The organism is Micromonospora foliorum (assembly GCF_022229015.1).
GTDB lineage: Bacteria > Actinomycetota > Actinomycetes > Mycobacteriales > Micromonosporaceae > Micromonospora > Micromonospora foliorum.
On sequence record NZ_JAKKFF010000571.1, the window covers coordinates 1 to 51516 of the forward strand.

General features: G+C 69.8%; 53 protein-coding genes. 24 read left to right on the plus strand and 29 right to left on the minus strand.

The genetic code is table 11. The annotated features are described in order from the left end of the window. Window positions 1-339 carry a DUF3817 domain-containing protein gene (locus PSH25_RS31800; protein ID WP_238662629.1) on the minus strand — a complete coding sequence of 113 codons (339 nt, stop codon included), beginning with the start codon at window positions 337-339 and terminating at the stop codon, window positions 1-3. A gap of 153 nt (window positions 340-492) precedes the next feature. On the opposite strand from PSH25_RS31800, the gene PSH25_RS31805 reads away from it, so the two are divergent. From PSH25_RS31805 to PSH25_RS31815, 3 genes are all read left to right on the plus strand, one after another. Then, on the plus strand, window positions 493-1971 hold the full coding sequence (locus PSH25_RS31805; RefSeq protein WP_238662578.1) for a glutamate-cysteine ligase family protein: 1479 nt from the start codon (window positions 493-495) through the stop codon (window positions 1969-1971). 91 nt (window positions 1972-2062) lie between these two features. After that, complete coding sequence (locus tag PSH25_RS31810; protein WP_238662579.1) at window positions 2063-3154, plus strand: S66 peptidase family protein; 1092 nt, start codon at window positions 2063-2065, stop codon at window positions 3152-3154. Window positions 3155-3221: 67 nt separating this feature from the next. After that, entirely contained in the window at window positions 3222-5030 is a 1809-nt protein-coding gene (locus PSH25_RS31815; RefSeq protein ID WP_238662580.1) for a hypothetical protein, read from the plus strand. A 42-nt stretch (window positions 5031-5072) separates the two neighbouring features. On the opposite strand, the gene PSH25_RS31820 is transcribed toward PSH25_RS31815, so the two are convergent. From PSH25_RS31820 to PSH25_RS31835, 4 genes are all read right to left on the minus strand, one after another. After that, window positions 5073-5459: a DUF2267 domain-containing protein gene (locus tag PSH25_RS31820; protein ID WP_238662581.1), complete on the minus strand. Its 387-nt coding sequence runs from the start codon at window positions 5457-5459 to the stop codon at window positions 5073-5075. Window positions 5460-5720: 261 nt separating this feature from the next. Beyond that, window positions 5721-6296: a GNAT family N-acetyltransferase gene (locus PSH25_RS31825; protein ID WP_238662582.1), complete on the minus strand. Its 576-nt coding sequence runs from the start codon at window positions 6294-6296 to the stop codon at window positions 5721-5723. A 461-nt stretch (window positions 6297-6757) separates the two neighbouring features. After that, a complete protein-coding gene (locus PSH25_RS31830) occupies window positions 6758-7930 on the minus strand; it encodes a zinc-dependent alcohol dehydrogenase (protein ID WP_238662583.1) in 1173 nt (390 codons plus the stop codon). Between the two features lie 29 nt (window positions 7931-7959). Beyond that, window positions 7960-8910, minus strand: coding sequence for an SRPBCC family protein (locus tag PSH25_RS31835; RefSeq protein ID WP_238662584.1), 951 nt, complete (start codon window positions 8908-8910; stop codon window positions 7960-7962). Between the two features lie 272 nt (window positions 8911-9182). Here PSH25_RS31835 and PSH25_RS31840 point away from each other — a divergent pair, with 272 nt between their 5' ends. Beyond that, complete coding sequence (locus PSH25_RS31840) at window positions 9183-9551, plus strand: SCP2 sterol-binding domain-containing protein (protein ID WP_238662585.1); 369 nt, start codon at window positions 9183-9185, stop codon at window positions 9549-9551. After that, a complete protein-coding gene (locus PSH25_RS31845) occupies window positions 9548-11599 on the plus strand; it encodes an amylo-alpha-1,6-glucosidase (RefSeq protein WP_238662586.1) in 2052 nt (683 codons plus the stop codon). Before PSH25_RS31840 ends, PSH25_RS31845 begins: the two co-directional genes overlap by 4 nt. 78 nt (window positions 11600-11677) lie before the next feature. On the opposite strand, the gene PSH25_RS31850 is transcribed toward PSH25_RS31845, so the two are convergent. Continuing rightward, window positions 11678-12637, minus strand: coding sequence for a helix-turn-helix domain-containing protein (locus PSH25_RS31850; protein WP_238662587.1), 960 nt, complete (start codon window positions 12635-12637; stop codon window positions 11678-11680). Window positions 12638-12730: 93 nt separating this feature from the next. Between PSH25_RS31850 and PSH25_RS31855 the strand changes: the two genes are divergently transcribed. Together PSH25_RS31855 and PSH25_RS31860 are read left to right on the plus strand one after the other, a co-directional pair. After that, window positions 12731-13744: a saccharopine dehydrogenase family protein gene (locus tag PSH25_RS31855; RefSeq protein ID WP_238662588.1), complete on the plus strand. Its 1014-nt coding sequence runs from the start codon at window positions 12731-12733 to the stop codon at window positions 13742-13744. 244 nt (window positions 13745-13988) lie between these two features. Then, on the plus strand, window positions 13989-15491 hold the full coding sequence (locus tag PSH25_RS31860; protein ID WP_238662589.1) for a DUF1996 domain-containing protein: 1503 nt from the start codon (window positions 13989-13991) through the stop codon (window positions 15489-15491). Window positions 15492-15578: 87 nt separating this feature from the next. Here PSH25_RS31860 and PSH25_RS31865 read toward each other — a convergent pair whose 3' ends face one another. Further along, entirely contained in the window at window positions 15579-16073 is a 495-nt protein-coding gene (locus PSH25_RS31865) for a hypothetical protein (protein WP_238662590.1), read from the minus strand. A gap of 136 nt (window positions 16074-16209) precedes the next feature. Here PSH25_RS31865 and PSH25_RS31870 point away from each other — a divergent pair, with 136 nt between their 5' ends. Then, complete coding sequence (locus PSH25_RS31870) at window positions 16210-16926, plus strand: carbonic anhydrase (protein ID WP_238662591.1); 717 nt, start codon at window positions 16210-16212, stop codon at window positions 16924-16926. Window positions 16927-16931: 5 nt separating this feature from the next. On the opposite strand, the gene PSH25_RS31875 is transcribed toward PSH25_RS31870, so the two are convergent. After that, window positions 16932-17498: a hypothetical protein gene (locus tag PSH25_RS31875; protein ID WP_238662592.1), complete on the minus strand. Its 567-nt coding sequence runs from the start codon at window positions 17496-17498 to the stop codon at window positions 16932-16934. A gap of 275 nt (window positions 17499-17773) precedes the next feature. Between PSH25_RS31875 and PSH25_RS31880 the strand changes: the two genes are divergently transcribed. Continuing rightward, window positions 17774-18961: a DUF418 domain-containing protein gene (locus PSH25_RS31880; RefSeq protein WP_238662593.1), complete on the plus strand. Its 1188-nt coding sequence runs from the start codon at window positions 17774-17776 to the stop codon at window positions 18959-18961. Window positions 18962-18970: 9 nt separating this feature from the next. After that, window positions 18971-20062 carry a winged helix DNA-binding domain-containing protein gene (locus PSH25_RS31885; RefSeq protein WP_238662594.1) on the plus strand — a complete coding sequence of 364 codons (1092 nt, stop codon included), beginning with the start codon at window positions 18971-18973 and terminating at the stop codon, window positions 20060-20062. Window positions 20063-20078: 16 nt separating this feature from the next. On the opposite strand, the gene PSH25_RS31890 is transcribed toward PSH25_RS31885, so the two are convergent. The 4 genes from PSH25_RS31890 to PSH25_RS31905 all read right to left on the minus strand — a co-directional run bounded on the left by PSH25_RS31890 (window position 20079) and on the right by PSH25_RS31905 (window position 22388). Then, entirely contained in the window at window positions 20079-20522 is a 444-nt protein-coding gene (locus tag PSH25_RS31890; protein WP_238662595.1) for a DUF5990 family protein, read from the minus strand. A 152-nt stretch (window positions 20523-20674) separates the two neighbouring features. Continuing rightward, the gene (locus PSH25_RS31895) at window positions 20675-21010 is read right to left on the minus strand and encodes a TMEM175 family protein (RefSeq protein WP_238662596.1); all 336 of its coding nucleotides are present in this window, start codon (window positions 21008-21010) and stop codon (window positions 20675-20677) included. Between the two features lie 68 nt (window positions 21011-21078). Then, window positions 21079-21849, minus strand: a complete 771-nt coding sequence (locus PSH25_RS31900) for an MBL fold metallo-hydrolase (protein ID WP_238662597.1) — start codon at window positions 21847-21849, stop codon at window positions 21079-21081. Window positions 21850-21917: 68 nt separating this feature from the next. Then, on the minus strand, window positions 21918-22388 hold the full coding sequence (locus tag PSH25_RS31905; RefSeq protein ID WP_238662598.1) for a hypothetical protein: 471 nt from the start codon (window positions 22386-22388) through the stop codon (window positions 21918-21920). 157 nt (window positions 22389-22545) lie between these two features. Between PSH25_RS31905 and PSH25_RS31910 the strand changes: the two genes are divergently transcribed. From PSH25_RS31910 to bla, 3 genes are all read left to right on the plus strand, one after another. Beyond that, window positions 22546-23247 (plus strand): DUF4396 domain-containing protein, encoded by a 702-nt coding sequence (locus tag PSH25_RS31910; RefSeq protein ID WP_238662599.1) that lies wholly within the window; start codon window positions 22546-22548, stop codon window positions 23245-23247. A 169-nt stretch (window positions 23248-23416) separates the two neighbouring features. Next, complete coding sequence (rph, locus tag PSH25_RS31915) at window positions 23417-26047, plus strand: rifamycin-inactivating phosphotransferase (RefSeq protein WP_238662600.1); 2631 nt, start codon at window positions 23417-23419, stop codon at window positions 26045-26047. Between the two features lie 26 nt (window positions 26048-26073). Beyond that, a complete protein-coding gene (gene bla / locus PSH25_RS31920) occupies window positions 26074-26988 on the plus strand; it encodes a class A beta-lactamase (protein WP_238662601.1) in 915 nt (304 codons plus the stop codon). On the opposite strand, the gene PSH25_RS31925 is transcribed toward bla, so the two are convergent. The 4 genes from PSH25_RS31925 to PSH25_RS31940 all read right to left on the minus strand — a co-directional run bounded on the left by PSH25_RS31925 (window position 26948) and on the right by PSH25_RS31940 (window position 30041). After that, window positions 26948-28339: a hypothetical protein gene (locus PSH25_RS31925; protein WP_238662602.1), complete on the minus strand. Its 1392-nt coding sequence runs from the start codon at window positions 28337-28339 to the stop codon at window positions 26948-26950. The genes bla and PSH25_RS31925 overlap by 41 nt on opposite strands. 14 nt (window positions 28340-28353) lie before the next feature. Further along, complete coding sequence (locus tag PSH25_RS31930; protein ID WP_238662603.1) at window positions 28354-28734, minus strand: Het-E N-terminal domain-containing protein; 381 nt, start codon at window positions 28732-28734, stop codon at window positions 28354-28356. Between the two features lie 203 nt (window positions 28735-28937). Next, window positions 28938-29504: a dihydrofolate reductase family protein gene (locus PSH25_RS31935; RefSeq protein WP_238662604.1), complete on the minus strand. Its 567-nt coding sequence runs from the start codon at window positions 29502-29504 to the stop codon at window positions 28938-28940. A gap of 39 nt (window positions 29505-29543) precedes the next feature. Then, a complete protein-coding gene (locus PSH25_RS31940; RefSeq protein ID WP_238662605.1) occupies window positions 29544-30041 on the minus strand; it encodes a pyridoxamine 5'-phosphate oxidase family protein in 498 nt (165 codons plus the stop codon). 75 nt (window positions 30042-30116) lie between these two features. On the opposite strand from PSH25_RS31940, the gene PSH25_RS31945 reads away from it, so the two are divergent. Beyond that, entirely contained in the window at window positions 30117-30776 is a 660-nt protein-coding gene (locus PSH25_RS31945) for a winged helix-turn-helix transcriptional regulator (RefSeq protein WP_238662606.1), read from the plus strand. Between the two features lie 195 nt (window positions 30777-30971). Here the strand turns inward: PSH25_RS31945 and PSH25_RS31950 are convergent, their stop codons facing one another. Beyond that, on the minus strand, window positions 30972-31541 hold the full coding sequence (locus PSH25_RS31950) for a TetR/AcrR family transcriptional regulator (protein WP_238662607.1): 570 nt from the start codon (window positions 31539-31541) through the stop codon (window positions 30972-30974). A gap of 106 nt (window positions 31542-31647) precedes the next feature. Here PSH25_RS31950 and PSH25_RS31955 point away from each other — a divergent pair, with 106 nt between their 5' ends. Beyond that, window positions 31648-32580 carry an NmrA family NAD(P)-binding protein gene (locus PSH25_RS31955; RefSeq protein ID WP_238662608.1) on the plus strand — a complete coding sequence of 311 codons (933 nt, stop codon included), beginning with the start codon at window positions 31648-31650 and terminating at the stop codon, window positions 32578-32580. A 27-nt stretch (window positions 32581-32607) separates the two neighbouring features. Here the strand turns inward: PSH25_RS31955 and PSH25_RS31960 are convergent, their stop codons facing one another. Then, complete coding sequence (locus PSH25_RS31960) at window positions 32608-33063, minus strand: DUF3592 domain-containing protein (protein ID WP_238662609.1); 456 nt, start codon at window positions 33061-33063, stop codon at window positions 32608-32610. 148 nt (window positions 33064-33211) lie between these two features. Here PSH25_RS31960 and PSH25_RS31965 point away from each other — a divergent pair, with 148 nt between their 5' ends. After that, a complete protein-coding gene (locus tag PSH25_RS31965) occupies window positions 33212-33607 on the plus strand; it encodes a hypothetical protein (protein WP_238662610.1) in 396 nt (131 codons plus the stop codon). Window positions 33608-33730: 123 nt separating this feature from the next. On the opposite strand, the gene PSH25_RS31970 is transcribed toward PSH25_RS31965, so the two are convergent. Continuing rightward, window positions 33731-34627, minus strand: a complete 897-nt coding sequence (locus PSH25_RS31970) for an SDR family NAD(P)-dependent oxidoreductase (RefSeq protein WP_238662611.1) — start codon at window positions 34625-34627, stop codon at window positions 33731-33733. A gap of 101 nt (window positions 34628-34728) precedes the next feature. On the opposite strand from PSH25_RS31970, the gene PSH25_RS31975 reads away from it, so the two are divergent. Beyond that, window positions 34729-35394: a TetR/AcrR family transcriptional regulator gene (locus PSH25_RS31975; RefSeq protein ID WP_238662612.1), complete on the plus strand. Its 666-nt coding sequence runs from the start codon at window positions 34729-34731 to the stop codon at window positions 35392-35394. 150 nt (window positions 35395-35544) lie between these two features. Here the strand turns inward: PSH25_RS31975 and PSH25_RS31980 are convergent, their stop codons facing one another. Further along, window positions 35545-36012 carry a hypothetical protein gene (locus PSH25_RS31980; RefSeq protein ID WP_238662613.1) on the minus strand — a complete coding sequence of 156 codons (468 nt, stop codon included), beginning with the start codon at window positions 36010-36012 and terminating at the stop codon, window positions 35545-35547. A 19-nt stretch (window positions 36013-36031) separates the two neighbouring features. Between PSH25_RS31980 and PSH25_RS31985 the strand changes: the two genes are divergently transcribed. The 6 genes from PSH25_RS31985 to PSH25_RS32010 all read left to right on the plus strand — a co-directional run bounded on the left by PSH25_RS31985 (window position 36032) and on the right by PSH25_RS32010 (window position 40288). Further along, entirely contained in the window at window positions 36032-37105 is a 1074-nt protein-coding gene (locus tag PSH25_RS31985; RefSeq protein WP_238662614.1) for a glycoside hydrolase family 43 protein, read from the plus strand. Window positions 37106-37413: 308 nt separating this feature from the next. Beyond that, the gene (locus tag PSH25_RS31990) at window positions 37414-37791 is read left to right on the plus strand and encodes a DUF2089 domain-containing protein (RefSeq protein WP_238662615.1); all 378 of its coding nucleotides are present in this window, start codon (window positions 37414-37416) and stop codon (window positions 37789-37791) included. Further along, window positions 37791-38048 carry a hypothetical protein gene (locus PSH25_RS31995; protein ID WP_238662616.1) on the plus strand — a complete coding sequence of 86 codons (258 nt, stop codon included), beginning with the start codon at window positions 37791-37793 and terminating at the stop codon, window positions 38046-38048. The genes PSH25_RS31990 and PSH25_RS31995 overlap by 1 nt, the downstream gene beginning before the upstream one ends. An 11-nt stretch (window positions 38049-38059) precedes the next feature. Beyond that, window positions 38060-38482, plus strand: a complete 423-nt coding sequence (locus PSH25_RS32000) for an SHOCT-like domain-containing protein (protein ID WP_238662617.1) — start codon at window positions 38060-38062, stop codon at window positions 38480-38482. A 388-nt stretch (window positions 38483-38870) separates the two neighbouring features. Continuing rightward, window positions 38871-39338: a peptidase inhibitor family I36 protein gene (locus PSH25_RS32005; RefSeq protein WP_238662618.1), complete on the plus strand. Its 468-nt coding sequence runs from the start codon at window positions 38871-38873 to the stop codon at window positions 39336-39338. Window positions 39339-39535: 197 nt separating this feature from the next. After that, window positions 39536-40288, plus strand: coding sequence for a hypothetical protein (locus PSH25_RS32010; protein WP_238662619.1), 753 nt, complete (start codon window positions 39536-39538; stop codon window positions 40286-40288). 28 nt (window positions 40289-40316) lie between these two features. Here PSH25_RS32010 and PSH25_RS32015 read toward each other — a convergent pair whose 3' ends face one another. The 7 genes from PSH25_RS32015 to PSH25_RS32045 form a co-directional block, all read right to left on the minus strand. Continuing rightward, complete coding sequence (locus tag PSH25_RS32015) at window positions 40317-40514, minus strand: hypothetical protein (protein ID WP_238662620.1); 198 nt, start codon at window positions 40512-40514, stop codon at window positions 40317-40319. A 137-nt stretch (window positions 40515-40651) separates the two neighbouring features. Further along, window positions 40652-41185, minus strand: a complete 534-nt coding sequence (locus tag PSH25_RS32020; protein ID WP_238662621.1) for a hypothetical protein — start codon at window positions 41183-41185, stop codon at window positions 40652-40654. A gap of 116 nt (window positions 41186-41301) precedes the next feature. Then, window positions 41302-42525 (minus strand): exonuclease domain-containing protein, encoded by a 1224-nt coding sequence (locus PSH25_RS32025; protein ID WP_238662622.1) that lies wholly within the window; start codon window positions 42523-42525, stop codon window positions 41302-41304. Window positions 42526-42535: 10 nt separating this feature from the next. After that, a complete protein-coding gene (locus PSH25_RS32030; RefSeq protein ID WP_238662623.1) occupies window positions 42536-43240 on the minus strand; it encodes a DUF6218 family protein in 705 nt (234 codons plus the stop codon). Window positions 43241-43498: 258 nt separating this feature from the next. Continuing rightward, window positions 43499-44686, minus strand: coding sequence for a helix-turn-helix domain-containing protein (locus PSH25_RS32035; protein WP_441005364.1), 1188 nt, complete (start codon window positions 44684-44686; stop codon window positions 43499-43501). 46 nt (window positions 44687-44732) lie between these two features. Continuing rightward, on the minus strand, window positions 44733-44894 hold the full coding sequence (locus PSH25_RS32040) for a hypothetical protein (RefSeq protein ID WP_238662625.1): 162 nt from the start codon (window positions 44892-44894) through the stop codon (window positions 44733-44735). A gap of 131 nt (window positions 44895-45025) precedes the next feature. Continuing rightward, on the minus strand, window positions 45026-46216 hold the full coding sequence (locus tag PSH25_RS32045; protein ID WP_238662626.1) for a helix-turn-helix domain-containing protein: 1191 nt from the start codon (window positions 46214-46216) through the stop codon (window positions 45026-45028). Window positions 46217-46590: 374 nt separating this feature from the next. Here PSH25_RS32045 and PSH25_RS32050 point away from each other — a divergent pair, with 374 nt between their 5' ends. Beyond that, window positions 46591-48267, plus strand: coding sequence for an AAA family ATPase (locus PSH25_RS32050; protein WP_238662627.1), 1677 nt, complete (start codon window positions 46591-46593; stop codon window positions 48265-48267). Window positions 48268-48481: 214 nt separating this feature from the next. Here PSH25_RS32050 and treZ read toward each other — a convergent pair whose 3' ends face one another. Together treZ and PSH25_RS32060 are read right to left on the minus strand one after the other, a co-directional pair. Then, complete coding sequence (treZ, locus tag PSH25_RS32055; RefSeq protein ID WP_238662628.1) at window positions 48482-50206, minus strand: malto-oligosyltrehalose trehalohydrolase; 1725 nt, start codon at window positions 50204-50206, stop codon at window positions 48482-48484. Continuing rightward, the coding region (locus PSH25_RS32060) for a malto-oligosyltrehalose synthase (RefSeq protein WP_502361369.1) at window positions 50203-51516 on the minus strand (1314 nt) is incomplete at its 5' end. The genes PSH25_RS32060 and treZ, both read right to left, overlap by 4 nt.

A 51516-nucleotide genomic window follows, 5' to 3' on the forward strand; every position in this document is an offset into this window, starting at 1 on the left:
TCAGCNGNCCGGGGCGGGCTCGCGGGCGGCCTGCCGGTCGACGCCGAGCATTCCCCGGCGGCGGGCCCAGCGCTCGAAGGCCAGGGTGGCGAACGGCGGCACCGCGCTGACCAGGGCCACCGCCGTGGCCAGCAGGCTCCACCGGTGCAGCCGGGCCACGGCCAGCACCAGCAGGACGTACGCCACGAACAGGCCGCCGTGGATCGGCCCGAAGATCTTGACGCCCAGCTCGTTGTCCGGCGGGCCGTACTTGACCAGCATGCCGACCAGCAGGGCCAGCCAGGAGCAGGCCTCGGCGATCGCCGCCGCGACGAACAACCGGGTCACCTTCTCGCGCATCCGCACGCCACCACCTCTCGGGCCGCCATGCTATCGGTCTGCTCCGGCTGGGCTAACGGGGCGGGCAGTTGGGTAGGAAAGGGTCCTCAGGTCTTCCCCCGCTCGCCGACCGCGTGCGAGGTTAGGGGGACCAGCGGTGACAGGGCGGTGACCATGGGCGAGGACGTCGGCGTGCGAACCTTCAGTCGAGAGGATCGAGCCCGCTATCGCGACAAGGTCCGCCGCTGCCTGGATGTCTTCGCCGAGATGCTGCGCGAGTCCCGTTTCGACCTCGACCGGCCGATGACCGGCGTGGAGATCGAGCTGAACCTGGTCGACGAGGCGTCGAACCCGGCGATGCGCAACGCCGACGTGCTGGCGGCCATCGCCGACCCGAGCTTCCAGACCGAGCTGGGCCAGTTCAACATCGAGATCAACGTGCCGCCGCGCCGGCTGACCGGCACCGGCACGGCCGACTTCGAGGAGTACGTGCGGGCCAGCCTCAACGCCGCCGAGGTGAAGGCCCAGGCGATCGGCGCGCACATGGTCATGATCGGCATCCTGCCGACGCTGCGCCCCGAGCACCTGACCGCCGAGACGCTGTCGGCCAACCCCCGCTACCGGCTGCTCAACGAGCAGATCTTCGCGGCGCGGGGCGAGGATCTGCCGATCGCCATCAGCGGGGTGGAACGCTTGGCGGTCACCGCCGACACGATCACCCCGGAGGCGGCCTGCACCAGCACCCAGTTCCACCTCCAGGTCAGCCCGGCCCAGTTCGCCGACTACTGGAACGCCGCCCAGGCCGTGGCCGGCATCCAGGTCGCGGTCGGCGCGAACTCGCCGCTGTTCTTCGGCCGGGAGCTGTGGCGCGAGACCCGCATCCCGCTGTTCCAGCAGGCCACCGACACCCGGTCGGAGGAGATCAAAGCCCAGGGGGTACGCCCCCGGGTCTGGTTCGGCGAACGCTGGATCACCAGCGTGTTCGACCTGTTCGAGGAGAACGTGCGGTACTTCCCGGCGCTGCTGCCGGTCTGCGATCCGGAGGACCCGGCGCAGGCCCTCGCGGCCGGCGAGGTGCCCAATCTGGCCGAGTTGCGCCTGCACAACGGCACCGTCTACCGGTGGAACCGCCCGGTGTACGACGTGTCCCGGGGCCGCCCGCACCTGCGGGTGGAAAATCGGGTGCTGCCCGCCGGCCCGACCGTGCTGGACACCATCGCCAACGGCGCCTTCTACTTCGGGTTGGTCCGCGCCCTCGCCGAATCGGACCGGCCACTGTGGTCGCAGATGTCGTTCAGCGCCGCCGAGGAGAACTTCACCAGCTGCGCCCGGCACGGCATCGATGCGCAGGTCTTCTGGCCCGGTCTGGGCTACCTGCCGGTCACCGAGTTGGTGTTGCGCCGGTTGCTGCCGATGGCGCATCACGGCCTGGACCGGTGGGGGCTCGACCCGGCCGAGCGTGACCGGCTGCTCGGCGTCATCGAGCAGCGCTGCCTGACCAGCCGCAACGGCGCGACCTGGCAGGTGGAGACGCTGCACCGGTTGGAGTCGGCCGACCACCTGGACCGGCCGGAGGCGCTGCGCGAGGTGGTCCGGCACTACGTGGACCTGATGCACAGCAACCGCCCCGTGCACGAGTGGCCGATCCCGTAAGCCCTCCCGTGTCCCTTGTGGACCCCCACGCTCATTGAAGTCTGCCGTAGGCTGTGGCGACTCGGACATCGATGATGATGGAGGGTTGCCGGTGGCCACTTCTGGAACCGACCGTGTCCCGACCCAACGGCCCGCGCAGTTGGCCCTGTCCCGTCGGCACATGCTGCGGATCGGCGCGGCAGCCGCCGGTGGGGCGGCGCTCGCCGGCGCGGCGGAGCCGGCGTTGGCGCAGGCCGCCGCCCCCGGTGGTGCGAGACACGTCCTGCGGGCGCCGGCGCTGGCACCCGGTGACCGGGTTCGGGTCGTGTCGCCCGGCAGCACCCCCGACCCCACGAACATGGCCCGCGGCATCGAGATCCTGCGCAGTTGGGGTCTGACGGTCGAGCTGGGCAGGCACGTCTTCACCAAGTACGGCTACCTGGCCGGCACCGACGCGGAGCGGCTGGCCGACCTGAACGCGGCGCTCACCGACCCCGGAATCCGTGCCGTCTTCGCCGCCCGTGGCGGTTACGGCACCCAGCGGATCGTCGACCAGATCGACGTCTCCGCTCTGCGCCGGGACCCTCGGGTCGTCGTCGGGTTCAGCGACATCACCAGCATCCACGGCAAGCTCTGGCGCGACACCGGCCTGGTCACCTTCTACGGCCCGATGGTCAACTGGAGTGACGCCCGCACCGGCCCGGAGTCGGCCGAGGCGCTCCGCAAGGCGGTGATGACCACCGCGCCCGTGACGATCGCCAGGGACCCGGCCGAGACAGCGGCCTCCGTGGTGGTGCCGGGGCGGGCATCGGGGCCGCTGCTCGGCGGTTGCCTCACGTTGATCTCCACGTCGCTCGGCGCGGCGGACGCGCCGAAGTTCGACGACGCGATCCTGTTCTTCGAGGACGTGGACGAGGCTCCGTACAGCATCGACATGATGCTGACCGAGCTGCGCCGGGTGGGTGTGCTGTCCAGGGTCGCCGGGGTGGCCATCGGTCAGATCACCAACAGCGTCGGTGAACCGGGTGAGTGGGACGCGGCGGCCGTGCTGAAGGACCGCCTGTACGACCTCGGGGTGCCGGTCCTGGGCGGGCTCCGACTGGGCCACGGCAACGGCCAGCTCACCGTTCCGCTCGGTTCGCGGGCCACGATCGATGCCGCGGCGGGGACCCTGACCGTGGAGCCCGGAGTCCGCCCCCGCTAGCCGGTTGGCCCGACCAGGGTGCCGGCTCGCCGACCGCTCGGTGCGCCCGTCGTCGATGATGGGTGCCATGACGTCAGTGGGCGCCCAGCGGGTGCGGGATGCGAACGGCGCGACGCCCACCGCGGTGGAGCAGCGACTGATCGAGTCCGTCGCCCGCGGCGAGGTGCTCGACCTGGCCGGCGACGGGCCGGTCGACGAGGAAGCGATGCGCTCGTGGGGCGACGACCACGCGATCTCGGCCTCGGTCATCCGTGAGCTGGTGCGCGGCCGACTGGTCAGCGAGCCCGACCCGCACGGCCTACGGTTGCGCGGGGCCCGGATCGTCGGCCGGCTCGACCTGGAGAACGTCACAGGTGACCTGGCGCTGGAGTTGCGCGACTGCCTGCTGCCCGACGGCGTGACCCTTCGCAACGCCCGCCTGTCGGCGGTCGCCCTGACCGGGTGCCGCATCGAGCAGGCGCCCGGCTCGACGGACGCGGCACTGGAGGCCACGCGCTGTGCGGCCTGGGCGCTCTCGCTCGACTGGAGCACGGTGAGCGCGGACACCGTCGCCGCCACCATTCGTCTCGCTGCCGCCCGCGTCGGCACACTGGACTGCCGCGGAGCCCGGTGGGAGAACAGCACCGGACCGGCCCTGGATGCCGACGGCCTCACCGTCGACCAGAGCGTGTTCCTGAATGACGGCTTCACCGCCACCAGCGCCAGCGCGCGCGGCACGATCCGGCTGCTCGGCGCCCACATCGGCGGCCAGCTCAACTGCGGTGGGGCACGGCTGGAGAACACCGTCGGCCCGGCGCTCAACGCCGACAACCTCCGCGCCGACCAGGATGTGCTGCTCTGGAACGGCTTCAGCGCCAGCAGCGCCAGCGAGCAGGGCACGATCCGGCTCATCGGCGCGCACCTCGGTTCGTTGAGCGCCCGCGGTGCGCGCCTCTCGAACACCGCCGGACCGGTCCTCGACGCCGACGGCCTCACCGTCGACCGGGACCTGGCGCTGGATGGTGGCTTCACCGCCCGCAGCGCCAGTGGGTGGGGCGGCGTCAGCCTGGCCGGCGCCCGCATCGGTGGGCTTCTGGCCTGCGGTGGGGCGCACATGGAGAACACGCTCGGCCCGGCCCTCGACCTGAACGGCCTTCGGGTCGACCAGGACGTGCTCCTGGATGACGGGTTCAGTGCCACCAGCGGCGGTGACGAGGTGGTGGTGGTGCTGGTGCTGGCCGGGACCAGGGTCGGTGGGGCTCTCCGCCTCGACATCGATCGGGTGGCCCGTACGGCACCGGGACCGCTTGTCGAGGTGGAGGGGCTCACCTACAGCGGGCAGCCGCGGCCGGCGTCACTGCGGCGCTGGCTGACCCTGCTGCGCGAGGACACGCCCCGGTACAGCGCCCAGCCCTACCAGCAGCTCGCCGCCGCCTACCGGGCCGCCGGCCATGACCGCGACGCCCGCACCATCCTCATCGCCCAACGCCGTGACCAGCTCCACCGCGCCGGTCTGAGCGCCACCGAACGCGCCTGGGGTCGCCTCATCGGAATCACCCTCGGCTACGGCTACCAGCCCTGGCGCGCCCTGCTCCTGCTCCTCGCCACACTGGCCGTCGCCGTCGCGCTCAGTGTCGTCGGCGGCCACCACGGCGGCCTCGCACAGAAGGCGGTGGCCGGCGAAGCTGCCACCGCCTGCACGAGCATCGACCGGATCGGTGTCGGCCTCGACCTCGGCGCCCCACTGCTCAAGACCGGCGCCCGGGATCGCTGCCAACCGACCGACACCGTTGCCGGTCAGACCCTCACCATCGCCGGCTGGATCCTGCAACTGCTCACCTGGTGCTTCGCCACCCTCTTCATCGCGGGCTTCACCAGCGCGGTCCGCAAGACCTGACCCCACGCTGGCCTGCCCACGCCGTTGCGGCGGGGGCGGTGCTCAGCCGCGCGGGGTGGGAACACCGAAGAGATCGATGATGCCGGCGGGAAGCTGGGCGAGCAGGTCGTGACGCTCGTCGTCGTTGAGCGCCTCGGCGACGGTCCGCAACACCGCCTGGGCGTGGAGACGCACCTGGTCCGCATCGGCGACCTGCTCCCGGTCGCCGACGTGCTTCAGGAACTCACCGATGTCCCACCGGCGGCCCTGCGGATTACGGGTGACCGACGCGTCCAGCCGATCCGGTAGCTGTGCCGCAAGGTTGTCGGCCTCCTGTCCGGCGAGTCGTTCGCCGAGCACCGACAGAACGGCCTGTACGGACCGCACGGCCTCGTTCTCCCCGAGGCTCGCGCGCCGCCGTACCGTGGCGATCATCTGTTCGTACTCCATGACCCGCTCCTTCCGTCTCCTCGACCGGCCGTCAGGCCCTGCCAGCGGACGAACGGGGCGAGTTCCCAGGCGACCTGGCCGCAAACGGGTCACCGTCGACCCGGACTTCGCGTCATCGGGCGGCAGGTCCTCGCATCCCGCCGCGAACCAGGCAGATCAGCCGTTCGAGAACATGCGGTGAGGCATGCCACGGTGTGGCGTCCTTTGTGGATGCCCATCCCAGTCGAAGATCGTCGTAGGCGGTGGCAGAGCTCGCCCGCGCTAGCCTCCGGTCGGCGCGCCCCACGGGGACGGATCGTCGCGCAACCGACTGTAGAGATAGCCGTCGCGCCACTGACCGGCCCGAAACTCGCTGGCCCGGATGACGCCCTCAAGCTGGAAGCCGGCCTTCTCCAGCGCCCGCTGCTCGGCCACGTTCTCTGGATGGGTGCCGGCCTGAATACGCTGCGCGGGGCTGTGCTGGAAGAGGTATTCGCAGAGCAACGCCTGCGCGCGCCAGCCGATGCCCCGACCGCGCCACGACGGCAGCAGGACGATGCCGATCTCCCAGTACGACGCCCGTCCGGCATATCGTCCGGAGCGGTAGCTGACGAGGCCGGCGGCAGCCCGTTCCTGTTCGACCTCGACGACGAGGCGCCCGTCGTCCTCGCCGAGGTAACCGTCGACGGCGAACCGCCGCGCCGGCGCCCCAGCATCCCGGAAGCCGGCCCAGTCCAACCCGATCAGGCCCGGCTCGGTGCAGAACCGCCGGAATATCGCCAGGTCGGGCTCGGTAACCGGCCGCAGCCGGACGGTGAGATCGACCGAGACCGGCACCGAGGCGTCACCACTCTCCATGACGACACGCTAGCTGCCGAGCAACGGAAAACGCGCCCGGCGAGCGCCTGGCCGAGACGGGTGACCGGCCCAGACGGCGACCGGCCCAGACGGGTGACGGCCCCATACGGGTGACGGCCCATACGGTGACCGGCCCAGACGGTGACGGCCCAGACGGTGACGGCCCAGACGGTGACCGGCTCCTTTGGAGCTGAATCGTTTACGACATCACGGACCCGGGTCGTTACGAGGTCGCGCAGCCGGATCGGTTACGCCATCACGGGTCCGCGCCGTGCACGGCAGCACACCCAGATCGATCACGGCGTCACGCACTCGGCCGCCCTGCTCCAGGGCAGAGGCCAGCAACCCAGCCCGGCTGAATCGTTTGCGACATCAGCTCCAAAGGCAACGAACGAGGGCTCGCGACATCAGCTCCGAAGGCAGCGAGCGAGGGTTTCCCCGCCGGCAGAGCTGCCACTGGATCAAACCTTGAGCAGCACCTTCGTACAGTCGTCCTGCTTCTTCTGGAAGATCTTGTAGCCCTTCGGGGCGTCGCGCAGCGGCATCCGGTGGCTGACGATGAAGCTCGGGTCGATCTCGCCGCGTTGGATGCGTTCCAGGAGCGGTCGGGTGTAGCGCTGGACGTGGCACTGACCGGTCCGCATGATCAACGACCGGTTCATGAACGCGCCCATCGGGAACTTGTCGACGAAGCCGCCGTACGCGCCGACGACCGAGACCACCCCGCCGGAGCGGCAGGCCAGGATCGCCTGCCGCAGCGCGAACGGCCGTTCCGTCTCGACCCGGGCGACCTGCTTGGCCCGGTCGTACGCGTACATGGCGGCGTTGCCGTGGTGGCCCTCCAGGCCCACCGCGTCGATGCACGCGTCGGGGCCCCGGCCGGCGGTCATCTCGTTGAGGGTGTCCAGCACGTCGACTTCCTCGTAGTTGATCGTCTCGGCGTCGATGTGCTCCTCGGCCAGCCGCAGCCGGTACGGGTACCGGTCGATGACGATCACCCGCTCCGCGCCGAGCAGCCGGGCGCTGGCCGCGGCGAGCAGCCCGACCGGCCCGGCGCCCCAGACCGCGATCACCTGCCCGGGCTTGATGTCGCACATCTCGGCGCCCATGTAGCCGGTCGGGAACACGTCGGCCAGCATGACCGCCTGGTCGTCGCTGATCTCGTCGGGCACCTTGACCGGGCCGACGTCGGCGAACGGCACCCGGGCGTACTCGGCCTGGCCGCCGGCGTAGCCGCCGAGCAGGTGGGAGTAGCCGAAGATGCCGGCCGGCGAATGCCCCATGATCTTCTCGGCGATGCCGGCGTTCGGATTGGAGTTCTCACAGACCGAGTAGAGGCCGCGCTGGCAGGACGAGCAGTGCCCGCAGGCGATCGGGAAGGGCACCACCACCCGGTCACCGGGGGCGAGGTTGCGGACCTGTGGACCGACCTCCACCACCTCGCCCATGAACTCGTGGCCGAGGATGTCGCCCTTGCGCATGGCGGGGATGTAGCCGTGGTAGAGGTGCAGGTCGGAGCCGCAGATCGCGGTGGTGCTGATCCGGACGATCGCGTCCCGGGCGTTCATGATCTTCGGGTCGGGCACGTCGATGACCTTGACGCTGTCGGTGCCCATCCAGGCGGTGGCCTTCATTCTCGGTCCCTTTCGGAGAGCTCGGGCGGTCAGCGGCGGGACGCCGGCAGCGGCTGGGCGGGACGCTGCATGGCCTGTTGGCGTACGGAGATGCCGTTGGGGCTGCCTTCCGAGCGGACGACCTCGCCGGTCTCCAGCACCTGCTTGAACCGGCGCAGGTCGTCACGGACCTGCTGCTCGGGTTCCTCGCCGAAGAGCTTCGCCACCGCTCTGCCGACCGCGCCGGCCGGCGGCGCGTAGCGCAGTTCCACCCGCACCTCGGTGCCCCGGTCGCCGGGCGCGGGCACGAATCGGACCCGGCCGGCGTTCGGCACCCGGGTCCCCGGCAGCGAACGCCAGGTGATCGACTTGTTCGGCTGGTCGTCGATGATCTCGGCGTCCCACTCGACGCGGTGCCCGGCCGGGCCACGGGCGATCCAGTGTGAGCGGCGCAGGTCGTCGGCGCGTACGGACTCCAGGTGCGCCATGAACCGGGGCAGGTTCTCCATGTCCCGCCAGAACCGGTACGCCTCGGCGGGCGACCGGTTCACCGTCACCGCGATCTGCATCCGGATCACCCGGGCGCGGGCCCGTCCAGCCCGGCTGACGCGTACGGCGGCGAGCACGTCGACGGCGGTGATGCCGGCGATGGCGAGAGTGGTCAGCGCGACCCGGCGGCGGCGTTCCCCGCCGCGGTCGGCGAGGGCCCGCCCGAGCAGGGTGAGGTCCATGGCGTCGCCGGCCACCCGGCTCCAGGCCCAGCCGGCCGGGCGGCGGCCGCTGAGCAGGCCGGCGGCGCTGCCCAGCTCCCGCAGGCCGATGGCCGGAAGCACGGCCCGCGCGGTCGGGGCGTCGTCCACCCCCGTCAGCCGTGCGATGGGTCCGGGCGCGACCAGCGCACCCACTCCCAGGGCCAGGCTCAGCAGGCCGAGCGTGCTCGGCAGCGTCGCCGGCACCGGCCCGTCCAGCTCCGGCAGGAGCACAGTGTCGACATGACTCATGTCCGGTCCCTTCCGGTGGGCATCGCCGCCGGTCCGCCGGCGGAGGCGGCGGTTGTCCCGCCCCCGTGACGCTATGTCGTACAGGTGCCGTATGCGCCAGGTTCGGGGCAGAACGTCCGATGCGGGCTGAGTGGACGGGGAAGGCGGCGGCGGCACGCGACCACCTGGACCCGCTTCTCGCTCGCACCCTGAACAACGGGCGCCGTGCGGCGTTAGGAGTGCACCGCACCGGGTAGCCGGCATCCGCTCTGACCAGCGCCCGAGGAGGTGAGATGTCGGCGACCAGCGCCTTCTTCGAGCGGTTGACGGTCGCCGGCCAGGATCCGCGGTTCAGCAAGGTCTGTGGGAGCGTGCGATTCGACATCCGCGACGACGGCCACCTGGAGCAGTGGCTGCTGAATATCGATCATGGCCGGATGCGGGTGACCCGAAGCGGTGGCCCCGCCACCACGGTGATCCAGGTGTCCGCGCAGTTCGCGGAGGCGATGGCGCGGGGTGAGGTGAACGGGCTGGCGGCGATCACCCGGGGCGAGATCATGGTCGACGGCGACCTCGCCCTGGCGTTGCGCATCGGGCGGCTGTTTCCGCGAGAGCCCGGGCGGCTTCAGCGCGACGACCCCCACAGGGGACGTGACCGATGAGGGACATCGCTGGCACCGCGGCGTGCATCGACGGGAACACCTTCATGGTGTCCGACGCCAGCGGCGATGTGGAGTCGTCCCCGAGCACCCCGGTCGGACTCTTCGCGGCCGACACGCGCTTCCTGTCCCGCTGGCGGCTCACCGTCAACGGCGAGTGCATGACCGCGCTGTCGGTGGACGACAGCCAGTACTTCGAGGTCACGTTCTTCGTGGTGCCGGGCGCGGCGGTGGACTACGTGGAGGCCGACGTGTCGGCCATTCGGCGTCGGCGCATCGGCCCGGACCTCACCGAGTCGCTGACGATCTTCAACTACGGCGAGCGGGACATGACGCTCGACGTGCGCCTCGAGGTGGCGGCCGACTTCGCCGACATCTTCGAGATCAAGTTCGACATCGGTGACAAGACCGGCGCTTACTACACCCACGTCGGCGCGGACGAGTTGCGCCTGGGTTACCGGCGCGGCACCTACCGACGTGAGGTCGTCGTGTCGGCGAGTGAGCCGGCGGAGTTCGACCAGGGCGGCCTTCGGTTCTCGGTCCGGCTGCGCCCCGGGCAGCAGTGGTCCACCCGGTTGCAGGCCGCCATGCTGGCGCTGCGCCCGGACGGCGTCGACCTGCGCGAGGCCCTGCGCGCCCTTCGACCGGACGACTCCACGCTGCCCACGAGCGTGCAGGCCTGGGTTGCGGCGGCTCCGACCCTGGACACCGACAGTGTGGCCCTCCAGCAGGTCTACCACCGCAGCCTGGTGGACCTGGCGGCGCTGCGCTTCGCCCCGCTCTCGCTCAGTGGCGCGAGCGTGCCCGCGGCCGGGTTGCCCTGGTTCATGACCCTGTTCGGTCGCGACAGCCTGTTGACCTGCCTGCAGACCCTGCCCGTCGCCCCGTCGCTGACCCCACCGACACTGCGGATCCTCGCGTCGCTGCAGGGCGCCCGGACCGACGACGTGTTGGAGGAGGACCCGGGCCGGATCCTGCACGAGCTGCGCTACGGGGAGTCGGCCGCGTTCGAGGAGCAGCCGCACTCCCCCTACTACGGCACGGTGGACGCCTCACCGCTGTTCGTGGTGCTGCTCGACGAGTACGAACGCTGGAGCGGCGACACCGCGCTGGTGATGGAGTTGGAGCAGGAGGCCCGCGCCGCCCTGGCCTGGATCGACCTGTACGCGGACCTGACCTCCACCGGCTACGTCTGGTACCAGCGACGCAACCGCGCCACAGGCCTGGACAACCAGTGCTGGAAGGACTCCTGGGACAGCATCTCCTACGCCGACGGCCGGCTGCCGGGCTTCCCGAGGGCCACCTGCGAAACCCAGGGGTACGCCTACGACGCCAAGATCCGAGGAGCACGGTTGGCCCGTACCGTCTGGGGTGACCCTGCCTTCGCCGAGCGGCTGGAGAGCGAGGCGGCGGCCCTGTACGACCGGTTCAACCGGGACTTCTGGCTTGAGGACCGCGGCTTCTACGCCCTCGCGCTCGACCACGACGGCACTCCCGTGGACAGCCTGTCGTCCAACATCGGGCACCTGTTGTGGAGCGGCATCGTGCCACCGGAGCGGGCTGCCCGGGTGGTCGAGCACCTGATGGGTCCGGCGCTCTTCTCCGGGTGGGGGGTACGGACGTTCGCCGAGGGGCAGCGGCGTTACAACCCGCTCGGCTACCACAACGGCACGGTCTGGCCGTTCGACAACTCGTTCATCGCCTGGGGTCTGCGCCGTTACGGGTTCAGCAACGAGGCGGCCCGCATCGCCGAGGGCATCCTCTCCGCCGCCACCTACTTCGAGGGTCGGCTACCCGAGGCGTTCGGCGGGTTCGACCGCGACACCACCCGGTTCCCGATCCGGTACCCGACCGCCGGCAGTCCGCAGGCGTGGTCCAGCGGCGCCTCCATGCTGCTGATCCGCACCATGCTCGGTATCAACCCGCACGATGACCACCTGGCCGTGGACCCCGCGCTGCCGGCCACCTTCGGGCGGATCGCGCTCCTGGACATCCCCGGCCGTTGGGGCAAGCGCGACGCGTTCGCCCGCCAACGCCCCGACCAGCTCTAGCGACACCGTCAGCCGACGGTGAGGCCGCCCTGCCGGCCCACCGCACGCGCTCCCGGCAGAACGACAGGCCGGCGGGATTCAGAGCGAACCGACGGCAGGCCCGGCGGCGCGGAAGGTGCGCCGGTACGCGTCCGGCGGCACACCGACGGTGCGGTGGAAGTGTCGGCGCAGCGTGGCGGCGGTGCCCATGCCGGCCGCCTCGGCGATGACGTCGATGCTGTCGTCGGTGTTCTCCAACAGCTCCTGGGCGCGGCGGATCCGCTGCGTCGACAGCCACAGCAGTGGGGTGGTGCCGGTGGCCGACCGGAAGTGGCGGGCCAGGTTGCGTGAGCTCATGTTCGCCTGCCGGGCCAGGTCCTCGACGGTCAGCGGCCGGTCCAGGCGGGCCAGCGCCCAGGGGAGCAGGGTGGCGAGCGGGTGGTCGTCGCGGGCGGGCACCGGGGTGGTGACGTACTGGGCCTGACCACCGGCGCGGTGCGGAGGCACGACGAGGCGGCGGGCCACGGCGTTGGCGACCGTCGAGCCGTGGTCGCGGCGGATCAGGTGCAGGCACAGGTCGATCGCGGCGGCCTTGCCGGCGGAGGCGAGCACGGTGCCGTTGTCGACGTAGAGCACGTCCGGGTCGACCCGTACCCGGGGATAGCGGGCGGCCAGCACCTCGGTGTGGGCCCAGTGCGTGGTGGCCCGCAGCCCGTCGAGCACGCCGGCGGCGGCCAGCACGAACGCGCCGGTGCACAGCGAGACCAGCCGGGCGCCCGCCCGGTGCGCCGCGCGGACCGCGTCCAGCAGGTCGGGGGGTACGTCCGCGTCGACGTCCTCGACCGACGGGATGATCACGGTCTCGGCGCGGGCGAGGCGGTCCAGGCCGTCGTCGGGCGCCACCAGGAAGCGGCCGATCCGGACCGGACCGGGGCCGCAGACCACCACGTCGTACCAGGGGTCGGCCAGGCCGGAGGGGTCGTGGGCGAAGACCTCGCAGGCCAGGGCCAGCTCGAAATGCAGCATCCCGTCGGTGGCGGCGATCGCGACAAGGGCCATGTCCGAAACTGTACGCGAGTTGGCGTTTCCGACACTGGCCGGTCGCCGGCCGCTGCGGAAGGCTGGTCCCAGTCGATCTTCGAGGAGGCAGCGATGGGCTACAACGTGGCGGTTTTCGGGGCGTACGGGCACACCGGACGGTTCGTGGTGACGGAGTTGCGCGAGCGCGGGTTCGACGCGCTGCCGGTGGGCCGCGACCCGCGCCGGCTGGCGGCGTTCGGGCTCCCCTACCGGGTGGCGTCGGCCGACGATCCGGCCTCGCTCGACGCGGCGCTGAACGGCGTGGACGCGGTCGTCAACTGCGCCGGCCCGTTCGCGTCGACCGCCGCCGGCGTGACCGAGGCCGCGCTGCGCGCCGGCATCCCGTACGTGGACGTGGCGGCCGAGATCGAGGCCAACCTCGACACGTTCACGCACTTCACCGAACGCGCCCGGGCGGCCGGCGTCGCGGTGGTCCCGGCGATGGCCTTCTTCGGTGGGCTCGGGGACCTGCTCGCGACGACGGCGATGGGCGACTGGACGTCGGCCGACGAGGCGCACGTCGCGTACGGACTGAGCAGCTGGCACCCGACGGCCGGGACGGTCGCCGCGGGCGTCGTCTCCCGCGAGCGCCGCGCCGGCCGCCGGGTCCGCTACACCGGCGGCCGGTTGGAGTACCACTCCGACGAGCGGGACCTGCCGAGGGTGGACTGGGACTTCCCCGCGCCGCTGGGCCGGCGCACCGTCCTCGGTGGGTTCACCATGGCCGACGTCGTGACCATCCCCCGTCATTTGGCCATCCCCGAGGTCCGCACGTACATGAGCGTCGACGCCGCCACCGACCTGGCCGCCGCGGCGGCACCGGTCGCGGTCGACGAGCGGGGCCGGTCAGCGCAGACGTTCACGGTCGACGTCATCGTGCGTCGCGGCGACACGCGCCGCCGCGTCGTGGCGAGTGGCCGCGACATCTACGCGGTCAGCGCGCCCCTGGCCGTGGAGGCGGTCCGGCGCATCCTCGACGGTCGGACGAGGACGAGCGGCGTCGCCTCCGCGGGCGAGATGTTCGACGCGCCCGACTTCCTGCGCGCACTGTCGCCAGTGGTCGCCGTCGAACTGGTCGACGACTGAGGAATTCGACCGCAATTCGTTACGCAAAATTCGTAATCAGTGAACCGGAACGCGGCGACGGGACTTAAAAGAAACTTAAGGCTATAGGAGCGAAAAATTGTCATCCCGAGCCGACGCGCCGGCTGCCAGGGCATGTGCCGAACGGCCTCCTTAATTCTTTCCCCGCGAGTTGATGCAGGCCCCTGACGTGCACATACTTCCTTCGTCAGGAGCTTTGTCACCGACTCGAAGGAAACCACTGGTAATGCGGACTCCCCCCGCGCATGTCGCACCGCCGGACCGGGCGCGAAAGCGTCGTCGCCTCGCCCGCATCACGCTCGCCTCCGCGGTTGTCGCCGCGCTGGCCGGCAGTGGCATCTACATCGCCGGCGCCCAGGCCGAAGTGGTCGCCGTGCCCGGCCGGGTGCAGGCCGAGACCTTCGCGGCGCAGTCCGGGGCGCAGACCGAGGGCACCGGCGACGCCGACGGCGGCCGGAACGTCGGCTGGCTGGCCAGCGGCGACTGGCTGCGCTACGACGGTGTGACGCTGACGGGCGTCGACCTGACGGCCCGGGTCGCCTCGCACAACGCCGCCGGCGGCACTGTCGAGTTGCGCCTCGGCGCGCAGAACGGTCAACTGCTGGCCAGCTTCCCGATCGCCCAGACCGGTGGCTGGCAGAGGTGGAAGACCGTCACCGCGACGGCGTCCGCTCTGCCGGCGGGCGCGCAGACCGTCTTCGCCGTCATGAAGAGCACCTCGACGTCGGACTTCGTGAACCTGAACTGGTTCACGTTCGGCCCGGTGACGGGCACGTCGGGCACGCCGAGCACGTCGGCCGCCCCGGTCCCCTCGGCCACGCCGAGTTCCACCGCGTCCGCGTCCCCGTCGACGTCCGTCCCGCCGAGCGCGCCGGCCGGCGGCTGGGTGCCGGTCGACCAGGCCAAGTGGAACAGGGAACTGGCCGCCTTCAACGCCATCACGCCGAAGGCGGTGCCGCCGGGCACCACCCGGGTTCCCGAGTTCCACACCGACTGCGGCGTCGCGAACTCCGCCCCGGACGACCCGATCGTCCTACCTGGTCTCTCGGGCGCCTCACACATGCACACCTTCTTCGGCCCGAAGATCGACGCTCTCACGACGACGGAGAAGCTGTTCGCCGCGCCGAACACCTGCAACGCCCCCGGGGACAAGAGCGCCTACTGGACTCCGGAGCTGCGCAAGGACGGCAAGGCCGTGCCAATCAAGAGCATGCGCATCTACTACGGCTCGCGGGTCAAGGACCCGTCGACCGTCAAGCCCTTCCCGCCGGGCCTGGTGGTGGTCGAAGGCGACGCCAAGCGGCAGGTGGACACGCCGAAGAACGCCGGTAGCAACCAGTTCTGGTGCGCGGGCAGCGCCGAGATCGGCCGCAGCGCCGACGGCAACTGGCCGAAGTGCGCCCCCGGGGGCAACCTGATCTTCCAGCTCGTGTTCAAGGACTGCTGGGACGGCAAGAACATCGACTCCCCCGATCACAAGTCGCACATGGGCGACCCGGTGAACGGCGTCTGCACCGGCAACTACCCGGTGGCCGTGCCGGACCTTTCCTTCATGGTCAACTATGAGTCGCTGGGCGGCGACGGCCTCAGCCTCTCCTCCGGCAAGCCGTCCTCGATGCACGGCGACTTCATGAACGCCTGGGAGCCGGAGCGTCTTGGTGACCTGGTGAAGTCCTGCCTCAACCAGAACGCCAAGTGCGGCGTCGACACGACCTTCGCCGGCGGCTGACCACCGCCTCCGTTTGTGACGGACGGCCCCCACGCCTGAGCGCGGGGGCCGTCCGTCATCACACCCGACCTGATCAGGCCGTGATGGTCAGAGAACCACGTTGACCCCGTTGGCCTTGCACGCGGCGCTGACGTCCTTGCCGGCCTTCTCGAAGACCGGGTTGTCGGCGGCGGTCGCCGGGTCCGCCGCGGCCGCGGCCTTGGCCGCTTCGGCGCCGAAGGTCCGCACGGCATCGGCCAGCTTGCCGTCGCCGGTCGCGGCGACCGCGGTCACCTTCTGCTCCAGCCCGGTCAGGATCTTCTTGAAGTCCGCCGCCGACGGCTCGCCGGTCGTGACGACCTTCACCATCTCGGCCCGCATCTCGTCGCTGGCCTTCTTCACCGCCTCGCAGAGCTGCTTGTCGGTCGCCGCGCCCCCCGCGGGTGACGAGGCGGGCGTGGCGGCAGCGGAGGTGGCCACCGCGGACGTGGCAGCGGGCGTGGTGGATCCGGCGGTGGTGGCCTTGTCACTGTCGCCACAGGCGGCGAGGGCTGTCGTAACGGCGAGGATCAACATGGCGGAAGCAAGACGGGAAGATTTCACGGACGCGGACGATAGCCGAAGTCCAAACGATGATCAATTCTCCGACGCCCGCCTCACCCACCGATCAGCAGAGGGCGGCAACCTTTGTGGACGGCGGGCTGGTAGGAAGAGGCGAGTTTGCCTCACCCTCAGGGAGATGATCGTGGCACGTTCCCACCTGTCCCGCCGTTCGCTGCTGACCGCCGGTGGCGCCGCCGCCGTGGCGCTCGGCGCGGCCGCGGCCAGCCCGTCCGCCGCTACCGCCGCACCAGCCGACAACCCGGTCGACACGCCGGCGGAGGCGCTGCGTCGGCTGCTGGCCGGCAACCGGCGGTTCACCTCCGGCCACGGCCGGCACCCGCACCAGGGCCTGACCGACCTGCACCGGCTCGCCGCCGGTCAGCACCCGTTCGCCATCACCGTCGGCTGCGCGGACTCCCGGGTGGCCCCCGAGGTGCTCTTCGACCAGGGGCTTGGTGACCTGTTCGACAACCGGGTGGCCGGCAACATCGTCGACGACCTGCTGCTCGGCAGCGTCGAGTTCGCGGTGGAGGAGTTCGGCAGCCTGCTGATCGTCGTCCTCGGCCACGAACGCTGCGGCGCGATCACCGCCACCATCGACGCCATCCACACCGGCGGCACGGCACCCGGGCACATCGGCACCATCGTGGACGCCCTGCGCCCGGTCGTCGAGCCGGTGCTGGACCAGCCCGGCGACCCGGTGGAGAACGGCGTGCGCGCCAACATCGCCGCGCAGGTGCAGGCGCTCAGCGCGCGCAGCACGATCATCGCCGAGAAGGTGCACGAGGGCGCGCTGCGCGTGGTGGGCGCCCGCTACGACCTGGACAACGGGCGGGTCTCGCTGGTGGCCTGAGCCCGTCACCCGATCCTGGGCAATCCGGGCGGCGACGCTGGTCGGTCATCCACTGACATCGACCAGCGTCGCCGGTCGCGTCGCGGCAGCCGGGTGCGGCGGTAGTAGGACCACCCGACCAGTGGCAACGCGACCGTCCAGGCCAGCAGGAGCGGGAGGCCGATGAGGACACCGGTCGGGGTGAAGATGTCCTCCGCGCTCGGCTCCGCCAGGTCCGCGGTGAACTGCCAGGGCAGGGTCGCCGAGTAGCCGATCATCAGGGCGGATCCCAGCACCGTCGGCGTCAGCGGCAACCACGGTGGCACCCGACTTCCGCGCAGCCACGGCACCCACCGGGGGAAGACCACACCCCAGTCCTTGATGAGTCCCAACGCCAGGAGGCCACCGAGCCCGGCGAGGACGCACAGCAGACCCAGGTAGAACGCGCCGGCCGGCAGGCCCAGGAAACCGTCGACCGGGTGGTCCCCCACCCCGGGCCCGCGACCGTGGTACCACTCGCGGAATGGACCGGGGTTGGCGAACAGCGGGATGCCGAGGATCCATGGCACGTGCAGCGGGATGAAGCCCAGCACGGGGGCGATCCATGCCACCTGACCGGCTCGGCGGGCCCATGGCGGCGGTGGCGGGGCGGGCAGGGCGATGGGACTTGGTGTTCGAGTCACGGCGTCATCTCCATCAACGGTGGGCGTTGGCACCTCCGAGATCACCGTGGCCGAACGGCGAGACGAGCGGATCGCCGCGCGGAGGGAATCGCCTCCCCTCACTCGGGGATGGCGTCTTTTCGTCACGACGGCGCGTGTGACGAAAACACTTCCGGGCGGCGGGCCACGCTCCGGAGGCTGGACCCATGAATGTGACCCGACTCGATCGACCCGGCGACCGCCGTCCAGAGCCCTCGCCCGGGGACACCTCCGCCCGAATCACCGTCGTGGACGCCCTGCGGGGCAGCGCGCTGCTGCTCATCCTGCTGGTGAACATCGCGTTCTTCAGCTCCGGGTACGAGTTCCACCTCGTCGACGACCCGACGCGCGGCGTACTCGACCTGCTGATCGCCGGCGCGGTGGAGCTGTTGTTCGCGATGAAGGCGTACCTGCTGTTCGCGTTTCTGTTCGGCTACAGCTTCACCCTGCAACTCGACTCCGCGGCTCGGCGCGGCGTGGCATTCCGCCCGGCGTTCCTGCGCCGGCTCGCCGGGTTGTTCGTTCTCGGTGTGCTGCACGCGGTGCTGCTGTTCCACGGCGACATCCTCACCACGTACGCGCTGCTCGGTCTCGCGTTGCTCGCCGTCCGCCGGATCGAGCCCCGCACCGCGCTGATCGCGGCGGCGGCCATCATCGGCGGCATCGCCGTCGTGGTCGGGCTCGCCGCGGTCCTCGGTGCCACGCTGGTTCCGGACGAGGCCGCCGCGGTCGGCGCCGGTGCGCGTTCGACGCTGGCGCTCAGCGGTGGCCCCGGTGACGTCGTCCTGGAGCACCTGCGGTCGATGCCGGCGATGATCGGCGGTCTCGCCGTGCAGGGGCCCCTGGCGTTCGCGGCGTTCCTCGTCGGCCTCGCCGCCGGCAAGCACCGGCTGCTCGCCGCCGTGCCCGCCCACGAGGACCTGCTGCGCCGGTGCGAACGGGTGGGGTACCCGATCGGTCTGGCCGGCGCCGTCGTGTTCGCGGTCGGCGGTGGCACGGCGAACCTGACCGGGCTGATGGTCAGCATCGTCACCGCGCCGTTCCTGGCCGCGGCCTACGCCGCGACCCTGCTGCGCCTGTTCACGCGGCGATCTCGTTTCGCGGACGCGTTCGCGCCCGCCGGGCGGATGGCCCTGACCAACTACCTGGCCCAGTCGCTCGTGTGCGTGCTCGTCTTCACCGGTGTCGGGTGGGGCCTGGTCGGCCGCACCTCGCCGGCACAGACACTGCTGATCGCGCTGGTGATCTTCGCGTTCCAGCTGGTGGCCAGCGCGTGGTGGCTGCGGCGGTTCCGGTACGGCCCCGTCGAATGGGCGCTGCGCGCCTGGACCCACCGGAAGCGCCGCCCCCACTAGGGTGCAAACATGGTCGATCGGCACCAGGTGATGAACTTCCGGGTCCGCGCCCAGCAGCTCGACCGGGCCGAGGGCACGCTCGCCGACACCGCCGCCCTGGACCTCGGGGTGCAGAACACCGGTCCGGACGGCGCCCGGTGGGCGCTGGCGGTGCGCGGGGTCGACGTGACCGCGTTGTCCGACACGGATCTGGTCCTGCTGTGGACCGTGCGGGGCGCACCCCACCTCTACCGCCGGGCCGACGTGGCGAAGGTGGCGGCCGCGGTCGAGCCCTTCTCCGACGCCGACGCGGGCAAGCGCATCTACGACGCCGCCAAGCCGTTGAAGGCCGCCGGCATCGACAACCTCACGGCCCTGGACGAGATCGCCGCGCGGATGCGGGCCATCGTCACCACGCCGACGGTCAAGGGGGACGTCTCCAGCCGCCTGGCCACCATGCTGCCCGAGCCGTTTCTGCGGTTCTGCCGACCGTGTAACGCCACGCACCTCTACGAGATGCCGTTCCGGCTCGCCGCCGTACGGGCCGGACTGGAGTTGCAGCTCGACACCTCACCTCCGATCCTGCGGCGCATCACCGGGTTCCGGAAGTCGGCCGCTCCGGGCGACCGGTTCGACCTCGTCCGCGCGTACCTCCGCCTGCTCGGCCCGGCCACCCCGAAACAGGTGGCCGACTACCTCGACGCCCCGGTGAAGGACGTGAAGGCGCACTGGCCCGACGACGTGATCGAGGTGACGGTGGACCGCGAGGTGCGCTCACTGCTGGCCGCCGACGAGGAGGCGCTGGAGTCGGCCGACGGCAGGGGCACCCGCCTGCTCGGCCCGTTCGACCTGTTCCTGCAGGCCAAGGACCGGGCAACCCTGGTGCCGGACGCCGCCTACGCCAAGGACCTGTGGCCGGTGTTGGGTCGCCCCGGCGCCGTCCTGGTCGACGGTGAACTGGTCGGCACCTGGCGTCCCCGCAAGTCCGGCAGAACGTTCACGGTCGCCGTCCAGCCCTGGCACCGGTTGTCGGACGCCACGCGTAAGGCCATCACCGCGCAGGCCGAACACCTCGCCGCGCACCGCTCCGTCTCCCTCAGCGGCGTCGACTTCGGCAGTTAGCCGGGGCGGCGACCGCTCACTCCACCGCCCACGCGATGGCGGGCGGGTGCACCCGAGCGCAGATCGGCTCACCGGCGGCATCGGTCAACCCGACCCGGCCAACCAGCGTCCCGCTACCCTCGTGAGCGGCACGCAGCAGCTCGGTCGGCACGTCGGTGAACATCAACTTCGCTCGTCGGAACATGGCGAAGCCGTCCTGGTTCACCGCACCCCAACTCAGATACAGAAAACGTGCCCCGGGACGGCCGTGCACCCAGGGGCCGCCGACATCGAGCGCTCCGTCGATATCGCGGCTGGACACCTCGAAGGACCAGGTGGCGCTGGCCGCGTCGGCCGGCACCTGGTCGACCACCTCGGCCTTGCGCTGGACCCCGACGTGCACGTTGCCCAGCCGCAAGGCGTCGGCCTCCGCACCGGGCCGCTGACCTGGGAAATCGGTGCCGTCGATCCTGATCCGCATGCCGCCGACTCTAGTCAGTCGGCCGGTTGCGCGGCGGTGTCGTGCTCGCCGTACTTGCCGCGGATGGGCAGGTAGTAGGCGGGCAGGAAGGCGGCAATGATGGCGACGCCGGCGATCGGCACGAACGCGCCGACGAGGATGCCGGAGCCGATTCAGAGCAGCGAGGCGAACCGGCGGCCGATGGCCCGAGCGCCGAAGGGACCGAGGCCGGGGTCCAGCAGTTCGGCGCGCCGCAGGTGGGCCCACACGATGTTGAAGAGGGCCGCCGCCGTCCACAGTGTGCTGCCGTAGACGACGACCGACGCCCGCAGCCCCTGCTCCGCCCGCAACGCGTCGGCGAGCAGTGACGTGGAGAACGTGTACGCCAGGTACGAGGGCCACAGCGCACCGAGCCCCTGGACGAGGTTGCCGAAGTCGTGGGGCGGTTGGATCTCCAGCACGAGGAGCGTCACGGCGATCGCGAAGACACCGTCGCTGAATGCCAGCAACCGGCCCGGGCTACGGGTGAGCCGCGACGTTTCCCTCTTGGGAGGCACGTCGCAAATGATGCTATATATCAGCTTTCATTATGGGCAGCGCTGGCGGCCGTCCTGCGTAGGTAGGTCTCGGCCAACTGGCGAAGGCGGGCCCTGTCGAAGCTGTCGCCGTGGCCAGGATGGACGACGGACACGTCGAGGTCGACGAGAAACTCCATGCTTCGCCGGTACGCAGCCACGTCGGAGTTCGGCAGATCGTCGATCAGGGCACCCTCGTAGATGATGTCGCCGGAGTACAGGGTCCCGGTGCGCTCCTCCAGCAGGGCGATGCTTCCCGGCGTGTGGCCGGGAAGGTGCAGCACGGTCAGCACTCGCCCGCCCAGGTCGACCCGGTCACCGTCGTCGAGCAGGCGGTTCAGGGTCACGGGTGCGACGCGGTAGGCAGCCGGGTCGTAACCGGGATCGGGCAAAACGTCGATCATGAGCTCCGGGACGGCTTCCCCGGCGGCGTCGATCCCCAGTTTGTCGAAGAGTTCCGCGCCGTACAGGCTCGCCGGTACGCCCGCCGCAAGGATCTCCGCTTCAGCGGGGTGGGCGGCCCGGTCACCGAACTCCGGCGCCCCGCCGACGTGATCCAGGTGCGCGTGGGTGAGCACGACCAGCGGATCGCGCTCGAACAGGCCCGGAATCGCCTCCCGCACGGCGACGACGCCCAGCCCGGCGTCGATCACGATGTCCCGATCGTTGCCCCGCAGCCACCAGAAGTTCGCCGACAGCAGTTCGTTGACGTGCGGTTCCGAGATCCGGACGACGTCGCCGTCCACTTCGGCCCGCGTGTACCAGTCGACCATGTCCGAGAGTGTGCCAGCGCGGCGATGCCGCTTCGACCCCGCGAATCAGGCTCCGGGGCAGGGAAGAATCAGGTGATCGCGAAGAGACGGTCAGCGGGGTCCACGACGGCGGCCAGCACCGCGCCCGGCACGAGCGCCGGATCGTCCCCGCGGATCGTGTCCGCCTCGAACGGGGTGAACCCCGGCCCACTGATCCGCACGCGGAGCTCCAGCCCGGGGTTCTCGCCGTCCAGGTGGTTCGCCACCTGAAGAACCTCCGCCGTCGCGGCGACGCCAGCCGCGGCCAGTCGACGCGAGTCGCGGCGCGAACGGGCCACCACCCGCCAGCCGAAGACGCCGAACCCGACACCGATGGCTGTCGCCAGGACGCCACCGCCCAGCAGACCCCAGAAGTCGCTGGACGATCGCGGTGGGTCCAGCGTCACGGCGGCGACGAGCAGGACCGGTCCGGGTAGGCAGATGGCCAGGAACACGAATCGGCTGAGCAGCGCGCCGATCGGACCGACGCGCGCTTCCGCTTCCCGAGGGGCACTGGTCACCCTCGCACAGTAAGGCAGCGGCCGGCCGGTTCACTCCACCGTCCGGGCGAGGCCGGGGAGGGTGAATCCGTCCGCGTCGGGCCCGCAGGAACGCCCGATCCGCCGATCTGAACGAGTACGACATGAAAGACTCGCCCGGCGTGCGGAAGGGACGGGAATGCAACCAACCTGGCTCTTGGCGCTCTCCTGGGCGTCGCTCGCGGTCGGCGTCGTCAGCCTCGCGATCGTCGTTGTCGACACGTACTTTCGGGGGCACCGTCAGCCGGTCCGGGTCATGGAGATCGTCTGGCTGGTGACCGTCCTCTACATCGGCCCGGCCGCCGTCCGCCTCTACTGGAACTGGGGCAGACCCGAGGCGCTCTCTCGACGGCGGCAGGAGGGTCAACCTCGCCGGCCCCGCCGGGGCATCGTCGTCACCCACGTGTCCCGCTGCGGCGCCCACTGCGCCCTCGGCTTCATCGTCGCCGAGGTCGCCCTGTACGCCGTGAGATTCGACCCGGCCGAGGACCCGCTGTGGGTCGACTACGCCGGCGACTACCTGATGGCGGTGACGATCGCCGTGCTCTTCCGGTACTTCGCCGGGCCGAGTCGCAGCCTCGCGAAGGTCTGGCACGCGCTGTCGAACGTCGGCCGGATCGAGCTGCTGACCATCACCGCGTTCGAGGTGGCGCTGTTCGTGTGGCTGACGCTCGCGCATCGCGTGGTCTTTCCGGAGCCGCCCCTGCGACCCGACAGCCCGACGTTCTGGTTCGCCGGCCAACTCGGGCTGATAGCCGGCTTCCTCGCGGCCTGGCCGACCGCCTCCTGGCAGCTCGGCCGGGGGCTGAGAATCGAGCCGCGCCGACTCCCCTACGACTGAGAGGGCCCGGCCGCCCCCACAAAAACAAGCGGCAAGGAGATCACTCTCCCTGCCACTTCTAACATATATCGCACCTGGGGGCTTGCCGCAAGACCCCGGTCGTGGCGCACAATCGGCGGCCGGACCAGCACGAACGAGGTAACGGGGGCGCGACGTGAGTGTGTTGTCGATGGACGGGGACCCCGGCGACCGGGCACCGCTGGTGGATCTTCGAGAGGTCGACGAGAGTCAGGTGTCCGTGGTCGGCGGCAAGGCCGCGCACCTGGGCGCGCTGTCCCGGATCGACGGCATCCGGGTGCCGGCCGGGTTCTGCGTGACGACGGCCGCCTTCCGGCGGGTCATGGCGGAGGTACCGGCGATCGACGACCGGCTCGATCAGCTGTCGCGCCTGAGCCCGGATGACCGGGAGGCGATTCGCACGCTCAGCGCGGAGATCCGCCGCAGCGTCGAGCAGACCGCGATACCGGACGACCTGGCTGCCGCGATCACCGGCGCGCTCGCCCGGTTCGGCGAGCAGGCCGCCTACGCCGTGCGGTCCAGCGCGACGGCGGAGGACACGCCCACGGCGTCCTTCGCCGGCCAGCAGGACACCTACCTGAACGTGGTGGGGCCGGAGGCGGTCCTGCGGCACGTCAGCCGGTGCTGGGCGTCGCTGTTCACCGAGCGGGCCGTCATCTACCGCCTGCGCAACGGCATCGACCACCGAACCGTCCAGATGGCTGTCGTCGTACAGCGGATGGTTTTTCCGGATGCCTCCGGCATCCTGTTCACGGCGGACCCGGTGACGGGCAACCGGAAGGTCGCGACCGTGGACGCCAGCTTCGGCCTCGGCGAGGCCCTGGTGTCCGGCCTGGTGAACCCGGACGTCTACACCGTGCGCGACGGGGAGGTCGTCGCCGGCACGGTCGCCACCAAGCAGCGTGCTGTCGCCGCCCTGCCGGGCGGCGGGACGCGGGAGGTGGCGATCGACCCGCAGCGGCAGGAGCAGCCGGCGTTGACGCAGGCCCAGGTGGTACGGCTCGTGCGGCTCGGGCGACGGATCGAGGCGCACTTCGGCAGCCCGCAGGACATCGAGTGGTGCCTGGTCGACGACGACTTCCAGATCGTGCAGAGCCGGCCGATCACCACGTTGTTCCCCATCCCGGCGGTCGCTGACCAGGAGAACCACGTCTTCCTTTCGGTCGGTCACCAGCAGATGATGACCGACGCCATGCGGCCGCTGGGGCTCTCCATGTGGCAGTTGACGGCAATGGCCCCGATGCTGGAGGCCGGCGGGAGGCTGTTCGTCGACGCCACCCGACTGCTGGCCTCCCCCGCCAGCCGCGCCGGCTTCCTCACGATGGCGGGGCGCGACGATCCCCTGATGAAGGACGCGCTGGAAACCCTCCTCGACCGCCGGGACTTCATTCCGACGCTCCCGGACGGCGGCGGTCCCGGGCACCCGACGACCGGCGGCGCGTCCACCTCGACCGAGACCGACCCGGCCGTCGTCACCGAGCTGATCGAGCGCAGCGGGGCGTCCATCGCCGCCCTGCGGCGCGACATCGCGACGGTGACCGGTCCGGCGCTGTTCGACTTCCTGTTGGAGGCCTTCCAGGAGCACAAGCGGGTCCTCGGCGATCCGCTGAACATGCAGGCGATCATGGCCGGCATGGAGGCCACCTGGTGGCTCAACGACCGGCTGCACGAGTGGCTGGGCGAGAAGAACGCCGCGGACACCCTCACCCTCTCCGCCCCCGGCAACGTCACGTCGGAGATGGGGCTGGCGCTGCTCGACGTCGCCGACGTGATCCGTCCGCATCCGGAGGTGGTGGCGTTCCTGCAGGGCGTCGCGGACAACGGCGTCGCGCACGACGACTTCCTCGACGAGCTGCCGAAGGTCCCGGGCGGGGCCGAGGCGCGTGACGCCATCGAGGCGTACCTCGACCGGTACGGCATGCGCTGCGTCGGCGAGATCGACATCACCAGGCCGCGGTGGAGCGAACGCCCCGGCACGCTGGTGCCCGTGCTTCTGGACAACGTCAAGCTCTTCGAGCCGGGCGCGGCCCGGCGGCGCTTCGAGCAGGGCGAACAGCAGGCGCGGCAGAAGGCGCAGGAGGTGTTGACGCGCCTGCGGGCGCTGCCGGACGGGGAGCAGAAGGCCGACGAGACCGCGCGGATGATCGACCGGGTGCGGGCCTTCATCGGCTATCGGGAGTACCCGAAGTACGACATCATCAGCCGCTACTACGCCTACAAGCAGGCCCTGCTGGCGGAGGCCGAGCGCCTGGTGCGGGCCGGCGTGCTCGCCGAGACCGAAGACGTCTTCTACCTCACGTTCCAGGAGTTCCACGAGGTCGCGCGCTCGCACCGGGTGGACGACGAGCTGGTCCGGCAGCGCCGGGAGGCGTTCCGGTCGTACCAGGCGCTCACCCCGCCCCGGGTGCTGACCTCCGACGGCGAGACCATCACCGGCGCGTACCGACGCGACGACGTGCCGGCCGGCGCCCTGGCCGGTGTGCCGGTCTCCGCCGGCACGGTCGAAGGACGCGCCCGCGTCATCCTCGACATGGCGCAGGCCGACCTCGAAGCGGGTGACATCCTCGTCACGGCCCACACGGACCCCAGTTGGACGCCCCTGTTCGTCGGCATCGCCGGACTGGTGACGGAGGTCGGCGGGTTGATGACGCACGGCGCGGTGATCGCACGGGAGTATGGTCTGCCGGCTGTGGTCAGCGTGTTGGACGCCACCCGGCTGATCCGTGACGGGCAGCGGATCCGCGTACACGGCAGTGACGGGTACGTCGAGATCCTGCCCTGACCGACGGCACCTCAGGAGGAACGACGATGGCGGTTCCGGTCCGACGGCTGACGACCGTGGTGGCCACGGCGGCGACAGTGGTGTCGTTGGCGGGGTGCGGCGGCGGGGACGCCACCGAGGCGCGGACGACGCCGAGCCCGGAGGCGACGCTCGCCCCGTCGCCGGCCGCCGATCAGAAGTTCCGGCAGTTGGAGGAGCAGTTCGGGGCGCGGTTGGGCATCTACGCCGTCGACACGGGCAGCGGCCGCACGGTGGAGTACCGCGCCGACGAGCGGTTCGCGTACGCCTCGACCTGGAAGGCGTTGGCCGCCGCCGAGGTGCTCGACGGCACCACCGACGCCCAGCTGGATCGGGTGGTGCGGTACTCGGAGCGGGACCTGGTGGCGCACTCCCCCGTGACGGAGAAGCACGTCGGCGAGGGCATGAGCCTGCGCGCCCTCGCCGACGCCGCCGTGCGCTACAGCGACAACACGGCCGGCAACCTGCTGCTGCGCCACCTCGGCGGGCCGGCGGGGTTCGAGTCGAAGTTGCGCGCGCTCGGCGACACGGTCACCGAGGCCGCCCGCTACGAGACCGCGCTGAACGAGGGAACACCGGGCGACAAGCGGGACACCAGCACCGCTCGGGCCCTGGCCGGCGACCTCCGGGCGTACACCGTGGGGGTTGCTCTGGAACCGGCGGACCGTGACGTGCTGCGCGGCTGGCTGCGGGGCAACACCACCGGCGCGGCGCTGGTCCGCGCGGGGGTGCCGGCCGGCTGGGTGGTCGGGGACAAGACCGGGACCGGAGGGTACGGCACCCGCAACGACATCGCGGTGCTCTGGCCGCCCGACCGGGCCCCGATCGTCCTCGCCGTGCTGTCCAGTCGCGACAGGAAGGACGCCACCCCCGACGACGCTCTCATCGCCCAGGCCGCCGAGGTGGTCGCCGCCCGGATCTGACCGGAGGGTCGCCCTCGGCGTTCACCTGCGCCCGGTGCCGTTCCTGCCACGGACCGACGGACTTCCTGGCGATGTGCAGACCCACTGCCCCGCAACCGAACGCGATCAGCACCAGGACGACGAGCGCCACCGCCTCCTCGAAGGACGGCACCGTTCCACCCACGCCGAGGGACCGTTCCAGCAGCCGGGCGTGACGGGCGTCGAGGTAGTCGGCCGCGCCCGCTCCGGCGAAGAAGCCCCCGGCCAGCGCCACGCTCACCCAGACCATCATGTCCCGGGGTGACGCCAGCCAGGCGGCGGGTGACCGCGGTGCCGCACCGTACGCGGCACCGAGCCGGTACGCGGCCGGCACGAGCCCGAGCATGGCCCCCAACCCGCCCACCACGATCTGGGCGCTCAGAATGCCCGCGACCCGCAGGTCGTACGAGGATGCCGCCACGAAGCCGAGGAGAACGAGGGCGCTCGTCCAACCGGCGACGAACACCAGCGCCCGCCACACGGCCGCCGCCCGGGCTGCCGGGGTGGTCCGCGCTGCCTCAGCGGACCGCCACTGGTCGGCCCGGAGCTGCGCGCGGCGACGGTCGACCTCGGCGCGTTGCCGCTCCGCCTCCCTGCGAGCGGCTGTCGCCTCCTGCTGGGCCTTCGCCGCCTCGTCTAGGAACCGCGACAGGAGGGCGGAGGTGCTCGCCTCGCGCAGCGGGTGACGCGGTGGCAGGTCGTCGGGGATCCGCCAGGAGAAGCCCGTACCGAGCACCACCCGCATCCCGACCAGATCGTCCGGCAACAGCGTCGCGAGACTCGACGTGTTGCGCCGATCGTCCAACCCGTCGACCACCAGCACCAACCGCTCGCCACGGCGTGCGCACGCTTCGCTCGCGTCGGCGTAGCGACCCAGCAGGTGCGCCCGCCGGGTCGACCGGGTCAGATGACCCGGCATCGATCCGCCGGTCAGCTCGACGAGCTGCTCAAGCACCACGTCGATGAACGCGTCGCGGTTCTCCCGCTCGGTCCGGCCGGCGGGCACGAAGCACGACACCACCCGCACGCCTGGCGGCGGGTGCAGCACGAACCAGGACAGCAGTGCCGTCATGCCGGAACCTGGGAACGCCTTCCACCACAGGTAGGTGTCCGGCCCGTCGCCCGTGCAGAAGGCCGCGAGCCGCGCGAGTTGGGGCTCCCGGTCCAGCAGCTCGGCCGGGGCGATTCGGCGGACCTCCGCGAGGTACGCGGACCGCACCACCGGGCCGTAATTGTTGTGCTGGACGTTGTTGTCGCCGATCTGCATGCCTCTGGCGTCGCGGGCGTCGACACCCCGCGAACGGCTGTCGCCCGGCTGGCCTTTGCCGCCCATCGGCCCGACCCGCCTCAGTTGAAGGTGTTGTGCTGGGTGTTGCTGCTGCCCAGCTGGACGCCCTGCGACCCGCGCAGGTCCACCGGACCGGTCTCGGTACGCCCGCCGGCCGCCTCAGCCCGTGCCAGCAGGTCCCGTGCGAGGCTGAGGATCTGCTCGTCCCGGTCGACGCCGGCGCGGACGACATCTTCGGCGAGCCGGACCTGCCAGACGGCCGAGGCACCCCCGTCGGCCTCCAACGCCTCCAACGCCTCCTGGCCGCGACCCGTCAGCCGGTGCCGTAGGGAACTCCGGAAGTTGACGGCGGCATCCCGGACCAGGGCGCTGGTCGCGTCGGTGACCCCCACCGTGGCACCCGCCGTTACGGCGGCGAGAAGCAGTTCCACACCCTCCACGCGTACCTCCGTCAGCCGATGAATGGCCCTATTGCACCATCCGGGCACCGCCGGGGGATGCCCCGGCCGGACGAGGCGGCGCGTCATCGGCCGTCGGACCGCGCCGTCCGAGCAGGTCACGAGGGTATGTCTGGTGCAGAGCACCGGTGATGTCCGGATGGCGACATCGGTTGCCCGGTGCCCGACCGCACCACCTGAGTTCGTCAGGCCGGGTGGTATTTCAGCAGGACGACCCCGGAGGCGAAGGGTTCGGCGGACACCAACTCCAGTCGTGCTGGCGGCTGACCACCGGCGAACAGCGGCTTGCCCTGGCGGAGGAACAGGGGATGCACCAGCAGGTGCAGCTCGTCGATGAGCCCGAGGTCGGCGAGGGACCGGACCAGGGTGAGGCTGCCGTAGACCACGATGTCGCCGCCGGGCCCGCGCTTGAGTTCGGTGATCTCGTCGGGGTCGAGACGGGTGAGCAGTCGGGTGTCCGTCCAGGTCGCGGTGTTGCCCGAGGCGGAGACGACGATCTTCTCCAGCGCGTCGAGGCGTTGGGCGTACCCCCGTACGTCGTCGGGCTGGTCGGGGTCCTGGGCGGTCTGCGGCCAGTGGCCGGCGAAGTCGGCGTGGGTGATCCGGCCCAGCATCAGGCTGCCGGCGTTGTCCACCAGGGCCCGCTCGTACTTCTGCAGGTGGTCGTCGACCAGGAGCCAGTCCATCTCGTCGTCGGGGCCGGCGACGAACCCGTCCAGCGAGGTCCACATCGACACGACAATCTTGCGCATCTCTCGTCCTCCGTGATGGTGTGGTGAACCCCGGGCTGGTTATTGGCCGCCGCTGAGCGCGGCTCGGACGGGTTCCGGTGTACGAGCCGGGAATCGCCCCTGGAAGTCGACGACTCCGACCCAGGTGGGGCGCAGGCCGATCCGGACCATCCGCAGGCCAGGCTTGTCGATCGCGGTGAGGTAGGCGTTGCCCACCTCGTCGCCCATCCCCGCGCGCTGGATGGTGGCGTACTCCGGCAGGACGCCCTCGACCTCCGCCAGGGTGACCGTCCCGCGCAGCATGAGCACCTCGGGAAGGCCGTCCGCGGTGTCGATGCAGACCGCCACGTCCGGTCGGGCGCTCAGGTCACGGATCTTGTAGTTGCCGGCGAACGCGCCGACGACCAGCTCGTCGCCGGTCCAGAGGAAGTTCACCGGGATCAACCGCGGGGTGCCGTCCCGGCCGGTGTAGGCGAGGCGTGCCACCAGGGACGCGGCGAGCAGTCGTCGGGCCAACGGGGTGTCCAGCAGCTTCAAGTCACCTTGCGGCAGGCTCATGAGAGTTACGCTAGGGGGCTAACTCCTAAAGAACAAGTGGAACTCCTAAATTAGGATCCAGGTAGGGTGGACGTCATGAGCGGCATGCGTAGTTACGGAGATCCGTGCGGTGTCGCGCGTGGACTGGACATCATCGGCGAGCGGTGGGCGCTGCTGGTGGTACGCGACCTGCTGCTCGGCCCCCGGCGGTTCAACGACCTGCTCGGCGGCCTGCCCGGGGTGAGCCCCAACGTGCTGAGCCAGCGGCTGCGCCAGTTGACCGAGCACGGCGTGGTGCGACGGCGGGACCTGGGCCCACCGACGCGGGTCCACCTCTACGAGCTCACCGAGTGGGGCCGCGCCCTGGAGCCGATCCTCCTCCAGTTCGGACGCTGGGGAAGCCAGTCCCCCCAGTCACCCGACGGCGCTCTCGGCGTCGACTCCCTGCTGCTCAGCATCAAGGCGGCCTTCGACCCGGCGCGAGCCCCGGAACTCGCCGGCAGCTACGCGTTCCACGTCGACGCCGACACGTACCTCGCCGACGTCGCCGACGAGACGGTGGAACTCCGGCGCGGCACGGCGTCCGACCCCGACGCGGCGCTCAGCACCGACATCGACACCCTCCGGGCCGTCTGCGGCGGGGAGATCACCATGGCGGCGGCGGAGGAGTCCGGCGCGCTGCGGCTCAGCGGCGACGAGGACGCCCAGCAACGCCTCACCGACCTGCTCCTAACCCCGTTCACCCCCGCACGCTGACGTCCACCCACCCCCTGACGCCCGCCCCGCCGGCCGGCCCGCCGGCCCTGGCCGTGGTCGATCATGGAGTTGTGGTGGGCCGCAAAAGCCGCGATGCATCCCCAAACCGGCACCACAACTCCATGATCGACCAAGGTCGGGGGCAGGGGCAGGGGCCGGGTCGGGGGCGGGGGCAGGGTCGGGGGTCAGGCGCGCTTACCCCTGCCCTGGGCTGATTCCTGCTACCGCCAGGTCGAGTAGTCGGGTCGCGGCGGCGGCGGGATCCGAGTGGTGCTCGGTGGCCAGGGCGATGCCGGTGATCAGCGCGAGCAGGTCGGTGATTGTCACGTCGGGTGCCACCGCGCCGACCGTCGCGGCCCGGCGTACGAGTGGTTCGCCCGCCTCGGTGAGCTGCGCGGTGGCGCAGTGCTCGTGCGCCTCGGTGGGGTTGGCCGTGCAGTCGCGGGTGAGCGCGATGGCCAGGCCTCTGATGGTGGCGACGTTCCCGTTGACGGCGGTGAGCCACTCCAGCAGCGCGGCCCGAGCGTCTGCGGCATCGGACAGCTCCCGAGCGCGGGCGCCGAGGTTCTCGATCACCCCGCGGAAGACCGCGTCCAGCAGTGCGTGGCGGCTCGGGAAGTGCCGGCGCACGGTGGCCGAGCCGACTCCGGCGATGCGGGCGATCTGCTCCAGGGACGCGTCGGCGCCGTGTGCGGCGATCTCCTGCTCGGCCACGGCCAGCAGGCGCGCGTAGTTGCGCCGGGCGTCCGCTCGCTGGGTGGACATGGCGTCACCTCAAGGTTTGCTAAGTGGCGGGGTCCGCCGTATCTTAGCGAAGGAGAAACGGCGGGCCCCGCCGTTTAGCGTTTGCCCCGCGACAGGAGACCCCCTCATGCCCACCGATTCCGCACCCGTCCTGGTCACCGGCGCCACCGGACGGCAGGGCGGTGCCACTGCCCGCGCCCTGCTCGCGGCCGGCGTACCCGTCCGGGCACTGGTCCGCGACCCCGCGACCGACCGCGCGCGGGCGGTCGAGGCCCTCGGCGCCGAACTGGTCACCGGCGACCTCGACGATCGCGACTCGCTGGTCCGGGCCGCGCACGGAGCACGGGCCGTCTTCTCGGTGCAGATGCCCGCGATGGACGGCAACACCATCAACTTCAACGGCGAGCTGACCCAGGGCGTCAACCTGATCGAAAGCGCGCTGGCCGCGGGGGTGCCGCAGTTCGTGCACACGTCCGTCAGCGGCGCCGGCCAGCACACCGAGGCGCCCGGCTGGGCCGAGGGCCGCTGGGCGACCCTGGAGCCCTACTACACCACCAAGGCCGGCATCCAGGATCGGGTACGCGCGGCGGGCTTCACGCACTGGACGCTCATCAAGCCGGGCTTCTTCATGGACAACTTCCTGCCCTCGGTGGCCTACCTGCTCCCCCGGGGCGTTTCCGGCGGCCTGGCGACGGTGATCAAGCCGCAGACCTCGCTCTCCCTCGTCGCGACCGACGACATCGGCCGCGCGGCCGCCGCGGCCATCGCCGAACCCGATCGGTTCCACGGGGTTGAGCTGGAGTTGGCGAGCGACCACCTGACGATGACGGAGATCGCGACGGCGCTCTCCGACGCCCTGGGCGCCGACCTGACCGCGCCGGACATGACCGAGGAGGAGGCGGTCGCCGCAGGCATGCCGGAGTGGGCCGGCATCTCCCACGAGCAGATGAACGTGGTCGGCCAACCCGCCCGCCCGGAGCACGCGCGAGCCCTCGGCATTCCCCTCACAAGTTTCGCAGCCTGGGCACGTCACCACCTGCCCGAGCCGTCGCAGTCATAGGGGCCCGCGACGGCCCAGCTCCGGAGATCAGCCCCGCCGGCGGCGCCGTTTGAGGAGCTCGCGGATGACGACTCGGAGCCCGCCGAGAGTGAGCGCCAACCCGGCGCCCGCCGGCAGAAACTCCAGGCCGCCTCGGGTCACCCACAGCCGGCCCTCCAGCGGGGCCTCCGGCGAATAGATGACCTTAACGGTGTCGCCGTCGCGGTCGAGGGAGCCGCTGGGGGTGACCTTGAAGGTGCTTGCGACCTGCCGCCCATCGGCGATGGCGTACTGGAACTCGTACCACGTCCCCTGGCGCTTCTCGCGCAGGGCCGATGGGTGTGAGCCGGTCAGCGTGCCCGTCGTGGTCACCTCCTGCGGGGAACCTCGGTCGTCCCAGATGAAGGTGACACCGAGGCCGGTCGCCAGCATCCCGACGATGATGATCGTCAGTGCGGCCCGGAACGTCGAGACACCTGAGGTGTCCCCGCGGAAGTCAGACATGGCCGAGAGGGTAGTCACGCGTCACAAGACCATCTCGAGGGCGCAACACCACAGTCGAGGCCCGTGCCGACAAGCCAGATCGACTCGGGATTCGTGACGTGTGCAGGCTCGATCGCTCTCCGCTGGATTGCCCGCCGGTGGCACCATCGTGGCGGTGAACGTTCGTCGTTTGGCGGCCGTCGACATGTACGGCAGCCGAGGAACCACCCGCCGCCGGCGGATCATTCTGGCCGAGTTCCTCGTCGGTGTGGTTGTCATGGTGACGTGGGGCGTCTGGCTGCTGTCGTCCTCGAGCGGTCTCGGCAGCCGGGCGTTCGGCCTGTGGCTGACCGGCGCAGGTCTCAACTACGCACCGCTGTCCATGTACGCGCTCATGCTGATGCGACCCGGCGCCCTCGACGCCGAACTGGCTGGCGTCGACACCAACCGGGAACTGCGCCGCTATACCGTGCTCCAGCTATGGGTCTTCGTGCCGCTCTCGCTCGTCGTCTTCACCGTCCGCGACACGCTGGCCCGGCGGAGGGCGGGAACGACTTTTCCTTGACCACCTGACCGCCGCCACACCTCCCGCCGGGCCGCCGCCGTCGGTGATCGACCATCGTCGCCAACCCTTGCCCGCGCCCGGATCACGTGCCTGCCCTTGGCACGGTCACGCCGCGGCGGCTGCCTAACCCACCGGGAATCGCACGCCGGTGAGGTCCTCCGAGACGGCCCAGAGGCGTTGTTGCACCGTCACGTCGTAGGAGTCGGGGCTGGAAGTGACCAGCCTCGGGTAGCCGCGCGCCTCGGCCGTGCCGTCGGGGCCGTAGTACTGCCCGCCGAGGACGGACGGGTCGGTGGCGGCCCGCAGGGTGGGCAGTGCGCCCGCCGCCGCGGGCTGGGTGATCACCGGGGCGAGCCAGGTGAGCGGTCGGCGGACGACGGCCGGGGCGTTGCGGGCCAGTTCGGTGTTGGAGATGCCAGGGTGTGCGGCCACCGCGGCGGTGGTGCCGTGCGCGGCGAGTCGGCGCTGCAACTCATAGGTGAACATCAGGTTGGCGAGCTTCGACTGGCCGTAGGCGGCGACCCGGCCGTAGGACCGTTCCCATTGCAGGTCGTCGAAGTGGATGGCGGCGCGGATGCGGTGGCCGGTGCTGCTGACGGTGACCACCCGGGAGCCGGGCACGGGCAGCAGCAGGTCAAGCAGCAGGCCGGTGAGCGCGAAGTGGCCCAGGTGGTTGGTGCCGAACTGCATCTCGAAGCCGTCACGGGTGGTCTGCCTCGGGGTGTACATCACGCCGGCGTTGTTGATCAGCAGGTCGATCCGCGGGTGGGTGGCGCGCAGGCCCGCCGCGGCGGCGCGTACCGATTCCAGCGAGGTCAGGTCCAGTTCCCGCACGGAGACGTCGCCGTTGATCCGGGCGGCGGCCAGCCTGCCCTTCTCGGTGTCGCGTACGGCCAGCACGACCGACGCGCCGCGCTCGGCAAGCTGGCGGGCGGTCTCGAATCCCAGCCCGGTGTTGGCACCGGTGACCACGGCCACCCGGCCGTCCTGGCGCGGAATCTGCTGCTCGGTCCACTTCATCTCGGTCCCCTTAATGTACCGCCGGTAGCTTATGCCAGAACCGTAAGGTACCGGCGGTACCCTGTCAAGGGACCGCCGGTACCTAAGCTAGGGTTGGCGACATGACGTTCCAGCGGGCGCGCAGCGAGGAGCAGCGTGAGGTCCGGCGCCGGGCCATCCTGGAGACGACCTCGGCGATGCTCGACGAGATGTCGGTGGCCGAGGTGACCCTGAACGAGCTGAGCCGGCGGGTCGGCCTGGCCAAGACGGCGGTGCTGCGCTACTTCGAGTCCCGCGAGGCGGTCCTGCTCGACCTGATGGACGACCGGACGACGACCTGGCTGGCCGAGCTGGACCAGGAGCTGGCCCACGGTGTCGACCTGAGCCGGCCGACGAGGGAACGGGCGGAGCAGACGGCCGACGTACTCAGCCGGTCGCTCGCCGCCCAGACGGTGCTCTGCGATCTCTTCGGCGCGCAGGGCGGGGTGCTCGAGCACAACGTCTCGGTCGAGGCGGTCCGCCGGCACAAGCGGGCCGCACTGGGCAACCTCGCGGTGATGGCCGGCCTCGTCCGGCGGCACCTGCCCGAGCTCGGCGACAACGCCGAGCTGTTCTGCCTGAACACCTTGATCATGGGTGGCGCGCTGTCCGCCTACACCTCACCGCCGCCGAGCCTGCTCGCCGTCTACGAGTCCGAGCCGGCGCTCGCGGTCCACCATGTCGACCTACGGACAGCCCTGCGGCTCGCGATCATCACGTCGCTCGTCGGCATACTGCCGCGCTCCTGAGTCGGGAAGTCTCTCGTCACTGCTCGAACCACTCCCCCACCTGCTGCTGCACAGCGACGGGTGATCGTTGCCGGCTTTCCGCGCTCACGATCTTCGTGGTGATCGCTGTAGCCGACAGCCAACCCTGCCGACAGTTATGAAACGCCCCGGTCACCGCCCCTGGCGGGCGGCCTCGCCAGAGAGGGATCGCGGGTACCGGAGGGCGCTCAGCAGGGCGGTGACGACAGCAGCTACCAGCAAGATTCTCACCACGTGGAACACCACCGCGTCGCCCGTGGAGTCCGGCGGGAAGATGTCCTTGACGAGCAGGCCGACGCCCAATCCCAGCCCCACGCAGGCATGCGTCGCGGCCCGCAGGCGTGGAAGGGGCTGTTGGCGGCCGAAGATCCGGGGCACGGCCGTGCCCCCACGGCTCCTGACGAGCAGCACGGCGGCCATGGCCAGGTTGGCCGCCGCGCACCCGACAGCCAAGACCACGTCCACGGGTTCCATGGGTCCGAACGCTAGCGCACCCATGCCCGCCAGCGACTGCCAGATCCGAGGCCGGCTCGCGGAAACACTGTGGAACAGCAACGCCTGCCCTAATCTATGGGTGTCGATTTCTGCCTCCAGCTCCATCCGAGGAGAGGAGCCCCTCGTGAACGTCGGTAGCCGAACCCTTCCGCGACTCCTCTCCTTCCTGCTGGCCATCGTGCTCGCCACCGGCCTGCCCCTACTCGGCGCCGCGCCTGCGGCGGCCGGGCAGACCAGCCTGCGAGCCGCCGACCCCAGCGTGATCCGCGTCGGCGGCACCTACATCTCCGTCCAGTCGGTCAACGGCGGGATCGCCGTGCGGCAGGCGGCCTCTCCCGACGCGCTGGCCGCCGCACCCGCGCGGCAGGTCTGGACGGACAGCCGCAACCTCGGTGAGGTCTGGGCCCCGGAGATCGTCACCGATGGCGGCCGGTACTACATCTACTTCTCGGCCGGGCGCGGCACCGCCCACCGCATGTACGCGATCCACTCGGCGTCACCGGCCAGCGGCTACACCGCCGAGCGGCAACTCGCGCTGCCCGACGGCAGGTGGGCCATCGACGGCAGCCTGTTCACCTTCAACGGGCAGCGGTGGTTCGTCTGGTCGGGTTGGGCCGGGGACACCAACGTCGAACAGAACATCTACCTCAGCCGGATGAGCGACCCGCTCACCCCGACCGGTGGCCGGTACGTCATCTCCCTACCACGGGAGAGCTGGGAGCGCGTCGTCGGCAACCCGTACATCAACGAGTCCCCCGAGGCGATCAGGGACCCTAACGGGCAGCTCCACATCGTCTACTCCGCCAACGGCAGCTGGAGCGACCAGTACTGCCTCGCCGACCTACGGCTGCGCGCCGGCGGCGACCCGACGTACGTGTGGGACTGGTACAAGTCGAACGGCTGCCTGTTCGGCTCGAACCGGGCCACCATGATGGCCGGCTGGGATCCCACCCTGCACGTGAACGGGCCTGGCCACCACAGCTTCGTGCTGCTCAACGGCGACATCGCCACCAGCCCACCCGCCGGGCCGAGGTTCCCGCTGATGTACCACGGGGTGCCCAAGGGCACCGCGTACTCCTGGGCGAACCGCTACTGGTACACCGGCACCTTCTGCTGGTGGGGCAACACCACCTACCGCCGCGCCAACGTGCCCGGCCCGACGACCGACACCGGGTTCAGCATCAAGTTCTTCGAGTGATCCGGACGTACATCCTGGCCCTTCGCCGGCTGCCGCCCGGCGCTCGGCAAGCAACACCCTTCGACCGCGGCGGGACCCCTTCGGGTCCCGCCGCGGTTTCGCATTCCCGGCCGACGGCGGGATCGACTCAGGCTTCTTGCGACCGACCTGCCCGAGGCGCCGGGGTCACCCGGCCTCCGTGAAGGTGAGTGGATCGTGCTCGACGCCGGCGTCGCAGCATGATTACTTTCATCACCCACGAGTGCGATCTTAAGAAAATTAAGATCAGCCTCTTTGAAGTTGAAGTTTTCTGAGTTACAAATTCAGGTATGACAGAGCAGGCGATGGACTGGCAGGAACTCACCAGCCTGACGCGAGGGCAGCCGTTCGTCGTCGAGCGGGTGCGCCTGGCGAGCAACGGCGTCGCGATCGAGGGTGAGTTCGAGCCACCGCAACTGGCTCAGCTCACCGTCGATGATCAGGTTTTCGTCACGGCGTTCGTGCGCTGCCACGGTTCGATCAAGGAGATGGAACGCATCTTCGGGGTGAGCTACCCGACGATCAAGTCACGGCTCAACCGGATCACGCAGATGCTCGACTTCGTCGAGACCGACCCGGCGCCCTCACGAGCCGACATCATCGACCGGTTGCGCCGCGGTGAGATCACCGCACAGCAGGCGTTGGCCGAGCTGGACCGCCGGACGTGATGCCGCAGTTGGTGACCGTCAAGGTCAACCGCCCGGACCGCCGGCCCATCCGCGTCTGGGTTCCGGTGCTCCCCGTGGTGCTCGTGCTCTTCCCGGTCGTGGTCCTGGTCGTGCTGGCGGCGATCGTGGCCTGCGTCGTGTTCCGCATCGGTGTGGTGCGGGCACTCGGCGCCGCCTGGCGTGTCATCTCCGCGCTGCGCGGCGCCCGCTTCGACATCGAGCAGGGCCGCCTGGCCGTGTTCGTGGCTATCCGATAGGAGAGGTTCGAATGACCGAACAACGCAGGGACATCCTCGACATGCTGGCCGCCGGCAAGATCACGGCCGAGGAGGCGGAGCAGCTCATCGCCGCGCTCGAACGGGACCACGCCCCGGCGACGGCGAGTCACGACGTCCGACCGAAGGGCAAGGTGAGGTACCTGAGGGTGATGGTGGACGCCACCGACAACGGCGAGCCGTCGCGGGTCAACGTGCGGGTGCCACTGCAACTGCTGCGGGCTGGCGTACGGCTGGCGGCGCTGGTCCCGCCGCAGGCCCTGGTCAAGGCCAATGCCTCACTCAGCGACTCGGGCGTGCCGATCGACCTGACGCAGCTCAAGCCCGAGCAGTTGGAGGCGCTCGTGGAGCACCTCGACGACATGACCGTGGAGGTGGATTCACCCGATGCCACCGTGCGGGTCTTCTGCGAGTAGGCGCCGTCCGATGGGACGGCCCCTCGAGAGGGTGCTGGAACACCCTCCCGAGGCTGCGCCCGCCGCAGCAGAGCACAGGTGAACTGCCAACCTGAAGTTTAGCCACTCACCAGCGAACCAACGGAGGGACCACTCGGACGAGTGGTCCCTCCGCGCCGTCCCCCGCCGCCCACCGACCACCCCCGCGCGGGCGCACCTGGGCGCCCCTTACCAAACCCCGGGCGGACCTCAGCGGCAGCCCGGGAAACGCCGGACAGGGTCGACATTCGAACTGGTTCGAATGTCTCGGCTACGCCGCTATCCCCGGGGTTGACTGACGCCGTCCACACCGGTGCCACCAGCACAATCACTCAGCTCCGGCAGAAGGATCCCCAAGCTAAGGAGACTCATGAAGCGACAAATCCTGGCGTTCTTCGGTGCGTTGGCGCTGGCGGCCGGCGGGCTCCTGGCCGTGGCCAGCCCGGCCCAGGCGGCGACGTCGCGCAACGGCGTGTGCGAGAGCGGCGAACTGTGCATGTGGCAGCACCCCGACCTGCGGGGCGGTCGCTACGACACCCTCTCGACCACTGCGAACTTCAATCAATGGTCGTTCGTAGCTGCCTGCACCTCGGACTGCTTGCTGCATGACAACGTCAGCTCGCTGCGCAACTACGACCCGGTGAATGCGGTCCGCCTCTTCGAGCACGAGAACTACCAGGGCCTCTACTTCTGGCGTCAGAAAGCCAACAGCGGCCAGTCCGACGAGGCCCTGAACCTGACGCTGGACCGCGACCAGAACGGGAACGACTGGAACGACCGATTCGACTCGTTCTGCTTTGTCTGGGCCGGCCAGCCGCAAACCCGCTGCCGCCCGTAGGACCGCATCGAGGGGCTCGCGTCGGCCGTGAGGTAGCGGGCGACGCGAGCCCCTCCACCCTGAGCGAGGTCTTCATGCCCACAATCCATAGGCAATTCGCGGCCCTGATGCTGGCCTGTCTGACCGTCGGTGCCGGGGCCGCCTGTGACCCGAGCGGGCCCGCGCAGCGGCCCGCCGGGCCATCACCGGTGGCGACCATGAGCCTTCCGTTGGACCGACTGTTTCCGTCCGGGGACGAGGACCTGCTTCTCCAGCGGGCCGAGGCGAAACTTGTCGTGGCCTGCATGCGCCGACTCGGCATTTCCTACCGGCCGCCGGAACCGCACCACACCGACCCGGCTGCCACCCGCGACGGGTTGTACGGCCTGGTGGAGCACGACAAGGCGCACCGCCTCGGTTACCACGCCGCACCCGGCGGTGAGGCGGCTGAGGACAAGCCTCCACCGCCTCCGGAAAAGACGGCGCTGGCGCTGACCGGCACCCGGTTCGGCACCGACGGACCCGAGCCGGCCGGCGGCCGGATCCCTGAGGGCGGCTGCCTCGGCGAGGCGAACCGGCGCCTGACCGAGGGCGCGCCACCGATCGGCGAATCGCTCCTGTACGACATGGCCCTGCGAGCCGGCCAACAGGCAGAGCAGGACATGCGCGTTCAGGCCGCCTTCCGGGCCTGGTCGACGTGCATGGCCGGCAAGGGGTTCGCCTACGCCGACCCATGGCAGGCCAACGACGACCCGAAGTGGAGCACCGACCACCCCAGCGACGTGGAGCGCCGGACCGCGGTGGCCGACGTAGGGTGCAAGGACAGCACAGACCTCGTGACGATCTGGCAGGCGGCGATGGTCGAGCACCAGCAGCGCACGATCGCGAGCCGCTCCGCCGACATCGAACGCTACGAGCAGGCCAAGAGCGTCCGACTCGCCAACGGCCGACGCGTGCTGGCGACGAGGTGAGACAAGCCGCGACCTGCGGGTAGGTCGGTCAGCGGGTCAGGCCGACCAACGTGGCCAGTCGCGCCACACCGGCCGGCGCCGGCTGCGCGCGGGCGACATCGGCGATCACGGTACGCGCCAACGGCCGGCACCGAACCTCAGCCGGCGCCACGCTGTCCGCGTCGACGAGCGCGCGGGCAGCGCCGCGCACGTCACCCACGTGGAGGTACGCCCGCGCGACATCCACCAGATACGCGCCCCGATACTCGGCCGGCAACCGCCGCCATGCCCCCCGCCGAACAATCGTCGCGTGCCGCCGCACCGCCTCGCCGGCATTGCCCCGTTCATTAGTTTGCGGTCCCACCCGGGGGCGGTGGGAAGGACTTACCTTTGCTCCTTACTCCACTGCCACAGAGCCCTGTCCAAGGTCCTTAGGTCGGTCTCCACTCGGTCAGCTAGTGCGCTGCAAACCTCCAGGTACCGTGTGTAGCTCGACCTGCGACCCAACTCGCCATGGGCCCGTAGCGTCTCAATCGCCCGGTAGTCGATGACCGTGAACACCGACGGGTCGCAGACCGTGAGTAGCGCACTCGCTATCGGCACGCCGACACCATTGAGAAGGCTTAGGACTCGATGCCGCAGCCGCTGAGGTGCCGCTAGCGCCATGCGCGTGACGTCTTCGATGTCGCTATCGCTGTTGCGGGCGACATACGTCGTCGATCGTGGGCTCTTCCAGCGGACCACTTCTAGAAGGTCGCGCCGGTTGTAGTAGCCCCGCTTGGCCACAACAGGCCCAATCCGTCCGAAGACGTCAAACTCCCGCTGCTTCACCTGGTACTGGCCACTCCAGCGCTGCACGAACTCCTTCGTAATCGCCGCATCCGCGCTGGCGAGATCAAGCTGATGTACCGAGGCCATCGTTGCTCCGTTGGTCAAGTGAGTGACAAGGGCCACCCGACCAGGTCGGTTCGCGCTGGGCGACGTTCCGACAATCAGCTCGGAGCCTCGCCGCACGCCTGCGGCCTAGCGTGGCCCTAAGACGCACCGACCGTGAGCCCGGCCAGCATGTTCTGGTAGGCGGCAGGGTGGACGATCGGGATGCCGTACTTGCGAGCGACCGTGGCCTTACCTGACATGGTGTCCGGGTCCGCCGCGATGAGAAGCCGCGTCTTCTTGGTGACGTTGTCGCCTACGAGGAGGCCCGCCATTCGTGCCTCGTCCTCCCACTCAGAACGCGGTGGATCCATGGCACCGGTGAAGACGATTTTGTCGCCCGGCTGCAGCCGCCACCCGTTGGGACGCCGCTGACGTGGGATGTCGGTCGCTGCAGCAGCCAACGCCTCATCGACATCTGACCGTTGGAAGCCGAGCAACTCGGCCACCTCATCCAGATCGTGTCGTTCAGAACTGGTCAGGACGCCGTCTTCGAGCGCGACTCCCGCCAGGCTCGCCAGATAGGCCCGGTGGAGGTGCTCGATGTCGACACGGGCGAGCCCGAAAGTCTCCGCCGTGGCGACAAGTGCGTCTGCTTCCGTAGCCGAGATATGCCGGTCGAGGAGCGCCTGGTCGAGGAGGGCCAGGTAGGCGTCGCTCTCAAGCTCGGGCAACCGAGGCAGCCGGTCGACCAACCGAGCGAGGAAGTGCTGTTCCCGTTTGCCCGCTTCGCGGCGATGAACGGCCACCACGGAATTGGCTGGTATCGGAGGCCACAGGAGATCTGCCGCTGCCATTGCTGTGGTCGCCCACGGCGGCGGGTTACCAGCCGCTTGTAGGTAATAGCTCATCAGTTGGGCTGCGGCGCGGGCGTCGTGCAAGGCCGAGTGCGCCTGGTGCGGCGGCAGTCCGGCGAGGCGACAGCAGTCGCCGAGGCTTCGACCGGCCGAAGGCAGGAAATGCGGGGCCAGCCGCATAGTGCAGAGGCCGGGTGCCTGGTCGATCGGCGCTTCGATCCCGACGCGTCGATACTCGGCATGCAAAAACGGGGCGTCGAAGGTCAAATTGTGAGCGACCAGGACCCGGCCGCGCAGCAGGCCCGCAAGGTGACCAGCCACTTGTTCAAAGCCAGGTGCTCGCCGCGCTTCCGCAGCCGTGATGCCGTGGATGTGCTGCGGCCCGAGATCGCGATTCGGGTTGACCAGGCTGCACCACTCGCCGGTGGTCCGACCAGTCTCATCGAGGTGTACAACGGCGACTTCGACGATCCGATCGTGCCAACTGGTACGAAGACCCGTGGTTTCGAGGTCGATGACTGCGTACATGAGTGCCCCCCTACGCCGATACCGAGAGGTTGGTGTGGACGGCCTTCCGAAGCCGCGCCAACCACAGCGGCGGCAGCGGCTGCGGGTCGCCCAGCGGACGCAAGTAGGCTCGGCGGTAGCGCGCCTGCTCGGTGTCCTGCCATAGCTGAGCGGTTCGTGCGACAGCAGCAGTCACTGCCAGAGCCGTCGCCGCGACCTGCGAGGCTGAGGCGAACCGGTCCTTGGCGGCCCACGTGGCTAGGTGCTCCTGGCTCGGCAACTGCGTGGCCCATGCGAGCGGAGCAATCTTCGATTTGACGCGCGTTCTGTGCTGCTCCACCGCGATCGAGTAGGAGGACCGATGCTCCCTGATTTCTTCGAGCAAATCAGGGAGGGCGAGGATGGTGCCCTCAAGCTTTGAGAGCAGTTCGGCCGGGACGACTTCGGCAACCCTGGCGAGAACACCGACGGGTGTCTCGCGATCCCAGTCGATCAGACATCGGTCCTGCAAGTTCCACATGATTCGACGAAGTTGCTCTGGTTCTCGTTCGATCTCGTCAAGACGGACTACCCATGCTCCGCCAGCTACTCCGGTGGGCCCGAGGCGCCACACCGCCAAGGCATCGCCACCGCCGCTGTCGGGGCCGACGGCCAGAACCGCATGGCCGCGCACACCGGGCACGTAGTCGATTGGTATGGACAGCTCGTTTTCGGACACCTCCACGCCGATGCTCATGCACGTCCTCAATCCTCGACAGTGGAATGACCAACGTAATAGGTCCCGAGGACAACGGAAGTCAGCTATTTGGCCCAAGTTGCCGTCCGGACCGCACATCGAATCGGCACTGCTGTCGGCTCTCGCCGGATGCCCGATGTCCGAACGGCTCCTAATAGCAGACACCGGCCTGTTGTGGCTGTACAAGGGATCCGGCAATATGCGGGACCGTTCTCTTTGGCATCGGGCTCACCGCGCGGCCGGGCGCCCGCAGACCGGTCACCGAGTTAGGCCGACCAGCGTCGCCAGTCGCGCCACGCCGGCCGGCGCCGGGTTCGCGCGGGCGATCTCGGCGATCACGGTACGCGCCAACGGCCGGCACCGGACCTCAGCCGGCGCGACGCTGTCCGCGTCCACCAGGGCTCGTGCGGCCCCGCGCAGGTCACCCACCTGGAGGTACGCCCGCGCGACATCGACTAGGTACGCGCCCCGATGCTCGGCTGGCAACCGCCGCCACGCCTCCCGCCGAATCACGGTCGGGTGCCGGTGCAGCGCCTCGTCGGCGTCACCCCGTTGCGCCGCTGACAGCACCCGAGCCAGGTCGACGGCGATCGGCCCGAAGCCGGTGCGGTGCGTGTCGTCGTACCCCCGAAGGTTGGCAGCGACCCCGGCGGCCCGGTCGGTCAGCTCGTCGGCGCGGCGAGCGTCGCCGCAGCCGGCAGCGGCCAGAGCGGCCTGGACCAGCAGCGTCCCGCCCACGGCCCACTCCCCCGCCGACCACCCCCGGCCCTCGCGGTCATGGGGTTGGCGGGTGGTTCGGTCTCCATCCGGCCCGCCAACCTCATGATTACCGAAGCCGGATGGGGTCGGGTCGGGGGTGGGCGGGAGGATGCGGTTCGCGGCGGTGAGGGCCGCGGTCAGGGCCAGGCGGTCGCGGTTTGACGCGCGGAGCGCCTGGGCGACCGAGATGGCCGCCGTTGCCGCCAGGAGCGTGTCATCGCCGGCGGCGGCCATCGCCCGGTCGGCGGCCAGCCACCCGAGGTCGGCCTCGCCGAGCTTCACCAGCAGCGACGAGGTGATCCGGTACGCCTGTACCCGCAACTCTGGTGTCTGCGCGCCCTGGACGGCGTCGAGCAGACCCGGCAACAACCGCACCAACTGCCCGTAGTGCGCGTGCTGGTAGCTCAACCAGGCGTACCCGAGCTGTCTTCTTAGTTCTTCCGGCGGCTGGGCCGGGGCCTGCGGGGTGTCGTAGCGGGCGAGAGCCGCCCGGACGTCGTCCACCCCGTCCGGCGTGCCGGCAGGCGTTGGCCGCTGCTGGCCGAGCAGCACCTCCGGGTCGACCCGCAGGACGTGGGCCAGCTCCTGGATCACCGAGTACCGGTCCAGGGCGCGCACGCCCCGCTCCACCTTGTCCACCCAACTCTTCGACCTCCGCAGCCGGTCCGCGAGCATCTGCTGCGTCATCGACCGCCGCACCCGCCAACGGGCCACGCGGCGACCGATCGGCACGTCATCGTTGGTCACGCCGCCACCGCCGGTCCGGGACCGCACGGGTCGTGTCCTCCACGGGTACGCGCTCCGCCTCAGCCTGCGCCAGAAGACGCTGCTTGGCAGCCTCCCGCTCGGCGGCTTCCCCATTGCTCTCCGGAGCGTTGTCGTCTTGACCGCTCATCCCCGCCTCCTCCCATAGAGGCCTAGCGGTTGATGCTCAAGATTCGATCACCGCCGCACCAGGCCACGGGACGTGCTTGCGTCCCGAAACCGGACAGTAGGGCGGATTGGTGATGCGGTGATTACTGGCAGTTATGCGGCCAGGTTGACGCCGATGCGGCCGGCGAGCAGGCGTAGCTCGTCGGGGATGGCTCGGCGTTGCGCGCGCTGCGCCAGCGTCACCACGGCATCGCGGGCTAGGGGGTTGATGGCGAACGGGATCGGTGCTGCCCGCTCGGCCTGCACGAATGCGGCGAGGGCCTCAACGTCTCGGCGGCCGCCGTCCGCCAGGGCGCGGCCGAGGTCGAGCCAGTAGGACTGCTGGCGGATCGACGCTGCGAGCACCTGCGGTCGGACCGTTCGAGACAGCTCAATGACCCGGCCGGACTCACCCTGCTCGGCCGCAATGGACATCTCCCACAACCCAACATTGGTCGGGCCGAACCCACAGCCGTTGAAGCCGGCCCCGTCGACGGGATCCCCGAGCGTTGCGGCCTCGCGCGCCGCCTCGGCAAGGTGATCGCGAGCTACATCGAAGCGACCGCTGACTGTCGACGTCAACGCGGCCGAGAGATGGAGCTGTCCGAGCATCTGCCGCACCCGCTCGTCGGCGGCGTCAGCTTGCAGCTCGATCAGTGACCGGTCGGCGGCACGGGCTGCGACCGGTGCGGACTCGATTGGCAGGCTCTGTGCATAGGCGAAGCGAGACGCCGCGATCCACGCCGGGTCTTCGGTGTCTTCGGCGACCGCCCCAGCGAGCCGGGCGGCGTTAAGGGCCAGGTGGCGGTAGCCGAGGTTCCGCAGGCAGGTGGCGGCTTGATAGGCGACCTGGACGAGCACGCTGCCGCCCACGGCGGCGGCTTCAAGCAGGAGGTTGGGCAGCATACGAGCCATCGCCGGGTAGTTGCACGAGGTGCGGAGCTGCTCGGCGCGGGCGATCTCGGCGGCTAGGCGCTCTGCCGCGTAGGTCGACCGGCGACGCTCGCCGTCCTCGATCTCGATCAGGGCTGACCAGATCGCCGGCACGCACTCGGCGGCGCTCTCGCGAGCCGGATCGCCGGACTCTGTGCCCTGGCCGAGCAGGTCAGCCACCGTAACCTGGAGAGCGGCCGCAAGGGCGACCAGAGTGGAGCGGCGGTCAATGGTCTTCCGACCCGACTCGACCTGCGACACGTAGGACTGGGTGACGCCAGCGAGCCCAGCGAGGACTGCCTGAGTCATGCCTCCACGGCGCATCCGCCAATACCGGATCCTGGCTCCGATGGTGTGCGGCTTCGTCACCATGCCTTCGCCACCCTCCAGGTAGAGGACCAGGACAGCGGCGACGCCGCGCTGCCCCGCAGGTTGGACGGTACACCGAAAGGGCGTCCTAGTGATGACGCAGTGCCCCGAGAAGCGTCGCGACAAGTCTGGCCCTTCATCGACGCCCGTTCGAAGTACGCAGGCTGGAAGATGCCCGCTTCCCGCCAAGCGGTGAGCGAGGTGGCCGGCGGACGGATCGGGCTTGAAGTTATCGCTTCGAGTTCACGGTACGGAGCTGCTTCAATGTGCCTCTGCGCGATGGCGAAGGCACTAGCCCATTCAACGCCAGAAGCGCCAGGTTCCCTCATGTCCGCTAGGTTGCTAGATTGACCGGCAGGATCTGGAGAGGCGGACTGATGAAGATTCAAGAGATAAAGATCAGAAGCTTGCGTGGTATTGCGGAAATTCTGACGGTGCCGCTTCATGAAAAGAATGGCGGACCAGCTCAAACAACTCTGATATTCGGCGACAATGGGGCCGGAAAGTCGTCGATCGTCGATGCCATAGAGTTTTTGATCCGCGGCCAGGTTAGCCGTCGGGGAGTAGGCGGGAGGAAGCAGCGCAAAGAGTTGCGGAATTTGTTCCTGGATGTACCTCCAGCGGTAATAGCGAAAACCGATTCGGGGTTGCTTTTGGCGAGGGGGGACGTGAAGGGGGTGGAGGAAGCAAAAATTCTCAAGGGTCGCTCCACCCCTGAAGGGATTGGCAGTTGGCCGGTTGCCATTAGGAGGCAAGACGTCGAGGAATTTTGGCGAGTTAACGATGATCGACGATTAGAGTTTTTTTACGACTACTTCCTTCCTGCCGGCAGTTCCTTCGCGGACGAACACCGTCGCGCCGAAGCCATACGCCTTCACGAAGAGGCTGTCGATGATCACCTCTTGGCTCTAGACCGGCTTGAACCCTACTTGGGCGTCTGGCGAGGCGACATTCCAGAACATGTAGGCGCAATTAAAGCTTTCAGGGCAGTGTTAATGCGACAGAACGGCCTCAGGAAGGAAGAGCGCAAAGAACTCGAATACTTAGTCGACGACTTCGAGTTCACCCTAATCCAGAGGAATCATGCTTCAGGCGCGGCTCAGGCGGCCCGAAACGCACAGACCATCGACTTAGAGGGTGTCGCTGCTGCGCTGGACTCGATTTCAGGCGCGGTGGCTGAAGACTTCCGCTGCACGACTGGCCTAAACTGGCTGTCGAACGTGGCCTTTCATGTGTCCAACGACGGTCGCCTAAGCGTTGACCTGATCACCACCGACGGTAGGGTATGCGATCCGCGCGACATTCTAAGCGAAGCGTATCTTGATCTTTTAGCACTAATGGTGATCATGGACCTGCACCTTGCGCTCGCAAAAGGAACCGAACGTCGCTTCGTCGCGCTCGATGATGTCTTTCAGTCAGTTGATGCCCCGCTGCGCCAGAGAGCGCTCGAGCACATTGTATCTAGATTCGAGGGATGGCAGCTCATAATCACCCTACACGACGGGCTTTGGCTCAAGGCAACTACTAAGATCTTTGAGGGGGCTCCTTCAATCCGCGTCCTTCGGATCCGCAACAGAGGCCACGGCGCGAGCCCGGCGATACTTGATGAACGCATAGGACCTCTCGCGGATGTCGAAGGTTGCATTGCCGACAACTCCCGCCCAGTTCCCCTGTCAATGGCGGCAGGGCGAGCACTCGAGTCGCTTTGCCACGAACTGTCATTTTCTTGGAAGGTGGCTGTACAGAGGCCCTTGCGGGATGAGTACAAGCTTTCGTACCTTTGGAGAATATTACAGCCCGTGCTTGAGCGAAGTTCAGACCCAGCGCTCAGACAAGCATCCTTAAGGCTAAAAACCACTCAATTTATTCGGAACGAAGCTGCACACCCAAATGAAACTGCAGAATCGCTTACCGACGCTGAAGCACGCCAGTTCGCTGATGATGTCCGTACGCTATGGCACCGCCTTTCGTGTCAGCGTTGCCAACGCCTCGTGAGGAGTCCTCAAGAGTCTGGCCCGTGGGCACTGCAGAAGAGCTGCGGCCACTCCGACTAACTATGGCTACGCACGATCTGTTGCTTCTTCCACTCCTAAGCAGGTCTGCGGGAAGGTGATCAATCAGATTGTCGATCTCCCAAGCATGAGGCAACACAACAACAGCAGGTGAAAGGCGCGCAGTTGTCACCTTCGCTCATCAACGGATCCCACCGCGGGCCGCCCATACTGCGCGCCTGGATGCGAGCGACATGGCGGTTGAGCACCCGCTCGTTCAGAGCGCCACGATCGCCGCAGTCTCCGCAGGCAGCTGGATCCGGTCCCGCATCACCGTGACCCCCTCCCCCGTAGCCAGCAGCACCCGCCGAGCCACCCCAGGCAGCGACACCCCCTGCCCCCGCCCAGCCAGGTTCGCCACCACGAGCGTGTCCCCCCGCCGCATCACCAGGAACTGGTCCCCGTGCTGCACAGAAACCGCACTCAACCGAGGATCCGAGAGATCAGGAAGAGACCGACGCAGCGCGATCAACCGCTGGTAGAACGCCAACATCTCCCGATGCTCAGGCTTGTCCAGCTCCGCCCAGTCCAACCGCGACCGCACGAACGTCTCCGGGTCCTGCGGATCCGGCACGTCCCCCTCCGGCCACCCGTGCGCGGCGAACTCCCGCCGCCGCCCGGTCCGCACCGCGGAGGCCAACTCCGGCTCCGGGTGCGACGTGAAGAACTGCCACGGCGTAGAGGCAGCCCACTCCTCCCCCATGAACAACATGGGAGTGAACGGCGCCGTCAGCAGCAACGTAGCCCCAACACGGAGCAGCGAGGGCGACAGCGAAGCCGAGATCCGATCCCCGGTAGCCCGGTTCCCGATCTGGTCGTGGTTCTGTAGGTACGCCACGAACCGGTGCCCCGGCACCCGAGGATCAACAGGCCGCCCGTGGTGCCGGTTCCGGAAGCTCGACCAGGTGCCCGCGTGGAAGAACCCGCCGGTCAACACGTCCGACAGCGTCTCCAGGGAGCCGAAGTCACCGTAGTACCCCTGCCGCTCCCCCGTCAGCAACGTGTGCAGGGCGTGGTGCGCGTCGTCGTTCCACTGGGCGTGCAGCCCGAACCCACCCGCCTCGCGCGGCGTGATGACCCGCGGGTCGTTGAGGTCGGATTCGGCGATCAGCGACAGCGGCCGACCCAGGTGCGTCGACAGGGACTCGACGGAAATCGCCAGCTCTTCCAAGATAGGAACGGCCCGCGAGTCGTGCAGCGCGTGCACAGCATCCAACCGCAGCCCGTCGACGTGGTAGTCGCGCAGCCACATGAGCACGCTGTCGATGATGTAGCGGCGTACCTCGTCGGAGTGCGGGCCGTCCAGGTTGATCGAGCGACCCCAGGTGTTGCTCTGCTCGGCGAGGTAGGGCCCGAACCGCGGCGCGTAGGCCCCGGAGGGCCCGAAATGGTTGTAGACAACGTCGAGGATCACCCCCAGACCGCGAGCGTGGGCGGCGTCGACGAACCGTTTCAGGCCGTCGGGGCCGCCGTAGGGCTCGTGTGGGGCGTACCAGCAGACGCCGTCGTACCCCCAGTTGTGTTCGCCGTTGAACGCGTTGACCGGGAGCAGCTCGATCAGGTCGACGCCCAGCGACACCAGGTGGTCGAGGCGGTCGATGGCCGCGTCGAAGGTGCCTTCCGGGGTGAAGGTGCCGATGTGCAGCTCGTAGAGGATGCTGCCGGGCAGTTGCCGGCCGGTCCACGCGCTGTCGGACCACGCGAACTCGGCGTGGTCGTAGCGGCGGCTCGGCCCGTGCACCCCCGCAGGCTGCCACGGTGACCGGGGGTCGGGCAGTGGGGTTTCGTCGTCGTTCAGCAGAAAGGAGTAGTCGAGGCCGGCGTCGGGCACCTCGACCCGCCACCAGCCGTCGGCGGCGGCGCGCATCTCGTGGTCGGTGTCGTCGGCCAGGCGCAGCCGCACCCGCTCGGCGTCTGGCGCCCACACGCTGAATTCGGTCATCGCGCAGCCTCCACGGAAGTGGTGGAAGGAGTCAGCAGAGCCACGGGATAGTCGGCCAGAAGGTCGTCCAGAGGGGTCTCCCCGCCACTGTAGACCCGGCCGGTGAACAGGTCCTTCATCTCGTGAACGGGAAGTGACAACGCTGTGTCACACCACCCGCCGGCGCGGGCCAGGCCCAGCGGCAGCCGGGTCGCCACGGCGATCGCGCCGCCCCGGTCGAAGGCCACCACGTGCCGGCCCACCGGCCCGTGCGCGGGCACCGGTCGGTAGGTGGTGAACAGCTCCGGGTGCGCCCGCCGCAACCGCAGGGTCCGCGACACGACGAGCAGCTTCGCCGCTCCGTCGGTGTCGATCGGGGGACGCCAGCCGCCGTCGATGCGTGCCAGCAGCTCTCGGCGTACGTCGAAGTCGACCGGGCGGCGGTTGTCCGGGTCGACGAGGGAGTTGTCCCACAGCTCGGTGCCCTGGTAGGTGTCCGGCACCCCGGGCATGGTGAGCTGGATCAGCTTCTGCCCGAGCGCGTTGCACCAGCCGGCCGGGGTGATCGCGGCGGCGAGTTCGGTCAGCTCGTCGTGCAGGCTCGGGTCGTCGTACATCCGGTCGACCACGGCGTGCAGGGCCTGCTCGAAGGCCGGGTCGGGGTCCGCCCAACTGGTCGAGGCCCCGGCCTCCCGGGCGGCCTTCTCGACGTACGCGTGCAGCCGTTCCCGCTCGATCGGCCACGCGCCGACGGCGGTCTGCCAGAGCAGGTGGGCGAACGACGGGTCGGGCAGCGGCGCGTACTCCATCCAGGTCTTGACCTGCTCGGCCCAGCGGCCCGGCAGTTCGCTGAGCACGGCTAGTCGGGCGCGGACGTCCTCGCCGCGTTTGGTGTCGTGGGTGGAGAGGCTGGTCATGCTGGCGGGCCAGCGGACCTGGTGGGCGCCGGCGAAGCGGTGGAACTCCGCCGGCGGCACCCCGAAGTGGGCGGGGCTGCCGCCGACCTCGTTGAGCGCCACGAACCGGGTCCACCGGTAGAAGGCGGTGTCCTCCACGCCCTTGGCCATCACCGCGCCGCTGAGCTGCGGGAACCTCATGCCCAGCTCGTCGTCGGGGTTGCGCAGTCGGCGGGTGACCGCGTCCAGGGCGCCGGCCAGGTCGGGGCGGCGGCGCCCGGCCTCGGAGCGGGCGGCGGCGAGGTGCCGGGCGCCGTGCGGCGGGTAGCCCCGGTAGACCGGGAACGCGGCGGCCAGCTCGGCGAGCGCCGCGCGGGCCTGCTCGGTGGGCACCTCGGGGGCGAGGGCGGCCAGCCGGGTAAGCTCGGTGCCGAG

What these genes read in the sequence shown, in the direction of transcription:
- PSH25_RS31845 (WP_238662586.1), top strand. Translation starts at nt 9,548, where the DNA reads ATGAGGGACATCGCTGGCACCGCGGCGTGCATCGACGGGAACACCTTC.
- PSH25_RS31805 (WP_238662578.1), top strand. Translation starts at nt 493, where the DNA reads ATGGGCGAGGACGTCGGCGTGCGAACCTTCAGTCGAGAGGATCGAGCC.
- PSH25_RS31840 (WP_238662585.1), top strand. Translation starts at nt 9,183, where the DNA reads ATGTCGGCGACCAGCGCCTTCTTCGAGCGGTTGACGGTCGCCGGCCAG.
- PSH25_RS31960 (WP_238662609.1), bottom strand. Translation starts at nt 33,063, where the DNA reads ATGTCTGACTTCCGCGGGGACACCTCAGGTGTCTCGACGTTCCGGGCC.
- PSH25_RS31860 (WP_238662589.1), top strand. Translation starts at nt 13,989, where the DNA reads ATGCGGACTCCCCCCGCGCATGTCGCACCGCCGGACCGGGCGCGAAAG.
- PSH25_RS32025 (WP_238662622.1), bottom strand. Translation starts at nt 42,525, where the DNA reads ATGTACGCAGTCATCGACCTCGAAACCACGGGTCTTCGTACCAGTTGG.
- rph (WP_238662600.1), top strand. Translation starts at nt 23,417, where the DNA reads ATGGACGGGGACCCCGGCGACCGGGCACCGCTGGTGGATCTTCGAGAG.
- PSH25_RS31940 (WP_238662605.1), bottom strand. Translation starts at nt 30,041, where the DNA reads ATGAGCCTGCCGCAAGGTGACTTGAAGCTGCTGGACACCCCGTTGGCC.
- PSH25_RS31825 (WP_238662582.1), bottom strand. Translation starts at nt 6,296, where the DNA reads ATGGAGAGTGGTGACGCCTCGGTGCCGGTCTCGGTCGATCTCACCGTC.
- treZ (WP_238662628.1), bottom strand. Translation starts at nt 50,206, where the DNA reads ATGACCGAATTCAGCGTGTGGGCGCCAGACGCCGAGCGGGTGCGGCTG.
- PSH25_RS31945 (WP_238662606.1), top strand. Translation starts at nt 30,117, where the DNA reads ATGAGCGGCATGCGTAGTTACGGAGATCCGTGCGGTGTCGCGCGTGGA.
- PSH25_RS32010 (WP_238662619.1), top strand. Translation starts at nt 39,536, where the DNA reads ATGAGCCTTCCGTTGGACCGACTGTTTCCGTCCGGGGACGAGGACCTG.
- PSH25_RS31820 (WP_238662581.1), bottom strand. Translation starts at nt 5,459, where the DNA reads ATGGAGTACGAACAGATGATCGCCACGGTACGGCGGCGCGCGAGCCTC.
- PSH25_RS31980 (WP_238662613.1), bottom strand. Translation starts at nt 36,012, where the DNA reads ATGGAGCTGGAGGCAGAAATCGACACCCATAGATTAGGGCAGGCGTTG.
- PSH25_RS31830 (WP_238662583.1), bottom strand. Translation starts at nt 7,930, where the DNA reads ATGAAGGCCACCGCCTGGATGGGCACCGACAGCGTCAAGGTCATCGAC.
- PSH25_RS32000 (WP_238662617.1), top strand. Translation starts at nt 38,060, where the DNA reads ATGACCGAACAACGCAGGGACATCCTCGACATGCTGGCCGCCGGCAAG.
- PSH25_RS32040 (WP_238662625.1), bottom strand. Translation starts at nt 44,894, where the DNA reads ATGAGCGGTCAAGACGACAACGCTCCGGAGAGCAATGGGGAAGCCGCC.
- PSH25_RS31995 (WP_238662616.1), top strand. Translation starts at nt 37,791, where the DNA reads ATGCCGCAGTTGGTGACCGTCAAGGTCAACCGCCCGGACCGCCGGCCC.
- PSH25_RS31970 (WP_238662611.1), bottom strand. Translation starts at nt 34,627, where the DNA reads ATGAAGTGGACCGAGCAGCAGATTCCGCGCCAGGACGGCCGGGTGGCC.
- PSH25_RS31900 (WP_238662597.1), bottom strand. Translation starts at nt 21,849, where the DNA reads ATGGTCGACTGGTACACGCGGGCCGAAGTGGACGGCGACGTCGTCCGG.
- PSH25_RS31950 (WP_238662607.1), bottom strand. Translation starts at nt 31,541, where the DNA reads ATGTCCACCCAGCGAGCGGACGCCCGGCGCAACTACGCGCGCCTGCTG.
- PSH25_RS32030 (WP_238662623.1), bottom strand. Translation starts at nt 43,240, where the DNA reads ATGAGCATCGGCGTGGAGGTGTCCGAAAACGAGCTGTCCATACCAATC.
- PSH25_RS32045 (WP_238662626.1), bottom strand. Translation starts at nt 46,216, where the DNA reads ATGGTGACGAAGCCGCACACCATCGGAGCCAGGATCCGGTATTGGCGG.
- PSH25_RS31855 (WP_238662588.1), top strand. Translation starts at nt 12,731, where the DNA reads ATGGGCTACAACGTGGCGGTTTTCGGGGCGTACGGGCACACCGGACGG.
- PSH25_RS32050 (WP_238662627.1), top strand. Translation starts at nt 46,591, where the DNA reads ATGAAGATTCAAGAGATAAAGATCAGAAGCTTGCGTGGTATTGCGGAA.
- PSH25_RS31815 (WP_238662580.1), top strand. Translation starts at nt 3,222, where the DNA reads ATGACGTCAGTGGGCGCCCAGCGGGTGCGGGATGCGAACGGCGCGACG.
- PSH25_RS31955 (WP_238662608.1), top strand. Translation starts at nt 31,648, where the DNA reads ATGCCCACCGATTCCGCACCCGTCCTGGTCACCGGCGCCACCGGACGG.
- bla (WP_238662601.1), top strand. Translation starts at nt 26,074, where the DNA reads ATGGCGGTTCCGGTCCGACGGCTGACGACCGTGGTGGCCACGGCGGCG.
- PSH25_RS31890 (WP_238662595.1), bottom strand. Translation starts at nt 20,522, where the DNA reads ATGCGGATCAGGATCGACGGCACCGATTTCCCAGGTCAGCGGCCCGGT.
- PSH25_RS31835 (WP_238662584.1), bottom strand. Translation starts at nt 8,910, where the DNA reads ATGAGTCATGTCGACACTGTGCTCCTGCCGGAGCTGGACGGGCCGGTG.
- PSH25_RS31990 (WP_238662615.1), top strand. Translation starts at nt 37,414, where the DNA reads ATGACAGAGCAGGCGATGGACTGGCAGGAACTCACCAGCCTGACGCGA.
- PSH25_RS32035 (WP_441005364.1), bottom strand. Translation starts at nt 44,686, where the DNA reads ATGACGCAGCAGATGCTCGCGGACCGGCTGCGGAGGTCGAAGAGTTGG.
- PSH25_RS31910 (WP_238662599.1), top strand. Translation starts at nt 22,546, where the DNA reads ATGCAACCAACCTGGCTCTTGGCGCTCTCCTGGGCGTCGCTCGCGGTC.
- PSH25_RS31925 (WP_238662602.1), bottom strand. Translation starts at nt 28,339, where the DNA reads ATGGGCGGCAAAGGCCAGCCGGGCGACAGCCGTTCGCGGGGTGTCGAC.
- PSH25_RS31935 (WP_238662604.1), bottom strand. Translation starts at nt 29,504, where the DNA reads ATGCGCAAGATTGTCGTGTCGATGTGGACCTCGCTGGACGGGTTCGTC.
- PSH25_RS31880 (WP_238662593.1), top strand. Translation starts at nt 17,774, where the DNA reads ATGAATGTGACCCGACTCGATCGACCCGGCGACCGCCGTCCAGAGCCC.
- PSH25_RS31975 (WP_238662612.1), top strand. Translation starts at nt 34,729, where the DNA reads ATGACGTTCCAGCGGGCGCGCAGCGAGGAGCAGCGTGAGGTCCGGCGC.
- PSH25_RS32005 (WP_238662618.1), top strand. Translation starts at nt 38,871, where the DNA reads ATGAAGCGACAAATCCTGGCGTTCTTCGGTGCGTTGGCGCTGGCGGCC.
- PSH25_RS32020 (WP_238662621.1), bottom strand. Translation starts at nt 41,185, where the DNA reads ATGGCCTCGGTACATCAGCTTGATCTCGCCAGCGCGGATGCGGCGATT.
- PSH25_RS31885 (WP_238662594.1), top strand. Translation starts at nt 18,971, where the DNA reads ATGGTCGATCGGCACCAGGTGATGAACTTCCGGGTCCGCGCCCAGCAG.
- PSH25_RS31850 (WP_238662587.1), bottom strand. Translation starts at nt 12,637, where the DNA reads ATGGCCCTTGTCGCGATCGCCGCCACCGACGGGATGCTGCATTTCGAG.
- PSH25_RS31870 (WP_238662591.1), top strand. Translation starts at nt 16,210, where the DNA reads ATGATCGTGGCACGTTCCCACCTGTCCCGCCGTTCGCTGCTGACCGCC.